The organism is Streptomyces sp. NPDC005070 (genome assembly GCF_053600395.1).
On the sequence record NZ_JBSFZS010000007.1, the window covers coordinates 1 to 57671 of the forward strand.

The 57671-nt window shown below is 71.1% G+C and carries 50 protein-coding genes (1 of these 50 running past the window's edge); 34 read left to right on the top strand and 16 right to left on the bottom strand.

Annotated elements, in window-relative coordinates; genetic code table 11:
• Window positions 1–263 precede the first annotated feature (263 nt).
• The 4 genes from ACWEBX_RS04175 to ACWEBX_RS04190 all read right to left on the bottom strand — a co-directional run bounded on the left by ACWEBX_RS04175 (window position 264) and on the right by ACWEBX_RS04190 (window position 5834).
• Complete coding sequence (locus ACWEBX_RS04175; RefSeq protein WP_451883356.1) at window positions 264–2630, bottom strand: transglutaminase TgpA family protein; 2367 nt, start codon at window positions 2628–2630, stop codon at window positions 264–266.
• Window positions 2627–3988 (bottom strand): DUF58 domain-containing protein, encoded by a 1362-nt coding sequence (locus ACWEBX_RS04180; RefSeq protein WP_451883357.1) that lies wholly within the window; start codon window positions 3986–3988, stop codon window positions 2627–2629. Before ACWEBX_RS04180 ends, ACWEBX_RS04175 begins: the two co-directional genes overlap by 4 nt.
• Window positions 3988–5022 carry an AAA family ATPase gene (locus ACWEBX_RS04185; RefSeq protein WP_451883358.1) on the bottom strand — a complete coding sequence of 345 codons (1035 nt, stop codon included), beginning with the start codon at window positions 5020–5022 and terminating at the stop codon, window positions 3988–3990. Before ACWEBX_RS04185 ends, ACWEBX_RS04180 begins: the two co-directional genes overlap by 1 nt.
• Before the next feature lie 263 nt (window positions 5023–5285).
• A complete protein-coding gene (locus ACWEBX_RS04190; protein WP_355767770.1) occupies window positions 5286–5834 on the bottom strand; it encodes a beta-class carbonic anhydrase in 549 nt (182 codons plus the stop codon).
• Between the two features lie 426 nt (window positions 5835–6260).
• On the opposite strand from ACWEBX_RS04190, the gene rsmH reads away from it, so the two are divergent.
• The 16 genes from rsmH to ACWEBX_RS04270 all read left to right on the top strand — a co-directional run bounded on the left by rsmH (window position 6261) and on the right by ACWEBX_RS04270 (window position 24358).
• Window positions 6261–7268: a 16S rRNA (cytosine(1402)-N(4))-methyltransferase RsmH gene (gene rsmH, locus ACWEBX_RS04195; protein ID WP_451883359.1), complete on the top strand. Its 1008-nt coding sequence runs from the start codon at window positions 6261–6263 to the stop codon at window positions 7266–7268.
• A 215-nt stretch (window positions 7269–7483) separates the two neighbouring features.
• Complete coding sequence (locus tag ACWEBX_RS04200; RefSeq protein WP_451883360.1) at window positions 7484–8002, top strand: septum formation initiator family protein; 519 nt, start codon at window positions 7484–7486, stop codon at window positions 8000–8002.
• 5 nt (window positions 8003–8007) lie between these two features.
• A complete protein-coding gene (locus tag ACWEBX_RS04205; protein WP_451883361.1) occupies window positions 8008–9960 on the top strand; it encodes a peptidoglycan D,D-transpeptidase FtsI family protein in 1953 nt (650 codons plus the stop codon).
• A gap of 205 nt (window positions 9961–10165) precedes the next feature.
• A complete protein-coding gene (locus tag ACWEBX_RS04210; protein WP_451883362.1) occupies window positions 10166–11686 on the top strand; it encodes a UDP-N-acetylmuramoyl-L-alanyl-D-glutamate--2,6-diaminopimelate ligase in 1521 nt (506 codons plus the stop codon).
• Between the two features lie 4 nt (window positions 11687–11690).
• Entirely contained in the window at window positions 11691–13112 is a 1422-nt protein-coding gene (locus ACWEBX_RS04215; protein WP_451883363.1) for a UDP-N-acetylmuramoyl-tripeptide--D-alanyl-D-alanine ligase, read from the top strand.
• A complete protein-coding gene (gene mraY / locus ACWEBX_RS04220; RefSeq protein ID WP_451883445.1) occupies window positions 13112–14182 on the top strand; it encodes a phospho-N-acetylmuramoyl-pentapeptide-transferase in 1071 nt (356 codons plus the stop codon). Before ACWEBX_RS04215 ends, mraY begins: the two co-directional genes overlap by 1 nt.
• A complete protein-coding gene (gene murD, locus ACWEBX_RS04225) occupies window positions 14164–15591 on the top strand; it encodes a UDP-N-acetylmuramoyl-L-alanine--D-glutamate ligase (RefSeq protein WP_451883364.1) in 1428 nt (475 codons plus the stop codon). The genes mraY and murD overlap by 19 nt, the downstream gene beginning before the upstream one ends.
• A 68-nt stretch (window positions 15592–15659) precedes the next feature.
• The gene (gene ftsW / locus ACWEBX_RS04230; protein ID WP_451883365.1) at window positions 15660–17021 is read left to right on the top strand and encodes a putative lipid II flippase FtsW; all 1362 of its coding nucleotides are present in this window, start codon (window positions 15660–15662) and stop codon (window positions 17019–17021) included.
• A 6-nt stretch (window positions 17022–17027) separates the two neighbouring features.
• Window positions 17028–18119: an undecaprenyldiphospho-muramoylpentapeptide beta-N-acetylglucosaminyltransferase gene (gene murG, locus ACWEBX_RS04235; protein WP_451883366.1), complete on the top strand. Its 1092-nt coding sequence runs from the start codon at window positions 17028–17030 to the stop codon at window positions 18117–18119.
• A gap of 25 nt (window positions 18120–18144) precedes the next feature.
• Window positions 18145–18930, top strand: coding sequence for a cell division protein FtsQ/DivIB (locus tag ACWEBX_RS04240; protein ID WP_451883367.1), 786 nt, complete (start codon window positions 18145–18147; stop codon window positions 18928–18930).
• Window positions 18931–19205: 275 nt separating this feature from the next.
• On the top strand, window positions 19206–20399 hold the full coding sequence (ftsZ, locus tag ACWEBX_RS04245) for a cell division protein FtsZ (protein WP_451883368.1): 1194 nt from the start codon (window positions 19206–19208) through the stop codon (window positions 20397–20399).
• On the top strand, window positions 20396–21133 hold the full coding sequence (pgeF, locus tag ACWEBX_RS04250) for a peptidoglycan editing factor PgeF (RefSeq protein WP_451883369.1): 738 nt from the start codon (window positions 20396–20398) through the stop codon (window positions 21131–21133). The genes ftsZ and pgeF overlap by 4 nt, the downstream gene beginning before the upstream one ends.
• Before the next feature lie 6 nt (window positions 21134–21139).
• Window positions 21140–21859: a YggS family pyridoxal phosphate-dependent enzyme gene (locus tag ACWEBX_RS04255; RefSeq protein ID WP_451883370.1), complete on the top strand. Its 720-nt coding sequence runs from the start codon at window positions 21140–21142 to the stop codon at window positions 21857–21859.
• Window positions 21860–21988: 129 nt separating this feature from the next.
• A complete protein-coding gene (locus ACWEBX_RS04260) occupies window positions 21989–22630 on the top strand; it encodes a cell division protein SepF (RefSeq protein ID WP_451883371.1) in 642 nt (213 codons plus the stop codon).
• Window positions 22631–22683: 53 nt separating this feature from the next.
• Window positions 22684–22971: a YggT family protein gene (locus tag ACWEBX_RS04265; RefSeq protein WP_451883372.1), complete on the top strand. Its 288-nt coding sequence runs from the start codon at window positions 22684–22686 to the stop codon at window positions 22969–22971.
• Window positions 22972–23026: 55 nt separating this feature from the next.
• Entirely contained in the window at window positions 23027–24358 is a 1332-nt protein-coding gene (locus tag ACWEBX_RS04270) for a DivIVA domain-containing protein (RefSeq protein ID WP_451883373.1), read from the top strand.
• 377 nt (window positions 24359–24735) lie between these two features.
• On the opposite strand, the gene ileS is transcribed toward ACWEBX_RS04270, so the two are convergent.
• On the bottom strand, window positions 24736–27879 hold the full coding sequence (gene ileS / locus ACWEBX_RS04275) for an isoleucine--tRNA ligase (protein WP_451883374.1): 3144 nt from the start codon (window positions 27877–27879) through the stop codon (window positions 24736–24738).
• Window positions 27880–28301: 422 nt separating this feature from the next.
• Complete coding sequence (locus tag ACWEBX_RS04280) at window positions 28302–28880, bottom strand: hypothetical protein (RefSeq protein ID WP_451883375.1); 579 nt, start codon at window positions 28878–28880, stop codon at window positions 28302–28304.
• Between ACWEBX_RS04280 and ACWEBX_RS04285 the strand changes: the two genes are divergently transcribed.
• The 5 genes from ACWEBX_RS04285 to ACWEBX_RS04305 all read left to right on the top strand — a co-directional run bounded on the left by ACWEBX_RS04285 (window position 28849) and on the right by ACWEBX_RS04305 (window position 33324).
• On the top strand, window positions 28849–29331 hold the full coding sequence (locus ACWEBX_RS04285) for a TraR/DksA family transcriptional regulator (protein WP_451883376.1): 483 nt from the start codon (window positions 28849–28851) through the stop codon (window positions 29329–29331). The two genes, ACWEBX_RS04280 and ACWEBX_RS04285, sit on opposite strands and share 32 nt — an antisense overlap.
• Before the next feature lie 124 nt (window positions 29332–29455).
• Entirely contained in the window at window positions 29456–30079 is a 624-nt protein-coding gene (gene lspA, locus ACWEBX_RS04290; RefSeq protein WP_451883377.1) for a signal peptidase II, read from the top strand.
• 124 nt (window positions 30080–30203) lie between these two features.
• A complete protein-coding gene (locus tag ACWEBX_RS04295) occupies window positions 30204–31148 on the top strand; it encodes an RluA family pseudouridine synthase (RefSeq protein WP_451883378.1) in 945 nt (314 codons plus the stop codon).
• A 32-nt stretch (window positions 31149–31180) separates the two neighbouring features.
• Entirely contained in the window at window positions 31181–31657 is a 477-nt protein-coding gene (locus ACWEBX_RS04300) for a GNAT family N-acetyltransferase (protein WP_451883446.1), read from the top strand.
• 80 nt (window positions 31658–31737) lie between these two features.
• Window positions 31738–33324, top strand: a complete 1587-nt coding sequence (locus ACWEBX_RS04305; RefSeq protein ID WP_451883379.1) for a Na+/H+ antiporter — start codon at window positions 31738–31740, stop codon at window positions 33322–33324.
• An 81-nt stretch (window positions 33325–33405) separates the two neighbouring features.
• On the opposite strand, the gene ACWEBX_RS04310 is transcribed toward ACWEBX_RS04305, so the two are convergent.
• On the bottom strand, window positions 33406–34545 hold the full coding sequence (locus ACWEBX_RS04310; RefSeq protein WP_451883380.1) for a mechanosensitive ion channel family protein: 1140 nt from the start codon (window positions 34543–34545) through the stop codon (window positions 33406–33408).
• Between the two features lie 159 nt (window positions 34546–34704).
• Here ACWEBX_RS04310 and ACWEBX_RS04315 point away from each other — a divergent pair, with 159 nt between their 5' ends.
• Window positions 34705–35274: a dienelactone hydrolase family protein gene (locus ACWEBX_RS04315; RefSeq protein ID WP_451883381.1), complete on the top strand. Its 570-nt coding sequence runs from the start codon at window positions 34705–34707 to the stop codon at window positions 35272–35274.
• 11 nt (window positions 35275–35285) lie between these two features.
• Here ACWEBX_RS04315 and ACWEBX_RS04320 read toward each other — a convergent pair whose 3' ends face one another.
• The 4 genes from ACWEBX_RS04320 to ACWEBX_RS04335 form a co-directional block, all read right to left on the bottom strand.
• Entirely contained in the window at window positions 35286–36953 is a 1668-nt protein-coding gene (locus ACWEBX_RS04320; RefSeq protein WP_451883382.1) for an alkaline phosphatase D family protein, read from the bottom strand.
• Window positions 36954–37111: 158 nt separating this feature from the next.
• Window positions 37112–37960, bottom strand: coding sequence for a thioredoxin domain-containing protein (locus tag ACWEBX_RS04325; protein ID WP_451883383.1), 849 nt, complete (start codon window positions 37958–37960; stop codon window positions 37112–37114).
• Window positions 37961–38034: 74 nt separating this feature from the next.
• Window positions 38035–38718: a hypothetical protein gene (locus ACWEBX_RS04330; protein ID WP_451883384.1), complete on the bottom strand. Its 684-nt coding sequence runs from the start codon at window positions 38716–38718 to the stop codon at window positions 38035–38037.
• A 116-nt stretch (window positions 38719–38834) separates the two neighbouring features.
• Window positions 38835–40163, bottom strand: coding sequence for a DUF2252 domain-containing protein (locus tag ACWEBX_RS04335; protein ID WP_451883385.1), 1329 nt, complete (start codon window positions 40161–40163; stop codon window positions 38835–38837).
• 266 nt (window positions 40164–40429) lie between these two features.
• Here ACWEBX_RS04335 and dnaE point away from each other — a divergent pair, with 266 nt between their 5' ends.
• Window positions 40430–43969, top strand: a complete 3540-nt coding sequence (gene dnaE / locus ACWEBX_RS04340; RefSeq protein WP_451883386.1) for a DNA polymerase III subunit alpha — start codon at window positions 40430–40432, stop codon at window positions 43967–43969.
• Between the two features lie 123 nt (window positions 43970–44092).
• Here dnaE and ACWEBX_RS04345 read toward each other — a convergent pair whose 3' ends face one another.
• A complete protein-coding gene (locus ACWEBX_RS04345; RefSeq protein WP_451883387.1) occupies window positions 44093–44272 on the bottom strand; it encodes a hypothetical protein in 180 nt (59 codons plus the stop codon).
• Between the two features lie 224 nt (window positions 44273–44496).
• Between ACWEBX_RS04345 and ACWEBX_RS04350 the strand changes: the two genes are divergently transcribed.
• The 4 genes from ACWEBX_RS04350 (at window position 44497) to ACWEBX_RS04365 (ending at window position 48498) form a co-directional block, all read left to right on the top strand.
• The gene (locus tag ACWEBX_RS04350; RefSeq protein ID WP_451883388.1) at window positions 44497–45714 is read left to right on the top strand and encodes an NYN domain-containing protein; all 1218 of its coding nucleotides are present in this window, start codon (window positions 44497–44499) and stop codon (window positions 45712–45714) included.
• 148 nt (window positions 45715–45862) lie between these two features.
• Complete coding sequence (locus ACWEBX_RS04355) at window positions 45863–46837, top strand: ABC transporter ATP-binding protein (RefSeq protein ID WP_451883389.1); 975 nt, start codon at window positions 45863–45865, stop codon at window positions 46835–46837.
• 86 nt (window positions 46838–46923) lie between these two features.
• Window positions 46924–47745 (top strand): ABC transporter permease, encoded by an 822-nt coding sequence (locus tag ACWEBX_RS04360; RefSeq protein ID WP_451883390.1) that lies wholly within the window; start codon window positions 46924–46926, stop codon window positions 47743–47745.
• 48 nt (window positions 47746–47793) lie between these two features.
• Complete coding sequence (locus tag ACWEBX_RS04365) at window positions 47794–48498, top strand: AAA family ATPase (RefSeq protein ID WP_451883391.1); 705 nt, start codon at window positions 47794–47796, stop codon at window positions 48496–48498.
• 240 nt (window positions 48499–48738) lie between these two features.
• Here the strand turns inward: ACWEBX_RS04365 and ybaK are convergent, their stop codons facing one another.
• The 4 genes from ybaK to ACWEBX_RS04385 form a co-directional block, all read right to left on the bottom strand.
• Entirely contained in the window at window positions 48739–49236 is a 498-nt protein-coding gene (gene ybaK / locus ACWEBX_RS04370; protein ID WP_451883392.1) for a Cys-tRNA(Pro) deacylase, read from the bottom strand.
• Window positions 49237–49253: 17 nt separating this feature from the next.
• Window positions 49254–49994: an LON peptidase substrate-binding domain-containing protein gene (locus ACWEBX_RS04375; RefSeq protein WP_451883393.1), complete on the bottom strand. Its 741-nt coding sequence runs from the start codon at window positions 49992–49994 to the stop codon at window positions 49254–49256.
• Between the two features lie 11 nt (window positions 49995–50005).
• On the bottom strand, window positions 50006–51046 hold the full coding sequence (locus ACWEBX_RS04380) for a hypothetical protein (protein WP_451883394.1): 1041 nt from the start codon (window positions 51044–51046) through the stop codon (window positions 50006–50008).
• A 227-nt stretch (window positions 51047–51273) separates the two neighbouring features.
• Window positions 51274–52854, bottom strand: coding sequence for an oxidoreductase (locus tag ACWEBX_RS04385; protein WP_451883395.1), 1581 nt, complete (start codon window positions 52852–52854; stop codon window positions 51274–51276).
• A gap of 174 nt (window positions 52855–53028) precedes the next feature.
• On the opposite strand from ACWEBX_RS04385, the gene hisD reads away from it, so the two are divergent.
• The 7 genes in view from hisD to ACWEBX_RS04420 are tightly spaced (each overlapping or abutting the next) and all read left to right on the top strand, a layout consistent with a single transcriptional unit that may run on beyond the window.
• Window positions 53029–54426 carry a histidinol dehydrogenase gene (gene hisD, locus ACWEBX_RS04390; protein WP_451883396.1) on the top strand — a complete coding sequence of 466 codons (1398 nt, stop codon included), beginning with the start codon at window positions 53029–53031 and terminating at the stop codon, window positions 54424–54426.
• Complete coding sequence (locus tag ACWEBX_RS04395) at window positions 54423–55559, top strand: histidinol-phosphate transaminase (protein WP_451883397.1); 1137 nt, start codon at window positions 54423–54425, stop codon at window positions 55557–55559. Before hisD ends, ACWEBX_RS04395 begins: the two co-directional genes overlap by 4 nt.
• Window positions 55556–56149, top strand: coding sequence for an imidazoleglycerol-phosphate dehydratase HisB (hisB, locus tag ACWEBX_RS04400; RefSeq protein ID WP_266757720.1), 594 nt, complete (start codon window positions 55556–55558; stop codon window positions 56147–56149). The genes ACWEBX_RS04395 and hisB overlap by 4 nt, the downstream gene beginning before the upstream one ends.
• On the top strand, window positions 56146–56310 hold the full coding sequence (locus tag ACWEBX_RS04405) for a hypothetical protein (RefSeq protein ID WP_326788335.1): 165 nt from the start codon (window positions 56146–56148) through the stop codon (window positions 56308–56310). The genes hisB and ACWEBX_RS04405 overlap by 4 nt, the downstream gene beginning before the upstream one ends.
• Window positions 56301–56948 carry an imidazole glycerol phosphate synthase subunit HisH gene (gene hisH, locus ACWEBX_RS04410; RefSeq protein WP_451883398.1) on the top strand — a complete coding sequence of 216 codons (648 nt, stop codon included), beginning with the start codon at window positions 56301–56303 and terminating at the stop codon, window positions 56946–56948. The genes ACWEBX_RS04405 and hisH overlap by 10 nt, the downstream gene beginning before the upstream one ends.
• On the top strand, window positions 56945–57670 hold the full coding sequence (gene priA / locus ACWEBX_RS04415; RefSeq protein ID WP_451883399.1) for a bifunctional 1-(5-phosphoribosyl)-5-((5-phosphoribosylamino)methylideneamino)imidazole-4-carboxamide isomerase/phosphoribosylanthranilate isomerase PriA: 726 nt from the start codon (window positions 56945–56947) through the stop codon (window positions 57668–57670). Before hisH ends, priA begins: the two co-directional genes overlap by 4 nt.
• On the top strand, window positions 57667–57671 hold the 5' end (the start) of the coding sequence (locus ACWEBX_RS04420) for a RidA family protein (RefSeq protein WP_451883400.1). 412 nt of this gene lie beyond the right edge of the window; 5 of the gene's 417 nt are visible here — the first part of the coding sequence; it begins with the start codon at window positions 57667–57669; the stop codon falls past the right edge of the window. The genes priA and ACWEBX_RS04420 overlap by 4 nt, the downstream gene beginning before the upstream one ends.

The window sequence follows — 57671 nt, forward strand, 5'->3', positions numbered from 1 at the left end:
GCAGGTGCAAGGCCTGCCCGGCGCTCTGGCGAAACCCTGTCCCGCGATGTGCGGGCCCCTCACGCGTGCGACATCCGCCCCTGCGGGGCCGCCCCGGCGTTCCGCCTCCCCGGTGACCGGAAGCCACGTTCCAAGGCATCCGGCACCGGTGGCCGTGCCCACCCGTCCCGCCCCGCGGGACGCCTGCCCACAGCGGGACCGGCACAGGTGGCGGTGGCCCGGCCTGGCTACGGGACGCCTGCCCGCGGCCAGGGCCGGGGTTGTCAGGTGTTCTGGCTGGTCGGGTGGTGACGGCGGGTTCTCAGGGTCGTCCAGGCGGCCGAGGCCATCCATATCACCCGGACGGCCGAACGGGGGGCGAGGAGAGCGCGCAGCCGCGCGGGACGGCTCGCGGACGTCCAGAAGGACCTCCCGACCCGGCGCGCGTCGTCGGCGAGGCCGGCCACCGGCCGGGGGTGCGGAGCGTAGAGAACCTGCTCCACGGCCGCGGCCAGCCGGTGCACCGCCGCCTCGGCCTTCGGATCGAGGCCCCCGAGTTCGACGATCCGCTCGGCCGCCTTTCTCGGCGTCTGCGACTCCTGAGGCGCGATCCCGTAGTCCCACGCCGTATCGGTCACCTCCGACCAGGCCCCCAGCGTGTGCGCCGCCACGTCCGCCTCGGTGTGGCCGTGACCGCCGAGCCGGACCGCCCGCACCCGTGTCCGCCACAGCAGGGGCAGCAACGGCACTCCCAGCACCAGCAGCCCGGCCAGCGCCAGCCCGAGGCTCTTCATCGTGGGCCAGATGTCGTCGTCGGTGCCGACGGCGGCCGACGGGGACTGCTCCGGGCAGGCCGCCAGCTTCCGAAGCTGCGGCGAGCAGCTCTCGCTCGCCGAGGGCTCCGCCGAGGGCGCCGCGGACGTCGAGAACGTCGGCTTCGGGGCCGCGGGCTCGATCTCGCCCGGCGTGTTCGTCTGGGTGTATGAGGGCACCGAACCCCGGCTCGGGGTCGGCTCGAAGCGGGTCCAGCCCACGCCCTCGAAGTACAGCTCGGGCCAGGCGTGCGCGTCCCGCAGCCCGACGGCCATCGAACCGTCCGCCTGCGGGGTCCCCGACGTGAAGCCGACCGCGACGCGGGCCGGAATCCCGAGGGTGCGCGCCATCGAGGCCATCGCGAAGGAGAAGTGGACGCAGAAGCCCTCCTTCTGCTTCAGGAAGTTCGCGATCGCGGTCGAGCCGCTGCCGGCCTGCACCTGGGTGTTGTAACGGAAGTCGCCGCTGACCGCGAAGTAGTCCTGGAGCTTGACCGCCTGCTCGTAGTGGTTGGCCGAGCCCGCGGTGACCTTGCGGGCCGTCTTCGCCACGATCGCGGGCAGCGACTCCGGAACCTTGGTGTACTCGCGCTTCATCGCGGGCGAGGCCTCCGGGGCGCTCGCGAGCTGCTGCGCCGTCGGCTGCACCATCAGGCTGGTGACCTCGTACCGCGCGCCACGCGTGTTCTGCCCGTGGTCGCCGACGAGGGTGCGCCCCACGGGCTCGTACCGCCAGCTCCCCTTGATGTCCACCTTGCTGGCCGGATACGGCATCGGCAGCCAGTCCTGCGCGTACCAGTCGGCCGCCGCGATCTGTGTCCGGATCGTCGCCCGCTTGACCTCGCCGGACAGACCGACCGGCGACGGGAACGTCTTCGGCACGTCCACGATGTGCCGCTGCGCCGGCTTCCACGCGGTGCCGTCGAAGTCGTCCAGCGAGACGATCCGCAGATACAGGTTCTGTGTGTCCCCGGTGTTCGTGCGGTACGTCATGACCGTGCGGTCCTCGTCCACGTTCAGGCTGTCGCGGAGCGAGACCAGCGGGTTCACCGCGGCGATCGTGCCGCCGCCTCCGGTGCCGTTGCCGATGCCCCGGCCCGCGCCGTCCAGCAGACCGCCGTCGAGCGAGGGCAGCGCGAGCGGCACGAACAGGGCGACGCCCAGGACGACCGCGCCGATCCGCCGGCCGGTGCGGACGGGAGCGACGACACCGCTCGCGGACTCCGGTCCCGGCCCGCGGGCCGCTCCGCCGAAGACCCGGCCCCACTGCGAGAGCCGGTCCCGGCTCTCGGCCAGCAGCAGCATCAGATAGCCGGTGGCCGCGAGCAGGAACCACAGCCAGGCCGCGCCGCCGCCGGACAGGCCCGCGGCGACCGAGTACAGGGCGAGCAGCGGAAGGCCGGCGGGCGCTGCGCTGCGGTAGGTCACCGCGAGGGTGTCCACCGCGAGCCCGATCACCAGGACACCGCCGACCACCATCAGCCGGATCCCGTCCGACAGCGGAGCGGGGATCGAATATCTGCCGATGTCGTCGGCGCCCGCCTGGAGCAGTGCCGAGAAGTGCTGGAAGGCCTCGGGCCCGGGGACGATCCCGGCGAGGGCCTGGCCCCGGGCGAAGACCAGCGTCAGCATCATCAGCGTCACCAGGGCCTGTGCCGCCACGGTCAGCGGCCGGGCCAGCGGGACCCGCCGGGTCAGCGCGCCGACACCGGTCTGCACGGCCAGCAGGAACGCCGCCTGGAAGATCCACGTCGCCGGGCTCACCAGCGGCAGCAGCGCGCACGACGTCATCAGTGTGGCCGCCGCCGCGTACAGCGCCAGCCTCGCCCGCCCGCTCATGCGCCACCACCCCCCGCGGTCGTCCCCGTCGACGCCGCATGCGTGCGCCGGCGGTCCGCCTCGCTCCACAGGTCGGCGAGCGACGCGCCCCGCGGCACCGTCACGGCGGTCCAGCCCGCTTCGCGCAGCATGCGCAGCGGGTCCGTGCCTTCGTCCAACGGGCCGGGCACCTCGGTCGGTTCCCGGACCCACGATTCGCTGTCGAGCAGGAACGCGACGGCCCCGCCGCTGCGCTGGCGCATCTTGCCGAGCACGGTCGCCTGCTCCTCGTCGAGATCGCCGAGGAAGGCGATCAGCAGTCCTTCGTTGCCGCCGCGCAGCACCTCGTAGGCGCGGGAGAGGCCCGTGCCGTCCGAGTGGTCGACGACGGCGAGCGTGTCCATCATCATCCCGGCCGCGTCCGCCGACTCCTGGCTCGCGCCCGCGAACCCGTCGGCGCCCTCGCCGGGCACCGAGCTGCCGGTGTCCGTCAGAAGGCGCACGGAGAAGCCCCGTTGGAGCATGTGCAGCAGCGTGGAGGCCGTTCCCGAGACGGCCCACTCGAAGGCCGAGTCGGGGCCCGCGCCCTGGAAGGCGATGCCCCGGGTGTCCAGGAGCACGGTGCAACGGGAGCGCTGGGGCTGTTCCTCGCGGCGGACCATCAGCTCGCCGTAGCGGGCGGTCAGCCGCCAGTGCACACGGCGCAGGTCGTCGCCGTGGCGGTACCCGCGCGGAATGATGTCGTCCTCGCCGGCCAGGGCGAGAGAGCGCTGCCGCCCGTCGCCGTACCCCTTCGCCTCTCCCGTCAGCCGCACCGGTGGCAGCGCCTCCACGCGCGGTATGACGGTCAGGGTGTCGTACGCCGAGAAGGAGCGGGTCAGCTCGCACATTCCGAACGGGTCGGTCAGCCGCAGTTGCAGCGGGCCCAGCGGATAGCGGCCGCGCAGGTCCGAGCGCACGCGGTAGGACACCTCGCGGCGGCCGCCCGCCTCGACCCGGTCCAGCACGAAGCGGGGGCGCGGCCCGAGGACGTAGGGCACCTTGTCCTGGAGCATCAGCAGACCCGTGGGTAGGCGCGAGATGTTGTCCATGCGCAGATGCACGCGGGCCTCGGAGCCCGCGGACACCCGCCCGGGAGAGAGCCTGCGGCTGCCCGAGACCCGGTAGCGGGTGCGGTACAGGACGGCCGCGCAGACCAGCGGCAGCACCGCGAGGAGCAGGCCGACCCGGAGCAGCTCGCTCTGCCCGAGGACGTACGCGCAGATCGCGGCGGCCACTCCCGCGGCCAGGAACGAGCGGCCGCGCGTGGTGAGACCGGCGAGCGCGGTGCGCAGCCCGCCCTTGTCCTCGGCGGTGTGGCCCGCGCTCGCCTGTGTCATCACAGCCTCCGGGGCGGCTGCTGACCGTACGTGGGCGCCCCCCGGCCCATCGAGAGGCCGGGCTGCTGGGGAGCGGCGGGCACCGGGGTGCGCTGGATGATCTCCTGGACGACCTGCTCGGACGTACGGCGGTTCAACTGAGCCTGCGCCGTGGGCAGCAGGCGGTGGGCCAGGACCGCGACGGCGAGGGCCTGCACGTCGTCCGGCAGCGCGTACTCCCGGCCGCTGAGGGCCGCGGACGCCTTCGCCGCGCGCAGCAGATGCAGCGTGGCGCGCGGTGAGGCGCCGAGTCTGAGGTCCGGATGGGTGCGCGTGGCCGCCACCAGGTCCACCGCGTAGCGGCGCACCGGGTCGGCGACATGGACCGTGCGGACCGCGTCGATCAGCTTCACGATGTCGTGCGCGTGGGCGACCGGCTGGAGGTCGTCCAGCGGGCTCGCGCCGCCGTGGATGTCCAGCATCTGCAGTTCGGCTTCCGTGCTGGGGTAGCCGATGGAGACACGGGCCATGAAGCGGTCGCGCTGGGCCTCCGGCAGAGGGTAGGTGCCCTCCATCTCGACCGGGTTCTGGGTGGCCACCACCATGAACGGGCTGGGCAGTTCGTAGGTCTGCCCGTCGATGGTGACCTGGCGCTCCTCCATCGACTCCAGGAGCGCGGACTGCGTCTTGGGCGAGGCGCGGTTGATCTCGTCGCCGATCACGATCTGCGCGAAGATCGCACCCGGCTTGAACTCGAAGTCCCGGCGCTGCTGGTCCCAGATGGACACACCCGTGATGTCCGAGGGCAGCAGGTCGGGCGTGAACTGGATGCGCCGCACCGAACAGTCGATGGAACGCGCCAGCGCCTTGGCCAGCATGGTCTTGCCGACGCCGGGGACATCCTCGATCAGAAGATGGCCCTCGGCGAGCAGTACGGTCAGCGAAAGCCGTACGACCTCAGGCTTGCCTTCGATCACTCCTTCCACCGAACCGCGGACACGCTCCGCAGTGGCGGTCAGATCCGTCAGGCTCGCACGATCGTCATAGGTCGTCACCCGGCCCTCCTAGGCCCGTTCGGGCCGACGCCCTGTGCGGACCGGCCCACCCCGAAACACGGGCACCACGCGCGAAAGGTTCCGCGTGACGCCACACCCGCATTCTTGTTGCCGTTACCGGTTCGTGTCATCCGCCTGTGGACAAGTGGCCGCGATATGTCAGTTCTTACGGCTCTTTGAGCACCGGACGGCCGGGGTTTTTTGTGCAGAGAGGGTCCCACGAGCTGCGGAGGGCCGGCGACCGGGGCTCCGGCGGGCCGGGGTCAGGAGGGGTCGATCTCCCGCAGCAGGCCGGTCGTGACGTCGAAGACGAAGCCGCGTACGTCGTCGGTGTGCACCAGGAACGGGGAGGTGCGCACGCGCTGCATCGACTGCCGTACGTCCTGGTCGACGTCCCGGAAGGCCTCGACCGCCCACGCGGGGCGCTGGCCGACCTCCATCTCCAGGTCGTGCCGGAACTCCTCCGTGAGGGACTCCAGGCCGCAGCCGGTGTGGTGGATGAGGGCCACGCTGCGGGTGCCGAGGGCGCGCTGGCTGATGGTGAGGGAGCGGATCACGTCGTCGGTGACCACGCCGCCCGCGTTGCGGATGGTGTGGCAGTCGCCCAGCTTCAGGCCGAGCGCGGCGTGCAGGTCGAGGCGGGCGTCCATGCACGCGACGACGGCGACCCGCTGGACGGGGCGGGCATCCATCCCCGGGTCGGCGAAGGCGGCGGCGTATTTCCCGTTCGCGTCCACGAGGCGGTCGGTGACCGAGCGCTCCGTGTCTATGGCGTCTTCGGGCTCGGTGGGAACGGATGCGGAAGTCGTCATACCTGCGACGTTACTGGTCACGCATGGGCGAGGCCCGTTGTGAGAGGGGACAAAGAATGTCATCGCGGCTTGTTGTGAGGTAATCCACACGGGCGGTGACGGCCTGCCCGTTCGAGTGATTCTTCCGGATCCGCGGCTTCGGTCCGAGCGCCGTCCGCGACGCGCATGCCGGTTGGTTGACCGCGAGACACCGTGGACTAAAGTGACGCGAAGCGGGAGGCGAGGCTCTCCCCGCTGCACTGTTTTCCCCAGGAGACCCGGCGACCTTCCGGAGTTTCCCCGCGTGCGCGGCGCGTACGTACGGCTCGGCCTCCTCCCGCTCCCGGTCGGCCGACGCCCTTCATCCGGCGGCGGCGGGCCTCCCCTTCCCGAGCGGGTGGGGACCCGGCGGTGCGTAGGGCCGCGCCGGACCTGAGAGGGCCCGGAATGAAAGGGCGCGAAGCGCTTCCCGACGAGGGTGACAGCGGGCGACCGGAGGGGCAGAGCCGACACGTCCCGGTCATGCTCGACCGGTGCCTGGACATGCTGGCACCGGCCCTCACCGAGCCGGGAGCCGTGGTCGTCGACTGCACACTCGGACTCGGCGGTCACAGCGAGGCACTGCTGACCCGGTTCCCCGGAGTGCGGCTCGTCGCCCTGGACCGGGACAAGGAGGCACTGCGCCTCTCCGGAGAGCGGCTCGCCCCCTACGGCACCCGCGCCGACCTGGTGCACGCCGTCTACGACGAACTCCCCGACGTGCTCGGCCGCCTCGGCATCCCGCGCGTCCAGGGCGTCCTGTTCGACCTCGGCGTCTCCTCCATGCAACTCGACGAGGCCGACCGGGGATTCGCCTACTCCCAGGACGCCCCGCTCGACATGCGCATGGACCAGACGACCGGCATGAGCGCCGCCGAGGTCCTCAACACCTACCCGCCGGGCGAACTGGTGCGGATCCTGCGGGCGTACGGCGAGGAGAAGCAGGCCAAGCGGATCGTCTCCGCGATCGTGCGCGAGCGCGAGAAGGAGCCCTTCACCAACAGCGCGCGGCTCGTCGAGCTCATCCGGGACGCGCTGCCCCAGGCCGCCAAGCGCACCGGCGGCAACCCCGCCAAGCGCACCTTCCAGGCGCTGCGCATCGAGGTCAACGGCGAACTGAGTGTCCTGGAGCGGGCGATTCCGGCGGCCGTGAAGGCGCTCGCCGTCGGCGGCCGGATCGCCGTCCTGTCGTACCACTCGCTGGAGGACCGGCTGGTCAAGCAGGTGTTCGCGGCCGGCGCCGCCAACACCGCGCCGCCCGGACTGCCGGTCGTCCCCGAGCGCTATCAGCCCCGGCTCAAGCTCCTCACCCGCGGTGCCGAACTTCCCACCGAGGAGGAGGTCGCCGAGAACCGGCGGGCCGCTCCCGCCCGGCTGCGGGGAGCAGAGCGCATCCGCGAGGAATCCGCCGAGTAGGCGGGGGGGAGAAGGAGAGGCCGTGAGGCGGAAACCCGGACTCGAGCGACGCCCCGGGCCCGGTTCCCGGACCCGCCGGAGGGCGGGGACCGGGCACCGGGACCCGTGGCCGCCCGCCGAGGCCGGGAACCGAACCGGCGGTGGTTTCGTGAGTAGGGGAACCGGACCCATGGAGCGGCCGTGAAGCCGGCACACCAGAGCCACAGGGAGGGCGCGTGAGCGGCAGACCCGAACTCAGGGGGCGGGCCGCCCGGCTCGCGCGGCTCCTTCCGGCGGGGGCCGGACAGGCCGCCCGCACCCCCTTCGTCCTTCTGGTGGTCCTTCTCCTCGGCGGCGGCCTCATCGGGCTCCTCGTGCTGAACTCGGCGCTCAGCGAAGGCGCGTTCCGCCTCGACGACCTCCAGAAGGAGACCAAGAGCCTCACCGACGAGGAACAGGCCCTCCAGCGGGACGTGGACACCTACTCGGCCCCCGACGCCCTCCAGCGCCGTGCCCGCGAACTCGGCATGGTCCCCGGTGGCGACCCGGCCTTCCTCGGCCCCGACGGCACCGTCAAGGGCGTTCCCGGAGCCGCAGGCTCCGCCGTGCGGTCCCCGATGGTCCTCCCGCCCGAGGTCCTCGCCCCGGCCCGCGCCCCGAGCCGGGCCGCGGCGCGGAGCGCGACACCGTCCCCCGGCTCGCGGCAGCCCTCCGCAGGAGCCTCCAAACAGCCCTCCACGACCCCTGGCAGGTGACGGAAGTGTCCGACAGGGAACCGCCGCGCCGCCGCGTGCCCGGCCCCGCCAGGCCCGCACGCCCGGCGGGCCGGAACCGCCCGGGTCCGGGCGCCCGCCCCGTACGCCGCCCGGCCGCGAACCGTTCCGACGGCCCGCGTCTCATCCGGCTCGGCAGCCCCCGGCCCCGCCTGCGCATGGTCAGCCTCGCCCTGACGCTGGTGATGATCGCGTTCGTCGTGCGGCTGCTGCAGGTGCAGGCCGTGGACGCGGGCACCTACGCGGCCAAGGCCGAGCAGAACCGGTACGTCGGACGCACCCTGGCCGCCGAGCGCGGCGGGATCACCGACCGCGACGGCGTCGAACTGGCGACGAGCGTGGACGCGTACGACATCACCGCGGACCCGACGATGTTCACCCGCGAGGCCACGAAGGTGGACGACGCCCCCGAACAGGCCGCGGCCCTCCTCGGCCCGATCATCGGCCAGGACGTCGACACCGTCGCCAGGAAGCTGCGGACGAAGAACACCCGCTACGTCCTCCTCGCGCACCGCCGCACCCCCCAGGTCTGGCAGCAGATCAAGGACCTCAAGAGCACACTCGGGACCAAGGCCGAGACCGACCGGAACACGGTCAACGTCCTCGCGGGCGTCCTCGCGGTACCGGCCAGCAAGCGCGTGTACCCGAACGGCGACCTGGCCGCCGGGATACTGGGCTGGGTCAACGCCGACGGCAAGGGCGGCGGCGGTGTCGAGCAGCAGTTGAACAAACAGCTCACCGGCAAGGACGGCAAGATCCGCTACGCGCAGTCCGGGGGCCGCCAGGTGCCGACCGTGGGCTCCACCGAGACGCCGGCCGTGGCCGGTTCCGACGTCGAGCTCACCATCGACCGGGACATCCAGTGGGCCGCGCAGGACGCCATCACCGAGCAGGTGAAGACGTCCGGGGCGGACCGCGGCTACGTGATAGTGCAGGACACGAAGACCGGCCAGATCCTCGCCATGGCCAACGCGCCGGGCTTCGACCCCAACGACCTCACCCAGGCCAACGCGGCGGCCATGGGCAACGCGGCCCTCCAGGACGCGTACGAGCCCGGCTCCACCGCCAAGCTGATGTCGATGGCCGCCGTCCTCCAGGAGAACGTGGCGACCCCCGGGACGCATGTCGTCGTGCCCAACCGGCTGCACCGCGGCGACCGGCTCTTCCAGGACGACGTCGACCACAAGACCTGGAACCTCACGCTCAACGGCGTGCTCGCCATGTCCAGCAACATCGGCACCATCCTGGCCACCGGCCAGCTCGGCAAGACCCAGAAGCAGGCCAACCAGGTCCTCTACTCGTATCTGCGCAAGTTCGGCATCGGCAGCCACACCGGGCTCGGTTTCCCCGGCGAGACGGCGGGCATCCTCGCGCCCGCCGACAAGTGGTCGACCTCGCAGCAGTACACGATTCCTTTCGGCCAGGGCGTGTCGATCAACGCGATGCAGGCGGCTTCCGTCTACTCGACGATCGCCAACGGCGGCGTCCGCGTCGAGCCGACCCTGGTGCGCGGCACGAAGGGGCCCGACGGCCGCTTCACACCCGCCGCCGAGCCGAAGAAGACCCGGGTCGTGAGCGAGAAGACGGCGAAGACACTCGCCCGGATGCTGGAGTCCGTGGTGGACGACAAGCAGGGCACCGGCATCAGGGCGCGCATCCCCGGGTACCGGGTCGCGGGCAAGACGGGTACGGCCAACCGCGTGGATCCGGCCACCGGGAAATACCACGGCTACACCTCCTCCTTCGCGGGCTTCGCCCCCGCAGACAAGCCCCGCGTCACCGTCTACTGCGCGATCCAGAACGCCACGAAGGGCAGCTACTACGGCGGCCAGATCTGCGGACCCGTCTTCAAGCAGGTGATGGAGTTCGCCCTGAAGACCCTTCAGGTCCCGCCCACCGGCGCCCACGCGGCCCGGCTGCCCGTCGACTACACACCGTGACCGCTCCCCGACCGCACGCTGTGATCAGCAACCCCGCACAACGGACCAGGAACCACTCGTGACAACGATCACCCCGGACCCCGGGAACCAGCACTCCCCGCGCACCCCGTCCCCGCCCTCGCTTCGCCCCGGCGGGGGTGAGCCCGGTACGCTCACCGCCGTGCCACAAGCTGATCAGTCCCAAACCACCCAGAAGGGCGTCCCTGTGACATATCCGGGGCCGCCGCGTCCGGTTCACGTCTCCGCCATCCCCGTCGCGGAGCTGGCCGATCAGCTGGGTGCCGAGAGGCCGGAGAGCGACGTCGGGGTCACGGGCATCACCCATGACTCCCGGGCGGTGCGACCCGGCGACGTGTACGCCGCTCTGCCGGGCGCCCGTCTGCACGGCGCCGATTTCGTGACCCAGGCGGCCGGCCTAGGCGCCGTCGCGGTGCTCACCGACCCGACCGGCGCCGGGCGCGCCGCGGCCACCGGCCTGCCGGTCCTCGTCGTCGAGGACCCCCGCGGATCGATGGGTGAGCTCGCGGCCACCATCTACGGCCACCCGGGGCGCGATCTCCTCCAGATCGGCATCACGGGCACCTCGGGCAAGACCACGACGGCCTACCTCGTCGAGGGCGGCCTGAAGACCGTCCGCTCCACCGGCCTGATCGGCACGGTCGAGACGCGCATCGGCGACGAGCGCATCAAGTCCGAGCGCACCACACCCGAGGCCACCGACCTCCAGGCCCTGTTCGCCGTCATGCGCGAGCGCGGGGTCGACTCGGTCGCGATGGAGGTCTCCAGCCACGCGCTGGTCCTCGGCCGCGTCGACGGCTGCGTCTTCGACGTCGCCGTCTTCAACAACCTCAGCCCGGAACACATGGAGTTCCACACGGGCATGGAGGACTACTTCCAGGCCAAGGCCCAGCTCTTCACGGCCAGGCGCAGCCGGCTCGGCGTCGTGAACCTCGACGACGAGTACGGCCGCAGGCTCGCGGGGGAGGCCACCGTCCCCGTCGTCACCTTCTCCGCCGAGGGCCACCCGGACGCCGACTGGCGCGCCGAGGAGGTCGAAGTCGGCCCGATGGACTCGACGTTCACCGCGGTCGGCCCCAAGGGCGAGCGGATCACCGCCCGCTCGCCGCTCGCCGGCCCCTTCAACGTGGCGAACACGCTCGCCGCGGTCGTCGCCCTCACGGCCGCCGGGATCGACCCGCAGGCGGCGGCCGACGGAATCGCCGCCGTCCCCGGGGTCCCGGGCCGGCTGGAACGTGTGGACGAGGGCCAGCCGTACCTCGCCGTCGTCGACTACGCCCACAAGACGGACGCCGTCGAATCCGTCCTGCGCGCCCTGCGCAAGGTCACCGAAGGCCGGCTGCACGTGGTGCTCGGCTGCGGCGGCGACCGGGACACGACGAAGCGGATGCCGATGGGCGCGGCCGTGGCCCGGCTCGCCGACACCGCCGTCCTCACCTCCGACAACCCCCGCTCCGAGGACCCGCTCGCGATCCTCGCCACGATGCTCGCGGGTGCCGCGGAGGTGCCGGCCCACGAGCGGGGCGAGGTCCAGGTCTTCGAGGACCGGGCCGCCGCCATCGCCGCGGCCGTCGCGCGCGCAAAGCCCGGGGACACCGTGCTGATCGCCGGCAAGGGCCACGAGCAGGGCCAGGACATCGCCGGGGTGGTGCGTCCCTTCGACGACCGCCAAGTGCTCCGCGAAGCTATCCAGCAGACCCAGGGATGAACTTGTGATCGCCCTCTCCCTCGCCGAGATCGCAGCAGTCGTCGGCGGGCAGACGTACGACATACCGGATCCGGGGCTACAGGTCACCGGACCGGTCGTCAGAGACTCCCGTGAAGTGGAGTCCGGCAGCCTCTTCGTCGCCTTCGTCGGCGAACGCGTGGACGGCCACGACTACGCCGGGGCGGTGATCGAGGCCGGCGCGGCCGCCGTCCTGGCGTCCCGCCCCGTCGGCGTGCCAGCCATCGTCGTCGACGACGTGCAGACGGCCCTCGGCGCCCTCGCCCGCCATGTCGTCGAACGGCTCGGCGCGACCCTCGTGGCCCTCACCGGCTCCGCGGGCAAGACCAGCACCAAGGACCTGATCGCCCAGGTGCTGCGGAGCAAGGCGCCGACCGTCTTCACCCCAGGCTCCCTCAACAACGAGATCGGACTGCCGCTCACCGCGCTCAGCGCCACCGAGGAGACGAAGTTCCTCGTGCTGGAGATGGGTGCCCGCGGCATCGGCCACATCCGCTACCTGACGGAGCTCACCCCGCCGAGGATCGGTCTCGTCCTCAACGTCGGCACCGCCCACATCGGCGAGTTCGGCGGCCGCGAACAGATCGCGCAAGCAAAGGGCGAGCTCGTCGAGAGCCTCCCCGAGGACGGCGCCGCGATCCTCAACGCGGACGACCCCCTCGTACGCGCCATGGCGTCGCGCACGAAAGCGCGCGTGATCCTCTTCGGAGAGTCCGGCGAAGCGGACGTACGGGCCGAGAACGTCCGGCTCACGGAGAGCGGACAGCCTTCCTTCAGTCTTCGCACACCCTCCGGGTGCAGTGATGTGACCATGCGCCTGTACGGTGAGCACCACGTGTCGAACGCGCTCGCCGCGGCCGCCGTCGCCCATGAGCTGGGCATGTCCGCAGACGAGATCGCCCGCGCGCTCTCCGAGGCGGGCTCCCTCTCCCGCTGGCGGATGGAGGTCACCGAGCGTCCGGACGGCGTGACGGTCGTCAACGACGCCTACAACGCGAACCCCGAGTCCATGCGGGCCGCCCTGCGCGCGCTCGCCGCGATGGGCAAAGCCCGTCAGGCACAAGGGGGTCGTACGTGGGCGGTGCTCGGTCAGATGGCCGAGCTCGGGGACGAGGCGCTCGCCGAGCACGACGCGGTCGGACGGCTTGCCGTCCGGCTCAATGTCGGCAAGCTCGTCGCGGTCGGGGGCAGGGAAGCGTCCTGGCTGCAACTGGGCGCATATAACGAGGGTTCGTGGGGTGAGGAGTCGGTGCACGTGTCCGACGCACAGGCGGCTGTCGACCTGTTGCGCAGCGAGCTGCGCCCAGGGGACGTCGTGCTCGTGAAGGCGTCCAGGTCCGTCGGGCTGGAACGGGTGGCGCTCGCGCTGCTCGCCGACGGTACCGAGGGTGAGGTTTCCGCCCGATGATGAAGCAGATCCTGTTCGCGGGAGTCCTCGGTCTGTTCCTGACCCTGGCCGGCACGCCGCTGCTGATCAAACTGCTGGCCAAGAAGGGCTACGGCCAGTACATCCGCGACGACGGCCCGCGCGAGCACGCCAGCAAGCGCGGTACGCCGACGATGGGTGGTATCGCCTTCATCCTGGCGACGATCGCCGCGTACTTCCTGAGCAAGCTCATCACCGGTTACCCGCCGACCTATTCGGGTCTGCTGGTCCTCGGGCTGATGTTCGGCATGGGCATGGTCGGTTTCCTGGACGACTACATCAAGATCGTCAAGCGGCGTTCGCTCGGCCTGCGGGCCAAGGCGAAGATGGCCGGACAGCTCATCGTCGGCATCAGCTTCGCGGTGCTGGCCCTGATGTTCGCCGACAACCGCGGCAACACCCCGGCCTCCACCAAGCTGTCGTTCATCACCGACTTCGGCTGGAAGCTCGGCCCGGTGCTGTTCGTGATCTGGGCGCTGTTCATGATCCTGGCGATGTCGAACGGCGTGAACCTGACCGACGGTCTGGACGGCCTCGCCACCGGCGCCTCCGTCCTCGTCTTCGGCGCCTACACGTTCATCGGCGTCTGGCAGTTCCAGGAGTCCTGCGCCAACGCGACGACCCTGACCAACCCGGGCGCCTGCTACGAGGTGCGCGATCCGCTCGACCTGGCCGTCGTGGCCTCCGCCCTGATGGGCGCCTGCCTGGGCTTCCTGTGGTGGAACACGTCGCCCGCCAAGATCTTCATGGGCGACACGGGTTCGCTCGCCCTCGGTGGTGTCCTCACCGGCCTGGCCATCCTCTCCCGCACCGAGCTGCTGGTGGCCATCATGGGCGGCCTGTTCGTCCTCATCACCATGTCGGTGGTCATCCAGGTCGGCTCCTTCAAGCTGACCGGGAAGCGCGTCTTCCGGATGGCCCCGCTCCAGCACCACTTCGAACTCAAGGGCTGGTCCGAGGTCCTTGTGGTGGTCCGATTCTGGATCATCCAGGGCATCTGCGTGATCGTCGGTCTCGGCCTCTTCTACGCAGGATGGGCAGCCAAGAAGTGACCAACTGGCAGGGAAAGCACGTCACCGTCGCCGGCCTCGGCGTCTCGGGCATCCCGGCGGCCAAGGTCCTGCACGGCCTCGGCGCCCTCGTCACCGTCGTCAACGACGGAGACGACGAACGGGCACGTGCCCAGGCCGCGGACCTGGAGGCACTCGGCGTCACCGTGCGCCTCGGTGACGGCGCGACCCTGCCCGAGGGCACCGAGCTCATCGTGACCGCGCCCGGCTGGCAGCCGGACAAGCCGCTGTTCACCGCGGCCGCCGCGGCGGGCGTCCCGGTCTGGGGCGACGTCGAACTCGCCTGGCGGCTGCGGGAACTGGACGGCAGGAAGCCGGCTCCCTGGCTCGCGGTCACCGGCACCAACGGCAAGACCACGACCGTCCAGATGCTCGCCTCCATCCTGAAGGCGGCGGGCCTGCGCACCGCGGCGGTCGGCAACATCGGTGTCTCGCTCCTCGACGCCGTCCTCGGCGAGGAGGAGTACGACGTCCTCGCGGTCGAACTCTCCAGCTACCAGCTCCACTGGGCGCCCTCGCTGCGCGCCCACTCCGGGGTCGTGCTGAACCTCGCGCCCGACCATCTCGACTGGCACGGCTCCATGGAGGCGTACGCCGCCGACAAGGGCCGTATCTACGAGGGCAATCGGGTCGCGTGCGTCTACAACGTGGCCGACAAGGCCACCGAGGACCTGGTGCGCGCCGCGGACGTCGAGGAGGGCTGCCGCGCCGTCGGCTTCACCCTCGGCGCTCCGGGGCCCTCCCAACTCGGCGTCGTGGACGGCATCCTGGTCGACCGCGCCTTCGTCGAGAACCGGCAGAAGAACGCCCAGGAGCTGGCGGAGGTCTCCGACGTCACTCCGCCCGCCCCGCACAACGTCGCCAACGCCCTTGCCGCGGCGGCCCTCGCGCGCGCCTTCGGGGTGCCTCCCAAGGCCGTACGGGACGGACTGCGGGCCTTCACACCGGACGCGCACCGCATCGCGCACGTGGCCGACGTGGACGAGGTCGCCTACGTCGACGACTCCAAGGCCACCAACACGCATGCCGCGGAAGCCTCCTTGGCCGCCTACGAGTCGATCGTGTGGATCGCCGGAGGGCTCGCCAAGGGCGCGACCTTCGACGAGCTCGTCGCCCGGTCGGCGAAGCGGCTGAGGGGCGTCGTGCTGATCGGCGCGGACCGCGCGCTGATCCGCGAAGCCCTGGCGCGACACGCCCCCGAGGTACCGGTCGTCGACCTCGACCGGACCGACACTGGGGCGATGCTCGCGGCTGTCCAGGAGGCCAGGAGGCTCGCCGAGCCCGGGGACACGGTACTGCTGGCCCCGGCCTGCGCGTCCATGGACATGTTCGCCAACTACAACAAGCGCGGTGACGCGTTCGCGGAGGCGGTCCGCGAACTCGGCGCCTGACCCGGTTGCCTGGCCGGGCGGACCTGGGAGGGACGGACGCGTGACATCGCTGTGGACCGAAGACCCCGATGCCGGCTAGCCGCACCGGCCGCCCTCCCGTGCGGCGGGCCGGCCGGCCCGCCGCCGCCGGGGCGCTCCGCGACAATCCCGTACGCCGTCTCCACCTGCGTGCCCAAAAGGCCTGGGACCGGCCGCTGACCGCGTACTACCTGATCCTCGGAGGCAGCCTGCTGATCACCGTGCTGGGGCTCGTGATGGTCTACTCGGCCTCGCAGATCACGGCGCTCCAGCTCTCGCTGCCCGGGTCGTTCTTCTTCCGCAAGCAGTTCCTCGCCGCCCTGATCGGCGGTGTGCTGCTGTTCGCCGCCTCCCGGATGCCGGTGAGACTGCACCGGGCGCTGGCCTACCCGATCCTGGCCGGAGCCGTCTTCATGATGGTCCTGGTGCAGGTGCCCGGGATAGGACTCTCGGTCAACGGCAACCAGAACTGGATCTCCCTCGGCGGCTCGTTCCAGATCCAGCCCAGCGAGTTCGGCAAGCTCGCGCTCGTGCTCTGGGGAGCCGATCTGCTCGCCCGCAAACAGGACAAGCGGCTGCTGACCCAGTGGAAGCACATGCTGGTGCCGCTCGTGCCCGCCGCGTTCATGCTGCTCGGCCTGATCATGCTCGGCGGGGACATGGGAACGGCGATCATCCTCACGGCCATCCTGTTCGGGCTGCTGTGGCTGGCCGGAGCGCCCACCCGGCTGTTCGTGGGCGTGCTCTCCGTCGCCCTGGCGATCGGCTTCCTGCTCATCAAGACCAGCCCCAACCGCATGTCCAGGCTGGCCTGCATCGGCGCGACCGAGCCGGGGCCGCACGACACCTGCTGGCAGGCCGTGCACGGCATCTACGCCCTCGCCTCCGGCGGGCTCTTCGGCTCCGGCCTCGGCGCCAGTGTGGAGAAATGGGGCCAACTGCCCGAAGCGCACACCGACTTCATCTTCGCCATCACTGGGGAGGAACTGGGCCTCGCGGGGACGCTGTCGGTGCTCGCTCTCTTCGCGGCTCTAGGCTATGCGGGTATCCGCGTGGCCGGACGCACGGAGGACCCCTTCGTGAGGTATGCCGCGGGAGGCGTGACCACCTGGATCACGGCCCAGGCCGTGATCAACATCGGTGCGGTGCTCGGTCTGCTGCCGATCGCCGGTGTCCCGCTCCCGCTGTTCTCCTACGGAGGTTCCGCCCTGCTGCCGACCATGTTCGCCATCGGGCTGTTGATCGCGTTCGCGCGTGACGACCCCGCTGCGCGGGCGGCTCTCGCCATGCGGCAACCCCGCTTTGGCAGAAAGCGGGGTGCGGTGAGAGAGTCCGCAAGGGCCGCGGGGCCCCGGAGATGGAACACGATGCGACGGCGTGCCTCTGCGGCGCGTTCGTCCGGAGAGCGGTGAATTTCGGTGCATGTCGTACTCGCCGGCGGGGGGACCGCCGGCCACATCGAGCCCGCGCTCGCCCTCGCGGACGCCCTGCGCAGGCAGGACCCCACCGTGGGGATCACGGCCCTGGGCACGGAACGGGGCCTGGAGACCCGCCTCGTACCCGAGCGCGGTTACGAACTGGCGCTGATCCCGGCCGTACCGCTGCCGCGCAGGCCCACCCCCGAGCTGATCACCGTCCCCGGGCGGCTGCGCGGCACGATCAAGGCCGTCGAGCAGATCCTGGAGCGGACCAAGGCGGACGCGGTCGTCGGCTTCGGCGGCTACGTGGCCCTGCCCGGCTACCTGGCGGCCAAGCGCCTCGGCGTGCCGATCGTCATCCACGAGGCCAACGCCCGGCCCGGACTCGCCAACAAGATCGGATCGCGGTACGCGGCCCAGGTCGCCGTCTCCACGCCCGACAACAAGCTCCGCGGGGCCCGTTACATCGGCATCCCGCTGCGCCGCACCATCGCCACCCTCGACCGGGCCGCCGTACGGCCCGAGGCGCGCGCCGCGTTCGGACTCGACCCGCACCTGCCGACGCTGCTCGTGTCGGGCGGCTCGCAGGGCGCCCGCCGCCTCAACGAGGTGGTCCAGCAGGCCGCTCCGTACCTCCAGCAGGCCGGAATCCAGATCCTGCACGCGGTCGGCCCGAAGAACGAACTGCCGCAGGTGCACCAGATGCCGGGGATGCCCCCGTACATCCCGGTACCGTACGTGGACCGGATGGATCTCGCGTACGCTGCGGCCGACATGATGCTCTGCCGCGCGGGCGCGATGACCGTCGCCGAACTCTCCGCCGTCGGACTGCCCGCCGCCTACGTCCCGCTGCCCATCGGCAACGGCGAACAGCGGCTGAACGCCCAGCCGGTGGTCAAGGCCGGCGGCGGACTGCTGGTCGACGACGCGGAGCTGACCCCGCAGTGGCTGCAGCAGAACGTGCTGCCCGTGCTCGCCGACCCGCACCGCCTGTACGAGATGTCGGTCGCCGCCAGCGAGTTCGGCCGACGCGACGCCGACGACCTGCTCGTCGGCATGGTGTACGAGGCGATCGCCTCGCGCCGGCACTAGGACCGCATGAGGGAAGGCAGGGAGCGTGGCCGGACCGAGTACCGCCGAGCGCGGTGAACGGCAGAAGCTGGAGTCCGGCCCGCCCCGGCCGCCCCTCGTCGGGCGGCTCCGCCGCCTTCGTAGGCTCATCATCCTTTTGCTCGCGGTGGTGTTGACCGGATCCGCCGCGGTGTGGATCCTCTACGGTTCCTCCTGGCTGCGCACGGAACGCGTGTCCGTCTCCGGGACGCGGGTACTGACCCCCGCGCAGGTGCGCGAAGCGGCCGGTGTGCCGGTCGGATCCCCGCTGGTCTCCGTCGACACGGACGCCATCGAGGCGCGGCTGCTCAGGGAATTGCCCCGGATCGACTCGGTCGAGGTCGTCCGGTCCTGGCCGCACGGAATCGGTCTGAGAGTGATCGAACGGACTCCGGTCCTTATCGTCGGAAAAGGCGCGAAGTTCGTCGAAGTGGACGCCAAGGGCGTCCGGTTCGCCACGGTTTCCGAGGCCCCGAAGGGCGTGCCCGTCCTGGAGTTGGCGGTGTCCAAGGGCGCCGCGGCGCGCCGCTTCCCCGCCGACCGGCTCGTGCGCGAGGCGGTGCGGATCGCCGGGGGCATCCCGGACCGGGTCGCCCGCGACACCCGTACTCTCAAGGTCCGTTCCTACGACGCCGTCTCGCTGGAGTTGACGGGCGGCCGGACCGTCGAGTGGGGCAGCGCGGAGAAGGGCCGGGCGAAGGCCAGGACGCTCCTTGCTCTCATGAAAGCCGATTCCGGGGCCCGGCACTTCGACGTAAGTGCCCCCACCGCCCCCGCATCGTCCAGCAGTTGACTCGCATCGATGCAGGCCAGCACCCTGGTTGGGCAGTGCTCGGCCTGATCACATAGGGTGAAAAGAAAAACGGGAGGTTCGGCGTGTTCGTTGAACGCGCGCCACTTGTCGACTTAGTGTCCTGTTCGGAAGAGTCCAAGGAACAGACACACTGGTAACCCTAAACTTCAGCGTTAGGGTTCGGGTCGGCGTTCGGACCGTCCCATTCGGCATCAGTCGTCGGATCGCGAGCGTGCGAGGCGGCGACACGTAACTCGAGGCGAGAGGCCTTCGACGTGGCAGCACCGCAGAACTACCTCGCAGTCATCAAAGTCATCGGTGTCGGCGGCGGTGGTGTCAATGCCATCAACCGGATGATCGAGGTCGGTCTCAAGGGTGTCGAGTTCATCGCCATCAACACCGACGCACAGGCGCTGTTGATGAGCGACGCCGACGTCAAGCTCGACGTCGGCCGGGAACTCACCCGCGGCCTCGGGGCCGGAGCCAACCCGGCCGTCGGCCGCAAGGCCGCCGAGGACCACCGCGAGGAGATCGAGGAGGTCCTCAAGGGGGCCGACATGGTCTTCGTGACGGCCGGAGAGGGTGGCGGCACCGGCACCGGCGGCGCGCCCGTCGTGGCCAACATCGCCCGCTCGCTGGGCGCCCTCACCATCGGCGTGGTCACCCGCCCGTTCACCTTCGAGGGCCGGCGCCGCGCCAACCAGGCCGAGGACGGCATCGCGGAACTCCGCGAAGAGGTCGACACCCTCATCGTCATCCCGAACGACCGGCTGCTGTCCATCTCGGACCGCCAGGTCTCCGTCCTCGACGCCTTCAAGTCGGCGGACCAGGTCCTGCTCTCCGGTGTCCAGGGCATCACGGACCTCATCACCACGCCCGGCCTGATCAACCTGGACTTCGCCGACGTCAAGTCCGTCATGTCCGAGGCCGGTTCGGCGCTCATGGGCATCGGCTCCGCCCGCGGCGACGACCGCGCGGTGGCGGCGGCCGAGATGGCCATCTCCTCGCCGCTGCTGGAAGCCTCCATCGACGGCGCCCGCGGCGTCCTGCTGTCCATCTCCGGCGGCTCCGACCTCGGCCTGTTCGAGATCAACGAAGCGGCCCAGCTCGTCAGCGAGGCGGCGCACCCCGAGGCCAACATCATCTTCGGCGCGGTGATCGACGACGCTCTCGGCGACGAGGTGCGGGTCACCGTCATCGCCGCCGGCTTCGACGGCGGTCAGCCGCCGGCCAAGCGGGACAACGTCCTCGGCTCGGCCTCGGCCCGACGCGACGACCCCGTGCCGTCGCGTCCGGCCGACAGCCGCCCGTCCTTCGGTTCGCTCGGCAGCGTCACGCCCAAGGAGCCGGCTCCGGAGCCCGCTCCGGAGCCGGTCAGCGAGCTGCCGGTGTCCCCGCCGGTCCCGCCGTCCCGCTCCTACTCGGACAGCGCGGCCGAGGAACTGGACGTGCCGGACTTCCTGAAGTGATAGGACAGCGCTCCGCCGCGAGCACCGTGGGCGGCGCCCACTTCGCCTTCACCGACAGGTGGGGCGGGGTGAGCGCCGTTCCGTACGAGGAGCTCAACCTCGGCGGGGCGGTCGGCGACGACCCCGGCGCCGTACGCGCCAACCGGGAACTGGCCGCCAAGACACTCGGGCTCGACCCGGCCCGGGTCGTCTGGATGAACCAGGTGCACGGGCCCGACGTGGCCGTCGTCGAGGAGCCCTGGGGCGCCTCGGAGATCCCCGCCGTCGACGCGATCGTCACGGCGCGGCGGGGGCTGGCGCTCGCCGTCCTCACCGCCGACTGCACGCCCGTGCTGCTGGCCGACCCCGTCGCCGGGGTGGCAGCCGCAGCGCACGCGGGACGGCCCGGCATGATCGCAGGCGTGGTTCCCGCGGCCGTACGGGCCATGGTGGAACTCGGCGCCGACCCGGCCAGGATCGTCGCCCGCACCGGACCCGCCGTCTGCGGACGGTGCTACGAGGTGCCGGACGCGATGCGCACCGAGGTCGCCGCCGTGGAACCCGCGGCCTACGCCGAGACCCGGTGGGGGACGCCCGCGGTCGATGTGACCGCCGGGGTGCACGCGCAGCTCGAACGGCTCGGAGTGCGCGACCGGGAGCAGTCGCCGGTGTGCACGATCGAATCGGGTGACCACTTCTCGTACCGACGGGACCGCACGACCGGGCGGCTCGCCGGTTATGTCTGGCTGGACTGATGGGGCATGACGGACCGTAAGGCTCAACTCGCCGCGAATCTGGCGAAAGTGGAAGAACGCATCACGGCGGCGTGCACGGCCGCCGGGCGCAAGCGCGAAGAAGTGACCCTGATCGTGGTCACCAAGACCTATCCCGCCCGCGATGTGCGGATCCTGTCCGAACTCGGTGTGCGTCACGTTGCCGAGAACCGGGACCAGGACGCTGCGCCCAAGAGCGCGGAGTGCTCGGATCTGCCGCTGTCGTGGCATTTTGTCGGTCAATTGCAGACCAACAAGGTGCGTTCTGTGGTTGGTTACGCGGATTTCGTGCAGTCCATCGACCGTTCCCGTCTCGTCACGGCCCTCTCGAAGGAGGCGGTGCGGGCGGAGCGCGAAGTGGGATGCCTCGTCCAGGTCGCGCTGGACGCGCAGGAGAGCGGCCGCGGTGAGCGCGGAGGCGTGGGGGTCGGCGGGGTAGAGGAGTTGGCCGACCTCGTCGCGCGGTCCCCGGGGCTCCGGTTCGACGGGCTGATGACCGTCGCTCCGCTCACCGGCGTCTACGCGGGGCGCCGACAAGAGGCGTTCGGGCGGCTGATGGATTTGTCGACTGCCGTACGCCGGGCCCATCCGGCTGCGAACATGGTCTCGGCAGGGATGAGCTCGGATCTCGAACAGGCTGTGGCGGCCGGAGCGACACATGTACGCGTCGGTACTGCGGTACTCGGAGTCCGACCCGGCCTCCGGTAACGTCGCCAAGAAGTCGGACCACAGCAGAAAATATGGTCATTACCGCCAAATGCGGGCATAACGACCTCGTGGATCGCGGGCACTTGGCAATTCGTCAGCCGATCCACCACAGAGCGGAGGACTCAGAGCATGGCCGGCGCGATGCGCAAGATGGCGGTCTACCTCGGCCTCGTGGAGGACGATGGGTACGACGGCAGAGGATTCGACCCAGACGACGACTTCGAGCCCGAGCTCGACCCGGAGCCCGAGCGCGACCGGCGACGGCATGAACCGCCGCACCAGTCACATCAGGCGCACTTGTCCCAAAGGGACGAACCGGTACGAGTGGTACAGCCCTCGGCGCCCCGCGACCCGGTGCCGCATTCCGCGTCGCTCGCCGCGGAGTCCGGGCGTCCGGCGCGCATCGCCCCCGTGGCGTCCATCACACAAGAACGTCAGAGCCTGGAGAAGAACGCCCCGGTGATCATGCCCAAGGTCGTGTCGGAACGAGAGCCGTACCGGATCACCACGCTGCACCCCCGGACGTACAACGAGGCCCGTACCATCGGGGAACACTTCCGTGAGGGCACCCCGGTGATCATGAACCTGACCGAGATGGACGACACCGACGCGAAGCGACTTGTCGACTTCGCCGCCGGTTTGGTGTTCGGTCTCCACGGCAGCATCGAGCGGGTGACGCAGAAGGTGTTCCTGTTGTCGCCTGCTAACGTCGATGTCACGGCGGAGGACAAGGCCCGCATCGCAGAGGGCGGGTTCTTCAACCAGAGCTGAGACGCAGGACCGGAAACACCGCATGGGAAACAGGGGAGAGGGAAGCACGGATCATGAGCGTGGTCGGGCAGGTCTTCTACATCGCGCTGATGTGCTTCCTCATCGTGCTGATTTTCCGGTTGGTCATGGACTACGTCTTCCAGTTCGCCCGCTCATGGCAACCCGGCAAGCCGATGGTGGTCGTTCTGGAGGCCACCTACACTGTCACCGATCCACCGCTCAAGCTTCTGCGGCGGTTCATTCCGCCGTTGCGTCTCGGGGGCGTGGCGCTTGACCTGTCCTTCTTCGTACTGCTGATCATCGTCTTCATCTTGATCAGACTTACGCAGAGCGTGATGTGAGCGATGTGAACGATACGGTCTTGCCGAATGCCGACGACTACGTTGAGGTGAAGAGATGCCGTTGACCCCCGAGGACGTGCGGAACAAACAGTTCACGACCGTCCGCCTCCGAGAAGGCTATGACGAGGACGAGGTCGATGCCTTCCTCGACGAGGTCGAAGCCGAACTGACTCGCCTGCTCCGCGAGAACGAGGACCTGCGCGCCAAGCTGGCCGCCGCCACGCGCGCGGCCGCACAGAACCAGCAGCAGCAGGGTATGCGCAAACCGCCGGAGCAGCAGGACCAGCAGGGCCCGCCGCAGGGTATGCGAGGGCCCGGCGCTCCTGTGCCCGCCGGGATATCAGGTCCGCCGCAGGGCATGGGCGGCCCCATGGGTGGTCCGCCTCAGCTCCCGAGCGGTGCTCCCGCGCTGCCCGCCGGCCCCAGCGGCCAGGGCGGCCCGCAGGGTCAGGGTCCGATGGGTCAGGGCCCCATGGGCCAGGGTCCGATGGGTCAGGGTCCGATGGGTCAGGGTCCGATGGGTCAGGGTCCGATGGGTCAGGGCCCGATGGGTCAGGGCCCGATGGGTCAGGGTCCCGGCCAGATGCAGCAGATGGGTGGCCCCATGGGCGGCCCCATGGGTCAGGGTCCGATGGGGCAGGGCCCCATGGGTCAGGGTCCCGGCCAGATGCAGCAGATGGGTGGCCCCATGGGCGGCCCCATGGGTCAGGGTCCGATGGGCGGTCCGATGGGTGGCCCCATGGGCGGCCCCGGTCAGCACATGCCGCAGCAGGGTCCCGGTGGCGACAGCGCGGCCCGTGTCCTCTCGCTCGCTCAGCAGACCGCCGACCAGGCGATCGCCGAGGCGCGCTCCGAGGCCAACAAGATCGTCGGTGAGGCCCGTAGCCGCGCCGAGGGTCTGGAGCGGGACGCCCGTGCCAAGGCCGACGCCCTGGAGCGGGACGCGCAGGAGAAGCACCGCGTCGCGATGGGCTCCCTGGAGTCCGCCCGCGCCACGCTGGAGCGCAAGGTCGAGGACCTGCGCGGCTTCGAGCGCGAGTACCGCACGCGTCTGAAGTCCTACCTGGAGTCGCAGCTCCGTCAGCTCGAGACGCAGGCGGACGACTCGCTCGCCCCGCCGCGCACTCCGGCCGCCGCGTCCCTGCCGGCGTCCTCCGCGCCGTCGATGGCTCCCGCGGGTGCCGGTGCGCCGTCCTACGGCGGCAACCCGGGCATGGGCGGGGGCATGGGTGGACCGTCGCAGGGCGGACCGTCCTACGGCGGGCAGCAGCAGATGTCGCCCGCGATGACCCAGCCGATGGCTCCGGTGCGGCCCCAGGGCCCGTCGCCGATGCAGCAGGCGCCCTCGCCGATGCGCGGGTTCCTCATCGACGAGGACGACAACTGACGGCGGCTCGCACGCCTTAGGCGTCGGCAGCATTCAGGGCGGGGCCCCCGGAGAGATCCGGGGGCCCCGCCCTTTTGCGCGCCCGTCAAGGGCCTGTACGGGGTCCAGGGGGTGCCGGCGGTGGCGCATGGGCCTTCTTGACCCGCGGGCCCCGGACGCTCCGTACGGGCAGCCTGCGGCCGGCCGGGGAAAGCTCAGCCGCTCCGGCGTTTGATCAGCGGCTCCGGCGTTTGAGGAGCGGGGTCCGGGGCGGAGCCTCAGGGACCGCCACGGACCGGGGGCCGGGCCGCGGCACGGGGCCCGGGAAGGGCGAAGGCCCGGGGCCGCCAGGAGATCCTGGCGGCCCCGGGCCTTCGGCGCGGGTGGGGTGTTCCGCGTCACGCCTTGCGGAGGCGGAACACCAGGGACAGGCCCTCGTCGGTGAACGGCTCCCCGTAGGCGCCGTCGGCCTCTCCCTGGGCGAAGTCCGTGGCGAGGACCTCGTCGGCGATGAGACCGGCGTGCTCGCCGAGGGCCGCGACGACCGCCGGGTCCGTGGAGGTCCAGCGCAGGGCGATGCGGTCGGCCACGTCGAGGCCGCTGTTCTTGCGGGCCTCCTGGATCAGCCGGATCGCGTCACGGGCGAGGCCCGCCTGCCGCAGCTCCTCGGTGATCTCCAGGTCGAGCGCGACGGTCGCGCCGGAGTCCGAGGCGACCGACCAGCCCTCGCGCGGGGTCTCCGTGATGATGACCTCGTCCGGGGCGAGGGTCACGGTCTCGCCGCCGACCTCGACCGAAGCGGTGCCCTCGCGCAGGGCGAGGGACAGGGCGGCGGCATCGGCCTGGGAGATGGCCTTCGCCACATCCTGGACGCCCTTGCCGAACCGCTTGCCCAGAGCGCGGAAGTTCGCCTTCGCGGTGGTGTCGACCAGTGAGCCGCCGACTTCGGAGAGCGACGCGAGGGAACTCACATTCAGTTCCTCGGTGATCTGCGCGTGCAGCTCGGGGTCGAGCGCCGCGAAGCCGGTGGCGGCGATCAGCGCGCGGGACAGCGGCTGACGGGTTTTGACGCCCGACTCCGCGCGCGTGGCCCGGCCGAGCTCGACGAGACGGCGCACGAGCACCATCTGGCGCGACAGCTCCGGGTCGATGACGGACAGGTCCGCCTCGGGCCAGGTCGACAGGTGCACGGACTCCGGGGCGTCCGGGCTGACCGGGACGACCAGGTCCTGCCAGACCCGCTCGGTGATGAACGGGGTCAGCGGGGCCATCAGCCGCGTGACGGTCTCCACGACCTCGTGCAGCGTGCGCAGCGCGGCCTTGTCGCCCTGCCAGAAGCGGCGGCGGGAGCGGCGCACGTACCAGTTCGAGAGGTCGTCGACGAACGCCGACAGGAGCTTGCCGGCCCGCTGGGTGTCGTACGCCTCCAGAGCCTGCGTCACCTGGTCGGTGAGCGCGTGGAGTTCGGAGAGCAGCCAGCGGTCCAGGACCGGACGGTCCGCCGGAGCCGGGTCGGCCGCGCTGGGCGCCCAGTCGCTGGTGCGGGCGTACAGCGCCTGGAAGGCGACGGTGTTCCAGTACGTGAGGAGCGTCTTGCGGACGACCTCCTGGATGGTGCCGTGACCCACGCGCCGCGCCGCCCACGGGGAACCGCCGGCCGCCATGAACCAGCGCACCGCGTCGGCGCCGTGCTGGTCCATCAGCGGGATCGGCTGCAGGATGTTGCCCAGGTGCTTGGACATCTTGCGGCCGTCCTCGGCGAGGATGTGGCCGAGGCATACGACGTTCTCGTACGAGGACTTGTCGAACACCAGGGTGCCGACGGCCATCAGCGTGTAGAACCAGCCGCGCGTCTGGTCGATGGCCTCGGAGATGAACTGGGCCGGGTAGCGGCTCTCGAAGATCTCCTTGTTCTTGTACGGGTAGCCCCACTGCGCGAACGGCATCGAACCCGAGTCGTACCAGGCGTCGATGACCTCGGGCACGCGGGTCGCGGTCAGACCGCAGCCGTCCTGCGGGCACGGGAAGGTCACCGCGTCGATGTACGGGCGGTGCGGGTCGAGGTCCGACTGGTCGGTGCCGGTCAGCTCGGACAGCTCCGCGCGCGAGCCGACACAGGTGAGGTGGCCCTCCTCGCAGGTCCACAGCGGCAGCGGGGTGCCCCAGTAACGGCTGCGCGAGAGCGCCCAGTCGATGTTGTTGTTCAGCCAGTCGCCGAAGCGGCCGTGCTTGACGGACTCCGGGAACCAGTTGGTCCCCTCGTTCTCCTCCAGGAGACGGTCCTTGACGGCCGTGGTGCGGATGTACCAGGACGGCTGCGCATAGTACAGGAGCGCGGTGTGGCAGCGCCAGCAGTGCGGGTAACTGTGCTCGTACGGGACGTGCTTGAAGAGGAGGCCGCGGCTCTGGAGGTCCTCCGTGAGCTTTTCGTCCGCCTTCTTGAAGAAGACGCCGCCCACGAGCGGGACGCTCTCCTCGAAGGTGCCGTTCGGGCGGATCGGGTTCACGACCGGAAGGCCGTACGAGCGGCAGACCTTGAGGTCGTCCTCACCGAAGGCGGGGGACTGGTGGACCAGACCCGTACCGTCCTCGGTCGTCACGTACTCGGCGTTGACGACGAAGTGGGCGGCCTCGGGGAACTCGACGAGCTCGAACGGACGTTGATACGTCCAGCGCTCCATCTCGGCACCCGTGAAGGACTCGCCCGTGGCCTCCCAGCCCTCGCCGAGCGCCTTCTCGACGAGCGGCTGCGCGACGACGAGCTGCTCCTCGCCGTTCGTCACGACGACATAGGTGACACCCGGGTGGGCGGCGACCGCGGTGTTGGACACCAGCGTCCACGGCGTGGTCGTCCACACCAGGAGCGCGGCACGGCCCGCCAGCGGACCGGAGGTGAGCGGGAAACGGACGTACACGGAGGGGTCGACGATCGTCTCGTAGCCCTGGGCCAGCTCGTGGTCCGACAGGCCCGTCTCGTCGCGCGGGCACCAGGGCGCCACGCGGTAGTCCTGGACCAGCAGGCCCTTGTTGAAGATCTCCTTGAGCGACCACCACACGGACTCGATGTACTCGGGGTCCATCGTCCGGTAGGCGTCCTCGAGGTCGACCCAGTAGCCCATGCGGTTCGTCAGGTCGGTGAACGCGTCGGTGTGGCGGGTCACGGACTCGCGGCACCGGTCGTTGAACTCGGCGATGCCGAACGCCTCGATGTCCTGCTTGCCGGTGAAACCGAGCTCCTTCTCGACCGCCAGCTCGACCGGCAGGCCGTGGCAGTCCCAGCCGGCCTTGCGGGCCACGTGATAGCCGCGCATGGTCCGGAAGCGCGGGAAGACGTCCTTGAAGACGCGCGCTTCGATGTGGTGGGCGCCCGGCATGCCGTTGGCGGTGGGCGGGCCCTCGTAGAACACCCACTCCGGCCGGCCCTCGGACTGCTCGAGGCTCTTGGCGAAGATCTTCTGCTCACGCCAGAAGTCGAGCACGGCGTGCTCGAGTGCGGGCAGGTCGACCTGGGCGGGCACCTGGCGGTACGTCGGCGCTGTCATCGGCGAGCTTCCTCCAACGGACTTTCTGCCTTCCGTCGGAGGGACGAGAGCCGTCTTGCTGCGGACGCCGTGTGCGGCGCGCTCCCGCGGTACCACCCTCCTTGGCCCTCCGACGCGCCGTTCGTGTCGGTGAGCCCCCTCATTGGGGTCGCGATGCCGGGTCTACTGGCCCCAGAGGGGTGTTCTGCCGGCGGCTCCGGGGTGATCTTCGCGTCGCGCTGGCCCCCGGGCTTCCACCGTCCCCGGGTCGCTCCTGGCCGCGTACGCCGCTACTCGTCCCCATCCACGCTTCTCGCTGGGCCCAGTGTACGGCGCCCCGGGGACGTCGGCCGACCGGTTTTCCCGGTCACGGCCGTGGCCTGCGCGGTGACCCGAATGGCGAGGCGCGCGCGTCCGGATCCCGGGACGCCGGTCCCGGCGGATTACCCGGCGGGGAGCTGGGCACAACGGAGGCAGACTCGCCGCGCGGGGCTCGCGTGGCGGGCGAATCGTGGCCGGGCCCCGTTGCCGCGGGCCGGAAGTCGATTTATCGTCCCAGCACGATTCGCGAGCAAGATCACAATATGTGAAGGGGCCGCGGCCATGGTGGCGAAGAAGACCGCCGTACAGCAGTCGGCGTCGGGCAGATCCACGAGTGCGGCGGCCAGGGAAACGGGCGGGAAGAAGAACACGCGGACGGCCGGGACGAAGACGGCCGGGACCAGGACGGCCGGGACGAAGACGCCCGGGACGAAGTCCGCCTCCTCCGGGAGCGCGTCCGCGAAGGCCGCGGGCAGGAAGACGGCGGCCGGAAAGACCACCGCGAAGAAGGCGGCGACGGCCGCGGGGAAGCCCGCGTCCGGGAAGTCCGCCGCCGCGGCGCGCAAGAGCACGGGCACGGCGAGGAAGAGCACCGGTACGGCCAGGAAGACGGCCGCTGCGGCGGCCCAGGGCGCGGCCGAGGCCGCGAAGACGACGGGAGCCACGACGGTGGTTGCGAAGAAGACCCGTGGCGCGGCCACGGCCGCCAAGAAGGCCACCGCCGTACCGAAGGCGAGGATCGCCGCGGTCGAGCCCGGTGAGCTCGCGGTGCGGCCGGGAGAGGACCCCTGGACCCCGGAGGAGGTCGGGGCGGCCCGCGCGGAGCTCCAGTCGGAGGCGCTGCGGCTGCGCGCCGAGATCTCGTCGTCCGAGGAGGCTCTCGCGGGCCTGATGCGGGACTCCGGCGACGGCGCGGGCGACGACCAGGCGGACACGGGGACGAAGAACATCACACGCGAGCACGAGATGGCGCTCAACTCGAACGCGCGGGAAACGCTGGAGCAGACCGAGCACGCCCTGGACCGCCTCGACGCGGGGACCTACGGGCTCTGCGAGAACTGCGGCAACGCCATCGGCAAGGCCCGTATGCAGGCCTTCCCGCGCGCCACCCTGTGCGTCGAGTGCAAGCAGAAGCAGGAACGCAGGCACTGATCCCCGGTCGCCGCAAGGGAGCGGCACCGCCTCGCGGGGCCGAGCGCTCCTGAGCGCCTGGGCCCGCGAGCGTGTGCCGTACCCTCGTCCTCAGTCAGGAACCTAGGTCGAGGGACTCACTCACGTGGCAGAGGCGGAGCGCATCATCGGTACGCCGGAGATTCCAGGGGCGGCGGGAGCCGAACCGGATCACACCGGCGGGAACGCGGCGCCCGGAGACCGGTCCGGCGCCGACGCGCCGGCCCCGGCCGAGCGGCCCAGGGGCAAGCGCAGGATCGCCGTGCTCTTCACGGTGGCCGTGCTGGCGTACGCCCTCGATCTCGTCAGCAAGATGATCGTGGTGGCGAAGCTGGAGCACCACGACGCGATCGACATCCTCGGGGACTGGCTGAGGTTCGAGGCGATCCGCAACGCGGGCGCAGCCTTCGGCTTCGGCCAGGCGTTCACGATCATCTTCACGGTGATCGCGGCGGCCGTGATCGTCGTCATCGCCCGGCTCGCCCGCAAGCTCTACAGCGTGCCGTGGGCCATCGCGCTCGGCCTGCTGCTGGGCGGCGCGCTCGGCAACCTGACCGACCGGGTCTTCCGCTCGCCCGGCGTCTTCGAGGGCGCGGTCGTGGACTTCATCGCACCCAAGCACTTCGCCGTCTTCAACCTCGCCGACTCCGCGATCGTCTGCGGCGGCATCCTGATCGTGCTGCTGTCGTTCCGGGGCCTGGACCCGGACGGCACGGTCCACAAGGACTGACCCGCTCCCGGCTGTCGTACGGGCCGTCCCGCGGCCTGTACGACGCCTCGGCGGCGGCTCCGGCCGGGCACTGGCGTTCGGGCTGTGGTCAGGCGGTGTCCGAGCCGTCCGGCATACTCGACGGGTGAGCACGATTCCCGAGATCCGTACCCTGCCCGTGCCCGACGGCCTGGAGGGCGAGCGCGTCGACGCCGCCATCTCCCGCATGCTGGGCTTCTCCCGTACCAAGGCCGCAGAGCTCGCCGCGGCGGGGAAGGTCACGGTCGACGGCTCGGTGGTGGGCAAATCCGAGCGGGTGCACGGCGGCGCCTGGCTCGAGGTCGAGATGCCCGGAGCCCCGGCGCCCGTGCAGATCGTCGCCGAACCCGTCGAGGGCATGGAGATCATCCATGACGACGACGACGTGCTCGTGATCGTCAAGCCCGTCGGCGTGGCCGCGCACCCCAGCCCCGGCTGGTCGGGCCCGACCGTCATCGGCGGTCTCGCGGCCGCCGGCTACCGCATCTCGACCTCCGGCGCCGCCGAGCGCCAGGGCATCGTCCACCGCCTCGACGTGGGCACCTCCGGCCTGATGACGGTCGCCAAGTCGGAGTACGCGTACACCTCGCTCAAGCGCCAGTTCAAGGAGCGCACGGTCGACAAGCGCTACCGCGCGCTCGTCCAGGGCCACCCGGACCCGACCAGCGGCACCATCGACGCGCCCATCGGGCGCCACCCGAACCACGACTACAAGTGGGCGGTCACGGCCGAGGGCAAGCCCTCCGTCACGCACTACGACCTGATCGAGGCGTTCCGCGCGGCCTCCCTGCTCGACATCAAGCTGGAGACCGGGCGCACCCACCAGATCCGTGTCCACATGTCCGCCCACCGCCACCCCTGCGTCGGCGACCTGACCTACGGCGCGGACCCCACGCTCGCCAAGCGCCTCGGCCTCACCCGCCAGTGGCTGCACGCGGTGCGGCTCGGCTTCGAGCACCCCGCGGACGGCCGCTGGGTGGAGTTCGAGACCGGCTACCCCGAGGACCTCCAGCGGGCACTCGACAAGGTCCGTGAGGAGAGCAACGCGTGAGCGGCGGTCCGGACGCGGCGACGGGAGTCTCCCTGGAAGCGCGCGGCGTCGCGTACGAGGTGCGGGTCGCGGAGAACACCAGCGACCGTGAGGCCTGCTTCGCGGTGCGCAAGGACGTCTTCGTCGGCGAGCAGGGCGTCCCCCAGGACATCGAGTACGACGTGTACGACCCCGGCGCCCTGCACGTGCTGGCGGTCCGCGAGGACGGCGTGCCCCTCGGCACCGGGCGCCTGCTGGAGGGCGACGCCGCCGCGGCGAAGGTCGGCGGAGATCCGGCCGTCGGCTCGCTCGGGCGGCTCGCCGTGACGCGCGAGGCGCGCGGGCTCGGCGTCGGCGCCGCGCTCGTCGGGGCCATCGAGGCCGCCGCACGCGCGCGTGGCCTGACCGCCGTGGACCTGCACGCGCAGACCCACGCGCTGGGGTTCTACGAACGGCTCGGATACGTGGCGTACGGTCCGGAGTTCACGGACGCGGACATGCCGCACCGCGCGATGCGCAAGGCGCTGTGAGCCGGGGATCGCCGTAGTCGCGTGGCACGCTTGGGGTCTGGTTCGCCTTTGATCGTCTAGACCCCGCCGGAGCGCTGACCGTGGATCAGTTGGCCCTGTTGTTCGTGCTGCTCCTCGGGGCCGTGGTCAGCGTCCCGCTCGGGGAGCGATGGGGGCTTCCCTCTCCGGTCCTGGTGACCCTGCTCGGCATGGTGCTGGCCGTGCTGGACTTCGTCCCGGACGTGGACATCCCGCCGGAACTGATCCTGCCCGCGCTGCTGCCGCCGCTGCTGTACGCCGCGGTGCGCCGCACCTCGTGGAGACAGTTCGCCGCGAACAGACGCCCGATCTTCCTGCTCGCCGTGGCCCTGGTGTTCGTCACCACCCTGGCGGTCGCGGCCGTCGCGAGCTCGATCGTGCCCGGTCTGCCGCTCGCCGCCGCCTTCGCCCTGGGGGCTCTCGTCGCGCCCCCCGACCCGGTCGCGGCGACCGCCGTCGCGGGCCAGCTCGGGCTCCCGCGCCGCCTGGTGTCGATCCTGGAGGGGGAAGGGCTCTTCAACGACGTCACGGCGATCGTGCTGTACCACGTGGCCATCGCCGCCGCGGTCAGCGGGACCTTCTCGCCCTGGCGGGCCGGACTCGACTTCGTGCTCTCCGCCGTCGTGGCGCTCGTCGTCGGGCTGGCCCTCGGGTGGGCCGCGAACAAGCTGATGACGCTGGTCGGCGATGCCCCCCTCCAGGTCGGCCTCACCCTGCTGGTGCCCTACGCCGCGTACGTGCTGGCCGAGGAACTGCACGGATCGGGCGTGCTCGCCGTGCTCGTCACCGCCCTGTTCCTGGCCGAGTACGCCACCGACGCCGACGACGTCGCGACCCGGCTCGCCGGGGCGACCGTGTGGGAGGTGGTGGACACGCTCGTCACCGGCGTCGCCTTCGGGCTCATCGGGCTGGAGCTCCACAACGCCATCCGGACCGCTTCGGGCCGCTGGGGCGAGATGCTCGGCTGGGCCGTCACGATTGTGGTCGTGGTCGTGCTCGTACGGCTGGCCTGGCTGCTGCCCGCGACCTGGCTGACCAAGCGGCTGCACGCCAAGCGGGACTACGACGAGGAGATCCCGACCTCGTGGCGGGAGACCGTGGTCATGTGGTGGGCCGGGATGCGCGGGGTCGCCTCCGTGGCCCTGGCGCTCGCGATCCCGCTGAAGATGGACGACGGGTCGCCGTTCCCCGACCGCGACGAGATCGTGTTCATCGCCTTCGGAGTGATCATGGCGACCCTCGTGATCCAGGGGCTCACCCTGCCCTGGCTCGTCAGAAGACTCGGGGTGCGGGCCGACGAGGACGTCGAGAAGGCCTTCGAGAAGGAGCTCGCGGTACGGGCCGCCAAGGCCGCGAAGCGGAGGCTGCGGGAGATCGAGGAGGTGGAGGAGCTGCCGGAGGAGCTCTCCGAGCAACTGCTGCGCCGGGCCTTCGAGATCGGTGTGCGGATCAGCCCGGACATGGGGGACGAGGAGCGGCGCGAGGCGCATCTGCAGCGGGTTCGGCGGGTGAAGCGGATGCGGCGGATCCAGGGGGAGATGATGAGCGCGGCCCGGCACGAGGTGCTGTCCGCGCGGAGCGAGCCCGGGGCCGACCCGGAGATCGTGGACCGCGTCCTGAGACACCTGGACGTCCGCAGCCTCCGCTGACACCGGCCGGCGCATCCGCCGGCGCCCCCCGCGCCACCGGCGCCGGGTGCGTTCACCCGGCACCGGACGCGCTGCCGGGGCTCAGCCGCGGCCCGGGCCCGTGCGGGGTGGTTCGTGGCTGTGGCGGGCGTGGGGGCGGGACGCCACCGCGTCCGGGTCCGGGCGGCCCGTGCGCGAGCTCTGCCCGGGGAGCGGCGCCGCCTCGGCGGTGGTGACGCGGGGGAGCGCGTAGGGGTGCTGTTCGGTCAGCCAGCGGATCAGCTGCTCGCGGACGGTGACCCGTACCGTCCAGATGTCGTCCGCGTCCTTCGCGGTGACCAGGGCGCGCACCTGCATGGTGTTGGGCGTCGAGTCGGTGACGGCGAGGCCGTAGTCGCGGCCGTCCCAGGCCGGGCACTCGCGCAGGATGTCGCGCAGCTTCCCGCGCATCGCCTCCACCGGGGCGGAGTGGTCGAGGTGCAGGAAGACGATTCCGGTCATCTGGGGGGTGCCGCGCGACCAGTTCTCGAACGGCTTCGACGTGAAGTACGAGACCGGCATGGTGATCCGGCGCTCGTCCCACGTCCGTACCGTCAGGAACGTCAGGGTGATCTCCTCGACCGTGCCCCACTCGCCGTCGACCACCACGGTGTCGCCGAGCCGCACCATGTCGCCGAAGGCGATCTGGAGTCCGGCGAAGAGGTTCGAGAGGGTGGACTGGGCCGCGACACCGGCGACGATGCCGAGGATCCCGGCGGAGGCCAGCAGCGAGGCGCCGGCCGCGCGCATCGCGGGGAAGGTGAGCAGCATCGCGGCGGCGGCGACGACACCGACGACCGCGGTGACCACCCGCTGGATCAGTGTCACCTGGGTGCGGACCCGGCGGATCCGGGCGGGATCGCGGTGCGCGTTCGCGTAGCGGCTGTAGGAAGTCTCGACGACCGCCGTGGCGATGCTCACCACCAGCCACGCGGCGGCGCCGATGAGGATCAGGGTCAGGGTCCGGCCGATGCCGGTCCGGTGCTCGGCCAGGAGCCTCACCTGGCCGTAGGAGCCTCTGAGCAGGGCCGCGAACAGGACGAGCTGGAAGGGGACACGGCCGCGGCGGAGCAGACCCCACAGGGAGGTCTCGCTGTGCCGGTCGTCAGCCCGCCGCAGCAGACGGTCCACGGACCATCCGATGAGGAGGGTGAGCACGACCGAGCCGCCGACGACGATCACCGGGCGCAGTACGTTCTCCATGTCTGAGAAGCTAACCGGCCACCGGCGTCATGAACATGTGTTCTCGGGGCGGAACGGGGTATCCCAGGGGCTCGCTCCAGGGCACCCCGGAACCGCCCGGGGCCACCCCGCCGGACGGCCGGAGCGGCGCTGTCGGTGCCGGCTGGCACCATGGACTCCATGAACATCATGCTCTTTCACTCGACCTACGGCCTGCGGCCGGCGGTGCGCGCGGCGGCGGACCGACTGCGCGCCGCGGGCCACGAGGTGTGGACCCCCGACCTCTTCGAGGGGCGCACCTTCGAGACCGTCGAGGAGGGCATGGCCTTCAGCGACGGGATCGGCAAGGACGAGCTGCTCAAGCGGGCGGTCCTGGCCGCCGCGCCCTACTCCGACCGCGGCCTCGTCTACGCGGGCTTCTCCCTCGGCGCCTCGATCGGTCAGACGCTGGCCCTCGGCGACGAGAAGGCCCGCGGACTGCTCCTGCTGCACGGCACGTCGGACATCGCCGAGAGCGCGTCGGTGGACGAGCTTCCGGTCCAGCTCCATGTCGCCGAGCCCGACCAGTTCGAGACGGACGACTGGCTGAGCGCCTGGTATCTCCAGATGCAGAGAACCGGAGCCGACGTGGAGATCTACCGGTACGCGGGCGCGGGGCACATCTACACCGACCCGGACCTGCCGGACTACGACGCCGAGGCGGCCGAGGCCACCTGGAAGGTGGCACTCGGCTTCCTTGATTCGGTGTAGCCCCGGGGGGACTACACCGGGTCGTACGTCCGTTCCACCGTCTGCGTACCGCTGCGCGTGCGGTACGAACGGGCCCAGGACGAGGTCGCGTTCGGGTTCGTGCGGTCGGACAGCACGTAGTAGTCCATCTGCGCGCGGTCGGCCGTGATGTCCAGGACCCCGTAGCCGTGCCGGTCGGTGTCGACCCAGTGCACATGGCGGTTGGCCGCGCGGATGATCGGGGAGGCGACGGCCGAGACGACGCCCTCGGGGACCTTGACGATGTCGTCGAGGTTGTCGGACGTCATCGAGGTGACGACGAACTCCGTGGCGGCGGACGGGGACAGCGGGTACGTACCGGCGTCCACCGGCACGTCGTTGGCCCAGGCCATGTGGATGTCGCCGGTCAGGAAGACCGTGTTGCGGATGGCGTTGGACCGCAGGTGCGCGAGCAGTTCGCGGCGGTCGTCGGTGTAGCCGTCCCACTGGTCGGTGTTGACGGCGATGCCCTCCTGCGGGAGTCCGAGCAGCTTGGCGAGCGGCTTGAGGAGGTCGGCGGAGAGGGAGCCCACCGCGAACGGCGAGATCATCACCGAGTTGCCGACCAGACGCCAGGTGGTGTCCGAGGACTTGAGCCCGGACTTCAGCCAGTCGAGCTGGGCGCGGCCGGTGATCGTACGGTCCGGGTCGTCGACCGAGCCGCTGGCGGTGGACGCCTGCTGCGACCGGAAGGAGCGCAGGTCGAGCAGCGCGAGGTCGGCGAGCTTGCCGAAGCGCAGCCGGCGGTAGGTGGTTCCGGCGATGGCCGGACGGACCGGCATCCACTCGAAGTAGGCCTGCTTCGCGGCCGACTGACGGGCCGACCAGGTGCCCTCGGCGCCCTCGGTGTGGTTGACCGCGCCGCCCGACCAGGAGTTGTCGGCGAACTCGTGGTCGTCCCAGATCGCGACGACCGGCGCCTTGTGGTGCAGGGCCTGGAGGTCGGGGTCGGTCTTGTAACGGCCGTGCCGGGTGCGGTAGTCGGCGAGGGTGAGGATCTCGTTGGCCGGGGCGTGCGGCCGTACGACCGTGCCGCGGGTCCCGTACTCGCCGGACTTGTACTCGTAGATGTAGTCGCCGAGGTGCAGCCAGGCGTCGAGGTCGTTACGGGCGGCGAGGTGGCGGTACGCCGAGAAGTAGCCGGCCTCCCAGTTGGCGCAGGAGACCACGCCGAAGCGCAGACCGGCCACGGACGCGTCGGCGGCCGGGGTGGTGCGGGTGCGGGCGACGGGCGAGTCGGTGCCGCCGGCGGAGAAGCGGAACCAGTAGTCGGTGGCGGGCTGCAGGCCGCGGATGTCCGCCTTGACGGTGTGGTCGGTGGCGGCGGTCGCGACGGTGGAACCCGTGGCGACTACGGACGTGAACGCCTTGTCCCTGGCGACGGTCCAGCTCACCTCGGTGTCCGGGCCGAGCCCGGAGCCGGGTATCGCCTGGGAGGTGGGCGTCACCCGGGTCCACAGCAGGATGCCGTCGGGCAGCGGGTCGCCGGAGGCGACTCCGTGCAGGAAGGTGGGTGCCTCGGCGGCGCGGGCCGGCAGGGCGGCGGCGAGCGGGGCGGCGAGAACGGCGGTGGCGGCCGCGGCCTTGACGACCGTACGGCGGCGCGGGGCGCGGGAGTTGAGGGCGTCCCCGGAGTTGGTTGATCTGAGTCGACTGGTCACGGGCGATGAGGTTACCGATCAGTACAAGCCAAGAGCGGGCGAACTGGAAAAGTTCGCCCGCTCTTTGGCTTTTCGCCGCTCACGTCACCCGGATCACACAGGTCACGCGGATCGGCCCCGCTCCCGAAACGGTCCGGGGCCGCCGCGGTGCCGGCCGGTCAGGCCTTGAGGGCCGCGTCGATCGCCGTGGTGAACTCGGCAGCGGTCATCGGAGCGTTCTGGCCGTCCGAGCCGGTGAGCTTCTTGCCGTCCATGACCAGGCTCGGCGTACCGGTGACGCCGTCCTTGTTGTTGTTCCAGGTCTCGGACATGGCCAGCGCCCAGGCGTCGTACGTGCCCTTCTTGACCGCGTCCTGGAAAGTGGCGTTGTTCTTCAGCGCCGGGACGGTGTTCGCGACCTTGATGAGGTAGGCGTCGTCCTTGAACTTGTCGGTCGTCTCGTCGGGGTGGTACTTCGCCGTGTAGAGCGCGCTCTTGTACGCCAGGAAGGCTTCCTGGCTCACGTTCAGCGCGGCGCCCATGGCGCTCATCGCGTTCTTCGAGCCCTCGCCGCGGGAGCCGATCTGGATCTTCCCGCTCTTGTCGGAGTCGCCGTCGAGGAACGTGCCGCCGATGTACTGGATCTTGAACTTGCCGGCGTCGAGGTCCTTCGTGACCGTCGGGCCGACGGTCTGCTCGAAGGAGGCGCAGATCGGGCAGCGCGGGTCCTCGTACAGCTTCAGGGTCTTCTTCGCGGTGTCCTTGCCGATGACGACGGTCGTGCCGTCCTTGCCCGTGGTGTTCGCCGGGGCGACCACCTTGTCGCTCGCGACGGCCTCCCACTGGGACGGCTTGTTGTTCTGCACGACCGCGTAGCCGATCCCGCCCGCTATCGCGAGGACCGCGACGAGGGAGCCGGCCACGATCGCCTGGCGCTTGACCTTGTCGCGCTTGGCCTGGCGCTCGCGCTCCAGGCGCAGCTTCTCGCGCGCCGCCGTCTTCGACGCCTGGTTGTTCCGCTTGCTCATAGTGGTGTTCTCCATCGGGGACGCGCACAACGTGGTACGCGGAATACGTAAGGGGGACTGCTGATGCTCAGGGTTCAGGCGTGAACGGCCCTGAGGGGCGGTCCGCGTCGTCCCAGGGAGTGCGTGAACAGGCGGGTGCGGGCAGCGGCCGGCCGGTGCGCGGTGCGCGGCAGCGGACGGGCCGGGGCCAGCCGTACGGTCACCGCGGCGACGGCGAGCAGCAGCGGCCGGAAGGTGGAGGCGGCCACCGCGCGCAGGAGCTGGTCCAGGGCGCGCTCGCCCCGGCGCAGCCACGCGGCGGCGAGCAGGCCGACGGCGACATGCGCGCCCAGCAGCAGCCAGGCGGCGGCCGGGTCGGCGTGCGCGAGCAGGGCGGCGGCGCGGTCGGGGGCGCCGCCGGTCACCCGGGACAGCGGGGTCCCCACCGTGCCGCCGCACAGCACGTCGAGGCCGACCGAGCGCAGCGGGCCCGCGACCGGACCGCCCGCCCTGCCGTAACAGACGTGCTGGCCGGTCGTGAACACGGTGTCGGCGGCCAGTTCCAGCGGGACGAGCAGGGCGGCGATGCGGCCGAAGCCGCGCTCGCGGCCCGCGAGCGCGAAGGAGAGGGCGAAGACGGCGGCGCTGATCGCGGCCACGGTGGTCAGCGGCAGCGGCATCTGGGACAGCAGCACGTGCGACGCGGCGGAGAGCGTCACGACGACAGCCGTGAACACGGCCGCGCGCGCGGCTCTGAGCTGGGTCCCGGATATGTCCATAGCAGAGGTGAGTCTCCCACGCGCTCCCGTAAGCGTCCCCTAAAGGGCTCCTGTGCGTTACGGGAGCGTTGTGGAGCGGCCGGCCGCGGGTGACGCCCCGTGGCCGGCCGTGTGCTCTACAGGCCCGGGATCCGGCCGTTGCGGAACAGGTCCACGAAGATCTGGTGGTCGGCTCGCGCGCGGCCGCCGTAGCTGTGCGCGAAGTCCACCAGGAGGTCGGCGAAGCCGTCCTCGTCGGCCGCGATGGCCGCGTCGATGGCCCGCTCCGTGGAGAACGGCACGAGCTCCGAGTGGCCGCTCTCGTCGTCCGCCGCCGCGTGCATCGTGGCGGTGGAGCGGCCGAGGTCCGCGACCACCGAGGCGATCTCGTCGGGGTCGTCGATGTCGCCCCAGTCCAGGTCCACCGCGTACGGCGAGACCTCGGCGACGAGCTGGCCCGCGCCGTCCAGCTCGGTCCAGCCCAGCCACGGGTCGGCGTGCGCCTGCAGGGCACGCTGCGAGATCACCGTGCGGTGGCCCTCGTGCTGGAAGTAGCCGCGGATCGCGGCGTCCGTGACGTGCCGGGAGACGGCCGGGGTCTGGGCCTGCTTGATGTAGATCACCACATCGTTCTCCAGGGCGTCGCTGTTGCCCTCCAGAAGGATGTTGTACGACGGCAGGCCGGCCGAGCCGATGCCGATGCCGCGGCGGCCCACGACGTCCTTCACGCGGTACGAGTCCGGGCGGGTCAGCGAGGACTCCGGGAGCGTCTCCAGATAGCCGTCGAAGGCCGCGAGGACCTTGTACCGGGTGGCGGCGTCCAGCTCGATGGAGCCGCCGCCCGGGGCGAAGCGGCGCTCGAAGTCGCGGATCTCGGTCATCGAGTCCAGGAGCCCGAAGCGGGTCAGCGAGCGGGCGTCGCGCAGCGCGTCCAGGAGCGGACCGTCGGCGGTGTCCAGGGTGAAGGGCGGCACCTCGTCGCTCTTGGCGCCGGTGGCCAGCGCGTGGATGCGCTCGCGGTAGGCGGCCGCGTACACCCGCACCAGCTCGGTGATCTGCTCGTCACTGAGCGCCTTCGCGTACCCGATGAGGGCCACGGAGGCGGCGAAGCGCTTGAGGTCCCATGTGAAGGGGCCCACATAGGCCTCGTCGAAGTCGTTCACGTTGAAGATCAGACGGCCCTGGGCGTCCATGTACGTGCCGAAGTTCTCGGCGTGCAGATCGCCGTGGATCCACACACGCGAGGTGCGCTCGTCCAGGTACGGGCCGCCCCGCCGGTCCTGGTCGAGGTCGTGGTAGAAGAGCGCCGCCGTGCCGCGGTAGAACGCGAAGGCGGAAGCCGCCATCTTGCGGAACTTCACGCGGAACGCGGCCGGGTCGGCGGCCAGGAGCTCGCCGAAGGCGGTGTCGAAGACGGCGAGGATCTGCTCGCCGCGTTGCTCGGCGCTGAGCTGCGGGACCGACATCGCTGGGTGCCTCCTGGTGCAGGTGGTGCATGACATGACGGGGCGGGCGCGCCGCCCCGGGACAAGGGGTCCGTCCACTTCCAACGGACGAACATACGCGGGAGTGCCCGGGTTCCGGCGGCGAACGCACACCCCGGACGACGGGCCCCCGTACGACGGTACGGATGATGCTCCGCCGAGTGTCAGTCCCGCGTCATAGACTTCGACGCTGACCCCCCAGACTGTCCGCAGCCTGTAACCGATGGTTCTTCCTGGAGGCCGAAACCGTGTCGAAGCCGCCGTTCACGCACCTGCACGTCCACACCCAGTACTCGCTGCTGGACGGTGCCGCGCGGCTGAAGGACATGTTCGACGCGTGCAACGAGATGGGCATGACCCATATCGCGATGAGCGACCACGGCAACCTCCACGGGGCCTATGACTTCTTCCACACGGCGAAGAAGGCGGGCGTCACGCCGATCATCGGCATCGAGGCGTACGTCGCCCCGGAGTCCCGGCGCAACAAGCGCAAGATCCAGTGGGGCCAGCCGCACCAGAAGCGCGACGACGTGTCCGGTTCGGGCGGTTACACGCACAAGACGATCTGGGCGTCGAACCGGACGGGCCTGCACAACCTCTTCAAGCTCTCCTCGGACGCGTACGCCGAGGGCTGGCTCCAGAAGTGGCCCCGGATGGACAAGGAGACGATCTCCCAGTGGTCGGAGGGGCTCATCGCCTCCACCGGCTGTCCCTCCGGCGAGCTCCAGACCAGGCTGCGCCTCGGCCAGTTCGACGAGGCCCTGAAGTCGGCCGCCGAGTACCAGGACATCTTCGGCAAGGACCGCTACTTCCTGGAGCTGATGGACCACGGCATCGAGATCGAGCGCCGGGTCCGCGACGGGCTCCTGGAGATCGGCAGGAAGCTCGGCATCCCGCCCCTGGTGACGAACGACTCGCACTACACGTACGCGCACGAGGCGACCGCCCACGACGCCCTGCTGTGCATCCAGACCGGCAAGAACCTCTCCGACCCGGACCGCTTCCGCTTCGACGGCACCGGCTACTACCTGAAGACGACGGACGAGATGTACGCCGTCGACTCCTCGGACGCCTGGCAGGAGGGCTGCGCCAACACCCTCCTGGTGGCCGAGCAGATCGACACGACCGGCATGTTCGAGGCGAAGAACCTCATGCCGAAGTTCGACATCCCGGACGGTTTCACCGAGGTCACCTGGTTCCAGGAGGAGGTGCGCCTCGGCATGGAGCGCCGCTTCCCCGGCGGCGTCCCCGACGACCGCCAGAAGCAGGCCGAGTACGAGATGGACGTCATCATCCAGATGGGGTTCCCGGGGTACTTCCTCGTCGTCGCCGACTTCATCATGTGGGCCAAGAAGCAGGGCATCGCGGTGGGACCGGGCCGTGGTTCCGCGGCCGGCTCGATCGTCGCGTACGCCATGGGCATCACCGACCTCGACCCGATCCCGCACGGCCTGATCTTCGAGCGGTTCCTCAACCCCGAGCGTGTCTCCATGCCCGACGTCGACATCGACTTCGACGAGCGCAGGCGCGTCGAGGTGATCAGGTACGTGACCGAGAAGTACGGCGCCGACAAGGTCGCCATGATCGGCACGTACGGCAAGATCAAGGCGAAGAACGCCATCAAGGACTCCGCGCGCGTGCTGGGCTACCCGTACGCGATGGGCGACCGGCTCACCAAGGCGATGCCCGCCGACGTCCTCGGCAAGGGCATCGACCTCAACGGCATCACCGACCCCTCTCACCCCCGCTACGGCGAGGCCGGCGAGATCCGCGGGATGTACGAGAACGAGCCGGACGTGAAGAAGGTCATCGACACCGCCAAGGGCGTCGAGGGACTGGTGAGGCAGATGGGTGTGCACGCCGCCGGCGTGATCATGTCCAGCGAGCCCATCGTCGACCACGCCCCCATCTGGGTGCGGCACTCCGACGGCGTGACCATCACCCAGTGGGACTACCCCCAGTGCGAGTCGCTGGGCCTGCTCAAGATGGACTTCCTGGGCCTGCGCAACCTCACGATCATGGACGACGCCATCAAGATGGTGAAGGCCAACAAGGGCGTCGAGCTGGAGATGCTCGCCCTCCCGCTGGACGACCCCAAGACCTTCGAACTGCTCTGCCGCGGTGACACCCTCGGCGTCTTCCAGTTCGACGGCGGCCCGATGCGCTCGCTGCTCCGCCAGATGCAGCCCGACAACTTCGAGGACATCTCCGCCGTCTCGGCCCTGTACCGGCCGGGCCCGATGGGCATGAACTCGCACATCAACTACGCGGAGCGCAAGAACGGCCGCCAGGAGATCACGCCGATCCACCCTGAGCTGGAGAAGCCGCTCGAAGAGGTGCTGGCCGTCACCTACGGCCTGATCGTCTACCAGGAGCAGGTGCAGAAGGCCGCCCAGATCATCGCCGGGTACTCGCTCGGCGAGGCCGACATCCTGCGCCGCGTGATGGGCAAGAAGAAGCCCGACGAGCTGGCCAAGAACTTCGTCCTCTTCCAGGAGGGCGCCCGCAAGAACAAGTACAGCGACGAGGCGATCCAGGGCCTGTGGGACGTGCTGGTCCCCTTCGCCGGCTACGCCTTCAACAAGGCCCACTCCGCCGCGTACGGCCTCGTCTCGTACTGGACCGGGTACCTGAAGGCGAACTACCCGGCCGAGTACATGGCCGCGCTGCTCACCTCGGTCAAGGACGACAAGGACAAGTCGGCCGTCTACCTCAACGAGTGCCGGCGCATGGGCATCAAGGTGCTGCCGCCCAACGTGAACGAGTCCGAGCAGAACTTCGCCGCCCAGGGCGACGACGTGATCCTCTTCGGCCTCTCGGCCGTCCGCAACGTCGGGACGAACGTGGTGGAGTCGATCATCCGCAGCCGCAAGGCCAAGGGGAAGTACGGCTCCTTCCCCGACTACCTCGACAAGGTCGAGGCGGTCGCCTGCAACAAGCGCACCACGGAATCGCTGATCAAGGCGGGCGCGTTCGACACGATGGGGCACACCCGCAAGGGCCTCACCGCACAGTTCGAGCCGATGATCGACAACGTGGTGGCGGTCAAGCGCAAGGAGGCCGAGGGCCAGTTCGACCTCTTCGGCGGCATGGGGGACGAGGACACCAGCGAGCCCGGTTTCGGACTCGACGTGGAGTTCACCACCGACGAGTGGGACAAGGTCTATCTGCTCGCCCAGGAGCGGGAGATGCTCGGCCTGTACGTCTCCGACCACCCGCTCTTCGGCCTGGAGCACGTCCTGTCCGACAAGGCGGACGCGGGCATCTCGCAGCTCACCGGAGGCGAGCACGCGGACGGCGCGGTCGTGACCATCGGCGGCATCATCTCGGGCCTGCAGCGCAAGATGACCAAGCAGGGCAACGCCTGGGCGATCGCCACCGTGGAGGACCTCGCGGGCTCCATCGAGTGCATGTTCTTCCCGGCGACCTACCAGCTCGTGTCGACCCAACTCGTCGAGGACGCGGTCGTCTTCGTCAAGGGGCGCCTCGACAAGCGCGAGGACGTGCCGCGGCTGGTCGCGATGGAACTCCAGGTCCCGGACCTGTCGAACGCGGGCACCAACGCTCCCGTGATCCTCACCATCCCGGCGCTGAAGGTGACTCCGCCGATGGTCAGCCGTCTCGGCGAGATCCTCAGCCACCACAAGGGCGAGAGCGAGGTCCGCATCCGGCTCCAGGGCCCGAGCAAGACCACGGTCCTGCGGCTCGACCGGCACCGGGTGAAGCCGGACCCGGCGCTCTTCGGCGACCTGAAGGTGCTGCTCGGCCCGGCCTGCCTGGCCGGCTGACCACCGCGCGGCGAAGGCGGCGGAGACACCGCGGCGGACACACACCGACGCATCGAGGGGCGCATCCGGTACAGGATGCGCCCCTCAGTGCGTGTCCGGGCCTCAACAGCCCGCGCGGCGGCCTCAGTTGTGGCCGAAACGCTTCTGATGCTTACGGGCAACATCAGCGGGGCTGCCCTGGGCCTGCGACATCGGCGACTGCTGTGCCTGCGCCGACGACCGCTGGGCCTGCTCCTGCGCACGCTCGGCCTGCGAGGAGCGGTCCTGATGGCCGCCCTGCTTGCGATTCTTGTTCTTGGCCATGGTGATCTGCCTCCTGTGGGGGATCTAGGGGCCAGGGCCGCGACCAGATTCACATAGGCTGACAAGCAGCGCATTTCGTAGAATTACCGTGCGTAATAAGACCTGTCGGTAGGTGTTCATCCGATCCGCCACGCCGAAGATCGAGTTCCGGCCGTTAACCTCCGCACGGTCGGGCAGACTCCAAGGAAGCCCGAAGCAAACCTCCCGGAAAGAGGGTGGATCGCGTGGACCGCTGCATCGTCCTGGTGGACGCCGGGTATCTGCTCGGGGCCGCCGCCAGTCTCCTCGCGGGGGAGCCGTCCCGATCCCGGATCACCGTCGACCACACCGCCCTCATCCAGGGCCTGCGCGAGCGCGCCGAGTCCGACACCGAACGGCCCCTGCTGCGCATCTACTGGTTCGACGGCGCCCCCGACCGCGTACCCCAGCCCGAACACCGCAGGCTGCGCGTGATGCCCCGGGTCACGGTACGCCTGGGCGCGCTGACCCGCAGCGACGGACGGTGGGCGCAGAAGGGCGTGGACGCCGCCATGCACGCCGAGCTGACCGAGCTCGCCCGCAACCGCGCCTGCTCCGACATCGTCCTCGTGACCGGCGACGGCGATCTGCTGCCGGGCATGATGGCCGCCAAGGAACACGGCGTGGCCGTACACCTGTGGGCCGTGCAGGCCGCGGACGGCGACTACAACCAGTCCGAGGACCTGGTGGCGGAGGCCGACGAGCGGCGGGTGCTCGACCGTGCCTGGATCATCAAGGCGGTCCGCGCCAAGGAGATCGGCGGGGTCTGCGCCCCGCCGCCGGTACCGCGCCCCGAGATCGCCGCCATCCTCTCGGCGCCGCTGCCCGATTCCGCGCTCGCGGCCGCCGCCGAACGCTCCGCCCAGGAGACCGAGCACCACCAGGCGGCCGAATCGCCGAACGGCATCCAGGAACGAGTGCCCTCCGCCAAGGGAGTCCCCACACCGAAGGACCTGGCCGCGCTCCGCGGACCGGGCACCCAGCCCGCCCAGCACCCCGCCAACGCCACGCTGCGCTGGTCCTCGGACAAGGGCTGGGTCGACCGGCCCGGCGCCACCACGGAGTCCCCCGAGGCCGCCGCGCTGCCCACGCTCGCCCAGCTCACCTCCGCCGAGCAGCGGTGGGCGGACCGCGAGGAGGACATCACCACGGTCGGCGGCGACCCGTACGAGGTGGGCCAGGTCTTCGCGCGCCGCTGGATGGGGCGCCTCACCGACCCGAGCCATCTGCAGAAGCTGTCGGCGATGTACCCGCGGGTCCCCCACCGGGTGGACGGCGAACTGCTGCGCTACGCCGCCCGCTTCGGCCTGCTCGCGCACAAGGACGACCAGATCGACGAGCACGACCGCTACGCGATCCGGGCCGGATTCTGGCGGGAGATCGACGTCCGCACCGCGACGGAGCACGCGCCCGCGGGGGAGTGATCCCCGGCCCCGGGCAGGGGCCGTGGGGGCCTTCGCCCGGAGCCCGCCCCGGCCCCGATCGCATCACGGGGCTCCGGACCACGTACTCTCGTCCTTCGTGAGTACGCGCACGGCACAGACGGCCCCGACGGGACAAAGGGGCGATGTCGTGTGCGCCGTGCGAGGTCTCACCAAGACCTATCCGGCCGTACGCGGCCGCCGCGGCACACCCGCCACGCCCGAGGTCAGAGCCACCGACGGCGTACGTCTCGACATCCGCCGGGGCGAGATCTTCGGGCTGCTCGGGCCGAACGGCGCCGGCAAGTCCACCCTCGTACGCCAGCTCACCGGGCTGATGCGTCCCGACAGCGGCAGTGTCGAGATCCTCGGACACGACATCGTGCGCCACCCCGAACGGGCCGCCCGCATCCTCGCCTACCTCGGGCAGGAGTCCACCGCCCTGGACGAGCTGACCGTGTCCCTCGCCGCCGAGACGACCGCGCGGCTGCGCGGGCTCGACCTCCGCGCGGCACGGGCCGAGCGGGACGCCGTCCTCGACGAACTGGGCCTGACCGCGCTCGCCTCCCGCCCCCTGAGGAAGCTCTCCGGCGGACAGCGCAGGCTCGCCTGCCTCGCCGCGGCCCTCGTCGGGCGGCGCCCGCTGCTCGTCCTCGACGAGCCCACCACCGGCATGGACCCCGTCGCCCGGCGCGCCGTGTGGGCCGCCGTCGACCGGCGCCGCGCGGAACAGGGCGCCACGGTCCTGCTCGTCACCCACAACGTCATCGAGGCCGAGACGGTCCTCGACCGGGTCGCCGTCCTCGACGAGGGACGGGTCATCGCCTGCGACACCCCCGCCGGGCTCAAGGAGCAGGTCGCGGGCGAGGTACGGGTCGAACTCGTCTGGCGCGAGAACGCCCCGCTGCACGTCCCCGAGGTCGCCGCGCTGCGAGCCCGCGCCGTCGAGTCGGGCCGCCGCTGGACGCTGCGGCTCGCGCCCGAGGAGGCCCGCGCGGCCGTGGCCACGGTCACCGGCGGAGCCGCCTTCGCCGCACTCGACGACTTCACCCTGGCCACGCCGAGCCTGGAGGACGTGTATCTGGCGCTCGGCGGCCACGCGACGCAGGGACTGGTGAAGGCGTGAGTGTCCGGGGCGTGGAATTCGTACGGGAGAGGGGCGTCGTACGTGAGCGGAACAGGACGGCTGCCGACGAAGGGGAGCAGTTCGACGTGAGTGCCGTACCCGCTGGAGTTCTGCCGGGCAGCGCGCTGCCCCTGGCCGAGGGCACCGGCGCGGCCGCGGAGCTGGGGCCGCGGGCGCGGCTGTGGCCCTCGCTGGCCGCCGTGTACCGGGCGCAGCTCTCCCGCGCCCGTGTCGCCCGGATCCCGCTGCTGTTCGTGGCCACCTTCCAGTCCCTCGGTATCATGATCATGATGCGTGGGGTGGTGGACGGGGGCGCCGAGGCGCGGGCCGTGGTCGCCGGCTCCACGGTCCTGGTCGTCGCCTTCGTCGCCCTCAACCTGCTCGCGCAGTACTTCGGGCAACTGCGGGCGAGCGGCGGCCTCGACCACTACGCGACGCTGCCGGTGCCGCCGGCGGCCGTGGTGCTCGGGGCCGCGGCCGCGTACGCGTCCTTCACGGTGCCCGGCACCCTCGTCACCGCCGTCTTCGGATGCCTGATCTTCGGGCTGCCGCTCGCCCATCTGTGGGTGCTGGCCGCGGTCGTCCCGCTCGCGGGCGCCGCGCTCGCCGGGCTCGGCGCCACGTTCGGGCTGCTCGCGCCGCGGCCCGAGCTGGCCACCCTGCTCGGCCAGATGGGCATGTCCGCGGCCCTGCTGCTGGGCGTCCTCCCGGCGGACCGGATGCCGGCCCCGGTGCAGTACCTCCGGGACCTGCTGCCCTCGACCTACGGCGTCGAGGCCTTCGCCCGCACCTTCGGGGCGCGTCCCGACTGGGCGGCCGTCGTCGTCGATCTCGCCGTGTGCGGCGCGGTCGGGGTGGTCTCGCTGGCCCTCGCCGCCTGGGCCTACCGCCGGGCCGCCGTGCGGTGACGCGGCTCCGGTGACGCGGCCCACAGCGGGGCCTGGCACGATGGCAGGGTGACCGCTCCGCTGACTCCACCTCCCCCGCCGCACGAACAGTCCCCCGAGGACCGTCGGCCACCGCACCCTGCCTGGCAGACTCAGCCCGCTCCCGGCCCCGCGGGTCACCCCGTGTACCCGGGCGCGTACGAGGTCTCCTACGGACAGGACGGGCCCGGCATGAAGACCGAAGTGCGGGAGGCTGCCGTGATCACGGTCGCGGTCGCCCTCGCGGGGGCTCTGCTCGGGGTGCTCTGGTCGTGGCTGGCACCCCATGTGCCGCTGGTCGCGGACGCCACCGCGGTGTATCTGAAGGACACCGAGGGGGAGCAGGCGATCGGCGTCGACGGAACCTTCACCCTGCTCGCGCTCGGCTTCGGAGCGCTGAGCGCCCTGGTCGTGTTCCTCGTGCGGCGGCGCGGCGGTGTGCCCCTGGTGATCGCGCTCGCCGTGGGCGGCCTGCTCGGCTCGCTGCTCGCCTGGCGGGTCGGGATCTGGCTCGGCCCCACGCAGAACGTGGTCGCGCACGCCAAGGCCGTGGGCAAGGGCGTCACGTTCTCCGCGCCGCTGAAGCTCGGGGCCAAGGGCGCGCTCCTGGCGTGGTCCCTGAGCGCCCTGGTGGTCCACCTCGGCCTCATGGCCCTGTTCGGCCCCCGCGACCCCGACCCGTACCAGCAGAACCCCTACCAGGCCGCGCCGCCGCAGGGACCTCCGGCCGCCTAGGGCCTGTCGTACCGCCGCGGGGAGTCAGGGCCGGCCGGACGCCGTGACAACGGCTGTCCGGCCGGCCCTTCCCCGTACGGGGTGGGTCAGGCGGGACGGCGGCCGTGGTTGGAGCGGCCCTTCTTGATGCGCCACTTGCGTTTGCGGGTTCTCTTCGACATGCCCTTCGTGCTTAACCGAGGAACAGGCATCCGTCGAGGGGCCGCGCAGACCGTGAAGCCGCCGGGCGCCGAAGGCCGGTCACGTCCGTCCGACGGGTGCGGACACCGCCTCCGTGAGCTTCGCGAGATCGCCGGGGGAGAGCTCGACCTCCATGCCGCGGCGGCCCGCCGAGACGCAGATCGTGGCGTGCCCGGCGGCCGAGGAGTCCAGGACGGTACGGAGCTTCTTGCGCTGGCCGAGGGGCGAGATGCCGCCGCGGACGTATCCCGTCGTGCGCTCGGCCGCCGCCGGGTCGGCCATCACCGCCCGCTTGCCGCCCACGGCCGTGGCGAGGGCCTTGAGGTCGAGCGAGCCCGCCACCGGGACGACCGCGACCACGAGCGCGCCGTCCACGTCCGCCACCAGGGTCTTGAAGACCCGCTCCGGCGACACGCCCATCGCCTCGGCCGCCTCCTCGCCGTAGGACGGGTGGGAGGGATCGTGCTCGTAGGCGTGGACGGTGAACGGGACGCCCGCCTCCGTCAGCGCCACCGTGGCGGGGGTGCCGCCGGACTGCTTCTTCGCCTTCTTGGCCATCGACCTTCTCGCAAGCGTCAGTTCAGGCTCGTCGGGCCGCGCGTCAGGTCCGACGCGGGCAACGACGGCAGATTACGGATGATCGCCGTCTCCGCGCGCAGCACCTTCAGCTCCTCGCGCAGCCGGGAGGCCGTGTCGGGGGCCTGGAGCAGCCGCTGCCGGGCCGGCACGTCCAGCATCACGGCGGCGGCGACGAGATACGAGACGACCGCCGGTTCGTCCGGCAGCTCCGCGCCGGTCGACAGCGAGCGCTCGCGCGCCCCGGCCAGCCGCTTCTGGTACTGCCGGAAGGCGCGCAGGACACCCTCGGCGAGCGCCCCCGCCTCGTCGCCCGGGTCCTCCGGGAGTTCCTCCAGCTCGGCCGTCAGGAACGCCCCGGAGGCGTCCACCGACAGCAGCCGGACCCGTGTCGTGCCGGTCGCCAGCACCTCGAAGCTGCCGTCGGCGCGCTCCCGGATGGTCGCCGCGTCCGCGACACAGCCCACCTCGTGGAAGGCCGCGAGCGGATCGTCCCCGAACCCGGCGGCGGGCCCGCGGTCGGGCACGGCGCTCCCGTCGGGCATGCCGGGCGCACTGGGTGAGAGCTCGTGGCCGTCGCGGACGGCGACGACGGCGAATCGGCGGGATTCGTCCTCGGGTGTCTTGAGCAGATCGCGCATCATGGCGCGATAGCGCTCCTCGAACACGTTCAGAGGAAGCACGAGCCCGGGGAACAGCACCGAGTTCAGGGGGAAGAGCGGGAGCCGGACGGTGGTCACGACGGGAAAGCCTAATGGTCGACGGAGCGGAGGAGTCCGCCGTACCCGATCCGGGGGAGCCGGCCGGGGGCGCGGTCCCGCAGTGGAAGGCCCGAGGCGACCTCCAGACGGACTCCGTCGCGTAGCTCCAGGTACTGGCCGAGCGGGTCGTCGGAGACCTTGGCCCAGGGGAACGAGGTCACGTACGGCCCGATGAGGCGAAGCTGCTCCAGGGCGTCCTGCCAGCGCTCCAGCCGGACCAGGACGTACGTCAGCAGGTTGCGCACCTCGGCGGGCCACGGGTCGGCGGCGGCGTAGCAGGCCGACACCGAGATCGCCAGGTCGGCCGCGGCGTCCAGGCGCTCACGCGGCACCTCGGGCCCGCCGCCCTCGGTCAGATAGGCGAAGGCCGCGCGCACCGGCAGGGCCTGGACCAGGGAGCCCGGCAGGGCGTCCTGCGCGGCGGGCTCGGCGAAGTCGAAGCACTCGCTGTGCGAGCCGTACCAGGCGGCGGAGAGGTACTGGAGGGCAGCCACGTGGCAGCCGTAGTGGTGCGGGGAGCGCCGGACGGCCTGGGCCCAGAGCTGCTCGAACTCGGTGTGCCTGACGTTCGTGCCGCGGGCGTGGTCGAGCGCGATCCGCCACGGCACCGGGTCGCGCGGATCGCCCTCGGCGGCGGACATGATCAGCGGACCGAGCTCGCGCAGCAGTTCCACCCGTGCGGGGGACTCCCAGCCGCGGCGGACGGCCAGTTCGGCCCTGACGAGAAGGACGTCCGGGTCGTGCGGGTCGTCGGCCTGCCACTGTCTGAGCCATGCGTCGCGGGAGCGCGCGAAGGCGGCCAGGCGTACGGCGTACCGGTCGCGGTTCTCCCATTCGGCGGACTCGCGGGTGGCGGCCAGCAGCGCGGCCGCGGGGGCGTACTCGCCCTGGGCCGCCGCGACCAGCGCGGGGCCCAGCCGGTGGTCGGGGGCGTCGAGCAGCACCTCCTCGTCGGCCGGCATTCCGGCGGCGAGGCGTGAGGTGTGCCGGGCCATCCGGGCGGTACGGAGGAGCGCGCTCAGCAGTGCCATGGTGTCGACCATTGAAAACCGCAGGTCGGAGCTGTGCCAGAGGCGATCGGTGACGCTTTCGTAAAGCCGATTGGTTGTGCGCCCCAGGGTCAAGGACCGGTAAAAGTGTGTCACCCCATCAGGTGTGCGGCACCTGTGCGATGTCTGCGGGACGCCTGTGCGGCGACTGTGGGACGGCTGCGGGGCTGCGGGGCGGGGTGGGGCGGCTGTGCGGCGACGGGGCGGCGTCAGCCGCGGCGCAGCAGCCGGGTGGCGCCGGCGGCCACCGTCGTCGCCAGGATCCAGCCGAGGAGAACCACCACCGCGGCCAGCCACTGCCAGCCGCCGCGCAGTTGCCAGAAGCCGGCCTGGCCCAGGTCGATGACCGGCAGCAGCAGATCCAGGGCGTAGAGCGAGGCGTTCCACGCGGGATGCCCGTCGGTGTTGACCGGCCGGTGATCGGCGTGCGCGAAGGCGACCGACGCCGCCGCCCACAGCACCGCCATCCACAGGGCGGCCCGGCCCGGACGGTACCCGTAGGCGACCGTCCAGTCCTGGGCGTAGCCCCAGAGCTTGGCGGCAGGCGGCAGGGTCTCGCGGCGGCGGCGCTGCTTGGCGAGCAGCACCTCGCGGGCGTCCTCGTCCTCACCGGAGTCGCGCAGCACGGCGGCGAGGCGCTCGTACGGCTCCGGGGCGTACTCGGCGGTGGCCGCCGCCACCCACTCCAGGCGCCGGGTCAGCGGGAAGGCGCCCTGCGGGACCAGGTTCTCGTACGTGAAACCGCCCATGTGCAGGCTGCCGGGCTCCGGCCAGCTCGACGCCCGGTCGACCAGGTTGACGATCCGCGCGCCGGACAGCACGACCTTGCCGCGTTCGGGCCGCTCGCCGAGGAAGCGCAGCTCGGGCGTCTGGACCCGCAGCAGCGACAGCCCCTGGTCGTCGTCGAAGGTGAAGCGGGCCCGGTCGAAGTCGACCGCGTCACCGAAGCGCCCGTCGTCCAGACGGATCCCGCCCTGGCACTCGAACCGCTGCACCAGGGTGCCGCGCGCCGGGGTGGTGCCGCTGGTCACCAGCGGATTGCCGAGGCCCGCGGGGGTCATGTAGAGCGTGCGGTTGACGGTGAGCTGGGGGGCGTTGAGGGCGAGCCGGGTGTACGGGTTGCGGAGCCTGCTGCCGCGCAGACTCAGCGACACGCCGACGGTGGCGCCGCGCAGACTGAGCTCGCCGTGCGACTCCAGCATCTCGGCCTGGAGGTCCTGTCCGACGGTCATGCCGTCGCCGGTGATCGACTGCCCGCGCCGGTCCCGGTAGACGACCGCCTGGTTGAGCAGCAGATCCGTGCCGATGTGCGCGTCGGTCAGCCGTACCCCGTTGTGGAAGTGGCAGCGCGGCAGATGCAGATCGCCCTCGGTGTGCAGCCGGGCCGCCTCCAGCCGGGGCACCGCGCAGTCCACCAGCCGCAGCGTGGTGAAGCGGGACTCCGGCAGCAGCACCTCCTTCTCGAACCGGCACCCCTTCAGCTCCACGTACGGCACCACCGTGCCGCCCGCGAGGTCGAGCACGCCGGTGATCCGGACGCCCGTCAGCTTCAGGGAGGCGACCCGGCCCTGGAGGGCGGGCGGCCCGTCGAGCAGCAGCCAGGCCACTATCCGGGCCCGGACACTGCGCTCGGGCCCCCAGGGATGGCCGCCGTGCGGATCGTCGACGGCCGTGTCCCCGCTGCGCAGGTCGTACACACTGCCGTTGCGGAAGGCCTGCCACATCCCCGCCTCGGCGGCGGTCAGCTCGTCCGGCAGGTCCCCGCTGCGCAGGCCGGCACCCTCGGTCACGGCATGTCACTTCCTCCCCTGCTACTCGCGGGTTCGTACGGTCCTGCAATGCCCGCTCAGTGACGGCGCGAACGCTCCTGGTGAAGGGGATCTTCCGCGGGAGGCGAAGGTGGCTTGTATCAGCCACTGATACAGGCGTCCGGCGCCCTGCCGCGGTCTGAGAGAATTGAGTCCGTGATCTCCCGAATCGATCTGCGCGGCGACGCCCTCCCCGAGGGCCCCGCCCTGCGCGACCTGCTGCCCCGAGCCGACTTCGACGTCTCGGCCGCCCTGGAGAAGGTGCGGCCGATCTGCGAGGCCGTGCATCATCGGGGCGACGCGGCGCTGATCGACTACGCGGAGAAGTTCGACGGAGTACGGCTCGAGTCCGTACGTGTTCCGGCCCAGGCCCTCGCCGACGCCCTGGAACACCTCGACCCGGACGTGCGCGCGGCCCTGGAGGAGTCGATCCGCCGGACCCGTCTCGTCCACCGCGCACAGCGCCGTACGACGCACACCACCCAGGTCGTGCCCGGCGGCTCGGTCACCGAGAAGTGGGTGCCGGTCGACCGGGTCGGGCTGTACGCGCCCGGCGGCCGCTCGGTGTACCCGTCGTCCGTGATCATGAACGTGGTCCCGGCCCAGGAGGCCGGGGTCGGCTCGATCGCGCTCGCCTCCCCGGCCCAGTCCGCGTTCGGCGGCCTGCCGCACCCGACGATCCTGGCCGCCTGCGCGCTGCTCGGCGTCGACGAGGTGTACGCGGCCGGCGGTGCCACGGCCGTCGCGATGTTCGCGTACGGCACGGAGTCCTGCCCCTCGGCCGACATGGTCACCGGCCCCGGCAACATCTGGGTCGCCGCGGCCAAGCGCTACTTCACCGGCAGGATCGGCATCGACGCCGAGGCCGGCCCGACCGAGATCGCGGTCCTCGCGGACGACACCGCCGACCCGGCGCACGTCGCCGCCGACCTGATCAGCCAGGCCGAGCACGACCCGCTCGCCGCCGCCGTCCTCGTCACCGACTCGCCGGCCCTCGCGGACGCGGTCGAGAAGGAACTGGAACCGCAGATCGCGGCCACCAAGCACATCGACGACCGGATCGTCCCGGCCCTGAGCGGCAGGCAGTCCGCGATCGTCCTCGTCGACGGCATCGACGAGGGCCTCAGGGTCGTCGACGCGTACGGCGCCGAGCACCTGGAGATCCAGACCGCCGACGCTGCCGCCGTCGCCGACCGGGTCAGGAACGCCGGAGCGATCTTCGTCGGCCCCTGGGCCCCGGTCTCGCTCGGCGACTACGCGGCGGGATCCAACCACGTCCTGCCCACCGGCGGCTGCGCCTGCCACTCCTCGGGCCTGTCCGTCCAGTCCTTCCTGCGCGGCATCCACATCGTCGACTACACGAAGGACGCGCTCGCCGACGTCGCCCATCACGTGGTGACGCTGGCGGAGGCGGAGGACCTGCCCGCGCACGGCGCGGCAGTGAAGGCACGTTTTGTCGGAGACGAACAAGTGTCGCGTGTCGGAGACGAACAAGTGTCGCGTGTCGGAGACGAACAAGTGTCGCGCGGCTGGAAGGTACCCGAGGGCAAGTGACAGGCATCGACGATCTCCCCGTACGGGACGAACTGCGCGGCAAGACCCCCTACGGCGCACCCCAGCTCGACGTCCCCGTACGCCTGAACACCAACGAGAACCCGTACCCGCTGCCCGAGCCGCTCGTCGAGCGGATCGCCGAGCGGGTCCGTGAGGCCGCCCGCGGACTCAACCGCTACCCCGACCGGGACGCGGTGGAGCTGCGCACCGGGCTGGCCGCCTATCTGACGAAGACCGGCAAGCACCCGGTCGGCGTCGAGAACGTCTGGGCCGCCAACGGCTCGAACGAGGTCATCCAGCAACTGCTCCAGACCTTCGGCGGCCCCGGCCGCAGCGCGATCGGCTTCGAACCGTCGTACTCGATGCACGCGCTCATCGCGCGCGGCACGGGCACGGCCTGGATCTCGGGCCCGCGCGCCGAGGACTTCACCATCGACCTCGTCGCCGCCGAGCGCGCCATCGCCGAGAACCGGCCGGACGTCGTCTTCGTCACCACCCCCAACAACCCCACCGGCAACGCGGTCCCGCCCGAGACGGTCCTCGCGCTGTACGAGGCCGCTCAGGCGGCGAAGCCGTCCATGGTCGTGGTCGACGAGGCCTACATCGAGTTCAGCCACGGCGACTCGCTGCTGCCCCTGCTCGAAGGACGGCCGAATCTCGTCGTCTCCCGGACGATGTCGAAGGCCTTCGGCGCGGCCGGACTGCGCCTCGGCTACCTCGCCGCCCACCCGGCGGTCGTGGACGCCGTCCAGCTCGTCCGGCTGCCGTACCACCTGTCGGCCGTGACGCAGGCGACCGCGCTGGCGGCCCTGGAGCACACCGACACCCTCCTCGGGTACGTGGAACAGCTCAAGGCCGAACGGGACCGGCTGGTCACCGAACTGCGCGCGATGGGCTGCGAGGTGACCGAGTCGGACGCGAACTTCGTGCAGTTCGGACGGTTCGCCGACACCCACGCGGCCTGGCAGAGGATCCTCGACCAGGGCGTCCTGGTCCGGGACAACGGCGTGCCGGGGTGGTTGCGGGTCTCCGCCGGAACCCCGAAGGAAAACGACGCGTTCCTCGACGCGGTACGTGAACTACTGGGCACTGCGGAGGACACCTCCGCACCCCCGAAGGAGCAGAGCGCATGAACCGCGTAGGACGCGTGGAGCGGGTGACGAAGGAGACGTCGGTCCTCGTCGAGATCGACCTCGACGGCTCCGGCAAGGTCGACGTGGCCACCGGCGTCGGCTTCTACGACCACATGCTCGACCAGCTCGGCCGGCACGGTCTGTTCGACCTCACCGTGAAGACCGAGGGCGACCTGCACATCGACTCGCACCACACGATCGAGGACACCGCCCTCGCCCTCGGCGCCGCCTTCAAGCAGGCCCTCGGCGACAAGGTCGGCATCTACCGCTTCGGCAACTGCACCGTCCCGCTGGACGAGTCGCTCGCCCAGGTGACCGTCGACCTGTCCGGCCGCCCCTACCTCGTGCACACCGAGCCCGAGAAGATGGCGCCGATGATCGGCGAGTACGACACGACGATGACCCGGCACATCCTGGAGTCCTTCGTCGCCCAGGCCCAGATCGCCCTGCACGTGCACGTCCCCTACGGACGCAACGCGCACCACATCGTGGAGTGCCAGTTCAAGGCACTGGCCCGGGCCCTGCGTTACGCCTCCGAGCGCGACCCCCGCGCAGCCGGCATCCTCCCCTCCACTAAGGGCGCACTGTGACAGGCCTTTCCAGCATTCTCATCGTCGTCGGTCTCTTCCTGGCCGGCGGCATCTACTCCTTCGTCAAGCAGGACATGCCGAGGAGCCTCGTCGTGCTGCTCTCCATCGGTGCCGCGATGTGCCTCGTCGCGGGCGTCATGCGGCTGGAGGTGTGGAGTTGAGCCCTTCCAGGAAGGTCGTCGTCTTCGACTACGGCTTCGGGAACGTCCGCTCCGCCGAGCGCGCCCTCGCCCGCACGGGCGCCGAGGTCGAGATCACCCGCGACTTCGACACCGCGATGAACGCCGACGGACTGCTGGTGCCGGGCGTCGGCGCCTTCGCCGCCTGCATGCAGGGCCTCAAGGAGGCGCGCGGCGACTGGATCATTGGCCGCCGGCTGTCCGGCGGACGCCCCGTCATGGGCATCTGCGTCGGCATGCAGATCCTCTTCACCCGCGGCATCGAGCACGGCGTGGAGACCGAGGGCCTGGACGAATGGCCGGGCACGGTCGGACCCCTGGAGGCCGACGTCGTGCCCCACATGGGCTGGAACACCGTCGACGCCCCGGAGGGCTCGGAGGCCTTCGCCGGCCTCGACGCGGACGCGCGGTTCTACTTCGTCCACTCCTACGCCGTCCACGACTGGTCGCTCGAAGTCGGCAATCCGCTGCTGCGCGCCCCCCTGGTCACCTGGTCCACGCACGGCAAGCCCTTCGTGGCGGCCGTCGAGAACGGCGCCCTGTGGGCCACCCAGTTCCACCCCGAGAAGTCCGGCGACGCCGGAGCCCAGCTCCTCTCCAACTGGATCGGAACACTGTGAGCAAGCTCGAACTCCTCCCCGCCGTCGACGTCCGCGACGCCCAGGCCGTCCGTCTCGTGCACGGCGAGTCCGGGACCGAGACCTCCTACGGTTCCCCCCTGGAGGCCGCGCTGGCCTGGCAGAGCGCCGGCGCCGAGTGGCTGCACCTCGTCGACCTGGACGCCGCGTTCGGCACCGGCGACAACCGCGCGCTGATCGCCGAGGTCGCCAAGGCGATGGACGTCAAGGTCGAGCTGTCCGGCGGCATCCGCGACGACGACACCCTCGCCGCCGCGCTCGCCACCGGCTGCACCCGCGTCAACCTGGGCACCGCCGCGCTGGAGACCCCCGACTGGGTCGCCAAGGTCATCGCCGAGCACGGCGACAAGATCGCCGTCGGCCTCGACGTCCGCGGCACGACCTTGCGCGGCCGCGGCTGGACCCGCGACGGCGGCGACCTCTACGAGACGCTGGCGCGCCTCGACTCCGAGGGCTGCGCCCGCTACGTGGTCACGGACATCGCCAAGGACGGCACGCTCCAGGGCCCGAACCTGGAGCTCCTGCGCAACGTGTGCGCGGCGACCGACCGCCCGGTGGTCGCCTCCGGCGGGGTGTCGTCGCTGGACGACCTGCGGGCCATCGCCGAACTCGTGCCGCTCGGCGTCGAGGGCTCCATCGTCGGCAAGGCCCTGTACGCCAAGGCGTTCACCCTCGAAGAGGCCCTGGCGGCGGTGGCCCGGTGAG

Bases quoted from the DNA above. Each gene is read 5' to 3' on its own strand.
- ACWEBX_RS04175 (WP_451883356.1), bottom strand. From the start codon at position 2,630: ATGAGCGGGCGGGCGAGGCTGGCGCTGTACGCGGCGGCGGCCACACTG.
- ACWEBX_RS04180 (WP_451883357.1), bottom strand. From the start codon at position 3,988: ATGACACAGGCGAGCGCGGGCCACACCGCCGAGGACAAGGGCGGGCTG.
- ACWEBX_RS04190 (WP_355767770.1), bottom strand. From the start codon at position 5,834: ATGACGACTTCCGCATCCGTTCCCACCGAGCCCGAAGACGCCATAGAC.
- rsmH (WP_451883359.1), top strand. From the start codon at position 6,261: ATGAAAGGGCGCGAAGCGCTTCCCGACGAGGGTGACAGCGGGCGACCG.
- mraY (WP_451883445.1), top strand. From the start codon at position 13,112: ATGAAGCAGATCCTGTTCGCGGGAGTCCTCGGTCTGTTCCTGACCCTG.
- murD (WP_451883364.1), top strand. From the start codon at position 14,164: ATGGGCAGCCAAGAAGTGACCAACTGGCAGGGAAAGCACGTCACCGTC.
- ftsW (WP_451883365.1), top strand. From the start codon at position 15,660: ATGCCGGCTAGCCGCACCGGCCGCCCTCCCGTGCGGCGGGCCGGCCGG.
- ACWEBX_RS04255 (WP_451883370.1), top strand. From the start codon at position 21,140: ATGACGGACCGTAAGGCTCAACTCGCCGCGAATCTGGCGAAAGTGGAA.
- ACWEBX_RS04260 (WP_451883371.1), top strand. From the start codon at position 21,989: ATGGCCGGCGCGATGCGCAAGATGGCGGTCTACCTCGGCCTCGTGGAG.
- ACWEBX_RS04265 (WP_451883372.1), top strand. From the start codon at position 22,684: ATGAGCGTGGTCGGGCAGGTCTTCTACATCGCGCTGATGTGCTTCCTC.
- ACWEBX_RS04270 (WP_451883373.1), top strand. From the start codon at position 23,027: ATGCCGTTGACCCCCGAGGACGTGCGGAACAAACAGTTCACGACCGTC.
- ileS (WP_451883374.1), bottom strand. From the start codon at position 27,879: ATGACAGCGCCGACGTACCGCCAGGTGCCCGCCCAGGTCGACCTGCCC.
- ACWEBX_RS04310 (WP_451883380.1), bottom strand. From the start codon at position 34,545: ATGGAGAACGTACTGCGCCCGGTGATCGTCGTCGGCGGCTCGGTCGTG.
- ACWEBX_RS04315 (WP_451883381.1), top strand. From the start codon at position 34,705: ATGAACATCATGCTCTTTCACTCGACCTACGGCCTGCGGCCGGCGGTG.
- ACWEBX_RS04325 (WP_451883383.1), bottom strand. From the start codon at position 37,960: ATGAGCAAGCGGAACAACCAGGCGTCGAAGACGGCGGCGCGCGAGAAG.
- ACWEBX_RS04330 (WP_451883384.1), bottom strand. From the start codon at position 38,718: ATGGACATATCCGGGACCCAGCTCAGAGCCGCGCGCGCGGCCGTGTTC.
- ACWEBX_RS04335 (WP_451883385.1), bottom strand. From the start codon at position 40,163: ATGTCGGTCCCGCAGCTCAGCGCCGAGCAACGCGGCGAGCAGATCCTC.
- ACWEBX_RS04345 (WP_451883387.1), bottom strand. From the start codon at position 44,272: ATGGCCAAGAACAAGAATCGCAAGCAGGGCGGCCATCAGGACCGCTCC.
- ybaK (WP_451883392.1), bottom strand. From the start codon at position 49,236: ATGGCCAAGAAGGCGAAGAAGCAGTCCGGCGGCACCCCCGCCACGGTG.
- ACWEBX_RS04380 (WP_451883394.1), bottom strand. From the start codon at position 51,046: ATGGCACTGCTGAGCGCGCTCCTCCGTACCGCCCGGATGGCCCGGCAC.
- hisB (WP_266757720.1), top strand. From the start codon at position 55,556: ATGAACCGCGTAGGACGCGTGGAGCGGGTGACGAAGGAGACGTCGGTC.